The 57,671-nt window shown below is 53.9% G+C and carries 44 protein-coding genes and 1 riboswitch (1 of these 45 only partly in view); of the genes, 31 read left to right on the plus strand and 13 right to left on the minus strand.

Annotated features, from left to right (window positions below; translation table 11 throughout):
* The 6 genes from ppiB to R9X49_RS11430 all read left to right on the plus strand — a co-directional run.
* Positions 1-462, plus strand: the 3' portion of a protein-coding gene (gene ppiB / locus R9X49_RS11405; protein ID WP_180741836.1) for a peptidylprolyl isomerase B. Its footprint begins 33 nt before the window's first position; only the last 462 of its 495 coding nucleotides appear in the window; its start codon lies beyond the left edge, outside the window; it ends in the stop codon at positions 460-462.
* 10 nt (positions 463-472) lie between these two features.
* Complete coding sequence (gene lpxH / locus R9X49_RS11410) at positions 473-1,195, plus strand: UDP-2,3-diacylglucosamine diphosphatase (RefSeq protein WP_319848455.1); 723 nt, start codon at positions 473-475, stop codon at positions 1,193-1,195.
* A gap of 178 nt (positions 1,196-1,373) precedes the next feature.
* Positions 1,374-1,883, plus strand: coding sequence for a 5-(carboxyamino)imidazole ribonucleotide mutase (gene purE, locus R9X49_RS11415; protein WP_180741834.1), 510 nt, complete (start codon positions 1,374-1,376; stop codon positions 1,881-1,883).
* Positions 1,880-2,950: a 5-(carboxyamino)imidazole ribonucleotide synthase gene (gene purK / locus R9X49_RS11420; protein WP_319848456.1), complete on the plus strand. Its 1,071-nt coding sequence runs from the start codon at positions 1,880-1,882 to the stop codon at positions 2,948-2,950. Before purE ends, purK begins: the two co-directional genes overlap by 4 nt.
* 546 nt (positions 2,951-3,496) lie before the next feature.
* The gene (locus R9X49_RS11425) at positions 3,497-4,786 is read left to right on the plus strand and encodes an HAAAP family serine/threonine permease (RefSeq protein ID WP_319848457.1); all 1,290 of its coding nucleotides are present in this window, start codon (positions 3,497-3,499) and stop codon (positions 4,784-4,786) included.
* 194 nt (positions 4,787-4,980) lie between these two features.
* Positions 4,981-6,348, plus strand: a complete 1,368-nt coding sequence (locus tag R9X49_RS11430) for an L-serine ammonia-lyase (protein ID WP_319848458.1) — start codon at positions 4,981-4,983, stop codon at positions 6,346-6,348.
* A gap of 109 nt (positions 6,349-6,457) precedes the next feature.
* Here the strand turns inward: R9X49_RS11430 and R9X49_RS11435 are convergent, their stop codons facing one another.
* The 4 genes from R9X49_RS11435 to R9X49_RS11450 form a co-directional block, all read right to left on the minus strand.
* A complete protein-coding gene (locus R9X49_RS11435; RefSeq protein WP_319848459.1) occupies positions 6,458-6,895 on the minus strand; it encodes a helix-turn-helix transcriptional regulator in 438 nt (145 codons plus the stop codon).
* 131 nt (positions 6,896-7,026) lie between these two features.
* Positions 7,027-7,842: a phosphate ABC transporter ATP-binding protein PstB gene (pstB, locus tag R9X49_RS11440; RefSeq protein WP_319848460.1), complete on the minus strand. Its 816-nt coding sequence runs from the start codon at positions 7,840-7,842 to the stop codon at positions 7,027-7,029.
* Positions 7,843-7,857: 15 nt separating this feature from the next.
* The gene (gene pstA / locus R9X49_RS11445) at positions 7,858-9,504 is read right to left on the minus strand and encodes a phosphate ABC transporter permease PstA (RefSeq protein WP_319848461.1); all 1,647 of its coding nucleotides are present in this window, start codon (positions 9,502-9,504) and stop codon (positions 7,858-7,860) included.
* Positions 9,501-11,669, minus strand: coding sequence for an ABC transporter permease subunit (locus R9X49_RS11450; RefSeq protein ID WP_319848462.1), 2,169 nt, complete (start codon positions 11,667-11,669; stop codon positions 9,501-9,503). The genes pstA and R9X49_RS11450 overlap by 4 nt, the downstream gene beginning before the upstream one ends.
* Before the next feature lie 414 nt (positions 11,670-12,083).
* On the opposite strand from R9X49_RS11450, the gene ppk1 reads away from it, so the two are divergent.
* The 4 genes from ppk1 (at position 12,084) to R9X49_RS11470 (ending at position 16,557) form a co-directional block, all read left to right on the plus strand.
* Positions 12,084-14,156 (plus strand): polyphosphate kinase 1, encoded by a 2,073-nt coding sequence (gene ppk1, locus R9X49_RS11455; protein ID WP_319848463.1) that lies wholly within the window; start codon positions 12,084-12,086, stop codon positions 14,154-14,156.
* Complete coding sequence (gene ppx / locus R9X49_RS11460; RefSeq protein WP_319848464.1) at positions 14,156-15,691, plus strand: exopolyphosphatase; 1,536 nt, start codon at positions 14,156-14,158, stop codon at positions 15,689-15,691. Before ppk1 ends, ppx begins: the two co-directional genes overlap by 1 nt.
* A 226-nt stretch (positions 15,692-15,917) precedes the next feature.
* Positions 15,918-16,106 (plus strand): YjfB family protein, encoded by a 189-nt coding sequence (locus R9X49_RS11465; protein WP_319848465.1) that lies wholly within the window; start codon positions 15,918-15,920, stop codon positions 16,104-16,106.
* Positions 16,107-16,341: 235 nt separating this feature from the next.
* Positions 16,342-16,557, plus strand: coding sequence for a YfgG family protein (locus R9X49_RS11470; RefSeq protein WP_010300967.1), 216 nt, complete (start codon positions 16,342-16,344; stop codon positions 16,555-16,557).
* Between the two features lie 295 nt (positions 16,558-16,852).
* Here the strand turns inward: R9X49_RS11470 and R9X49_RS11475 are convergent, their stop codons facing one another.
* Both R9X49_RS11475 and R9X49_RS11480 read right to left on the minus strand, forming a co-directional pair.
* Positions 16,853-17,278: an organic hydroperoxide resistance protein gene (locus tag R9X49_RS11475; RefSeq protein WP_137740329.1), complete on the minus strand. Its 426-nt coding sequence runs from the start codon at positions 17,276-17,278 to the stop codon at positions 16,853-16,855.
* A gap of 186 nt (positions 17,279-17,464) precedes the next feature.
* Positions 17,465-17,914, minus strand: a complete 450-nt coding sequence (locus R9X49_RS11480) for a MarR family transcriptional regulator (protein ID WP_319848466.1) — start codon at positions 17,912-17,914, stop codon at positions 17,465-17,467.
* Between the two features lie 219 nt (positions 17,915-18,133).
* On the opposite strand from R9X49_RS11480, the gene mgtE reads away from it, so the two are divergent.
* On the plus strand, positions 18,134-19,612 hold the full coding sequence (gene mgtE, locus R9X49_RS11485; protein WP_319848467.1) for a magnesium transporter: 1,479 nt from the start codon (positions 18,134-18,136) through the stop codon (positions 19,610-19,612).
* A 79-nt stretch (positions 19,613-19,691) separates the two neighbouring features.
* Here mgtE and galK read toward each other — a convergent pair whose 3' ends face one another.
* Both galK and galT read right to left on the minus strand, forming a co-directional pair.
* Entirely contained in the window at positions 19,692-20,855 is a 1,164-nt protein-coding gene (gene galK, locus R9X49_RS11490) for a galactokinase (protein ID WP_319848468.1), read from the minus strand.
* A 9-nt stretch (positions 20,856-20,864) separates the two neighbouring features.
* Entirely contained in the window at positions 20,865-21,905 is a 1,041-nt protein-coding gene (gene galT / locus R9X49_RS11495; protein ID WP_319848469.1) for a galactose-1-phosphate uridylyltransferase, read from the minus strand.
* Between the two features lie 527 nt (positions 21,906-22,432).
* Here galT and galR point away from each other — a divergent pair.
* Positions 22,433-23,443 (plus strand): HTH-type transcriptional regulator GalR, encoded by a 1,011-nt coding sequence (galR, locus tag R9X49_RS11500; protein ID WP_256543034.1) that lies wholly within the window; start codon positions 22,433-22,435, stop codon positions 23,441-23,443.
* A gap of 466 nt (positions 23,444-23,909) precedes the next feature.
* On the plus strand, positions 23,910-25,217 hold the full coding sequence (locus R9X49_RS11505) for a maltoporin (RefSeq protein WP_319848470.1): 1,308 nt from the start codon (positions 23,910-23,912) through the stop codon (positions 25,215-25,217).
* 504 nt (positions 25,218-25,721) lie between these two features.
* On the opposite strand, the gene R9X49_RS11510 is transcribed toward R9X49_RS11505, so the two are convergent.
* Positions 25,722-26,804, minus strand: a complete 1,083-nt coding sequence (locus tag R9X49_RS11510) for a sn-glycerol-3-phosphate ABC transporter ATP-binding protein UgpC (RefSeq protein WP_319848471.1) — start codon at positions 26,802-26,804, stop codon at positions 25,722-25,724.
* Positions 26,805-27,298: 494 nt separating this feature from the next.
* On the opposite strand from R9X49_RS11510, the gene R9X49_RS11515 reads away from it, so the two are divergent.
* The 6 genes from R9X49_RS11515 to R9X49_RS11540 all read left to right on the plus strand — a co-directional run bounded on the left by R9X49_RS11515 (position 27,299) and on the right by R9X49_RS11540 (position 34,906).
* On the plus strand, positions 27,299-28,531 hold the full coding sequence (locus R9X49_RS11515) for an extracellular solute-binding protein (protein ID WP_319848645.1): 1,233 nt from the start codon (positions 27,299-27,301) through the stop codon (positions 28,529-28,531).
* Positions 28,532-28,619: 88 nt separating this feature from the next.
* The gene (locus tag R9X49_RS11520) at positions 28,620-29,936 is read left to right on the plus strand and encodes a carbohydrate ABC transporter permease (RefSeq protein WP_319848472.1); all 1,317 of its coding nucleotides are present in this window, start codon (positions 28,620-28,622) and stop codon (positions 29,934-29,936) included.
* 12 nt (positions 29,937-29,948) lie between these two features.
* Positions 29,949-30,797, plus strand: a complete 849-nt coding sequence (locus R9X49_RS11525) for a sugar ABC transporter permease (protein ID WP_011094699.1) — start codon at positions 29,949-29,951, stop codon at positions 30,795-30,797.
* A gap of 35 nt (positions 30,798-30,832) precedes the next feature.
* Positions 30,833-32,047, plus strand: a complete 1,215-nt coding sequence (locus tag R9X49_RS11530) for an arabinogalactan endo-beta-1,4-galactanase (protein ID WP_319848474.1) — start codon at positions 30,833-30,835, stop codon at positions 32,045-32,047.
* Positions 32,048-32,349: 302 nt separating this feature from the next.
* Complete coding sequence (locus R9X49_RS11535; protein ID WP_319848475.1) at positions 32,350-34,410, plus strand: beta-galactosidase; 2,061 nt, start codon at positions 32,350-32,352, stop codon at positions 34,408-34,410.
* A gap of 154 nt (positions 34,411-34,564) precedes the next feature.
* Positions 34,565-34,906, plus strand: coding sequence for a glucose PTS transporter subunit EIIB (locus R9X49_RS11540; RefSeq protein ID WP_011094702.1), 342 nt, complete (start codon positions 34,565-34,567; stop codon positions 34,904-34,906).
* A gap of 399 nt (positions 34,907-35,305) precedes the next feature.
* On the opposite strand, the gene R9X49_RS11545 is transcribed toward R9X49_RS11540, so the two are convergent.
* Entirely contained in the window at positions 35,306-36,271 is a 966-nt protein-coding gene (locus R9X49_RS11545; RefSeq protein ID WP_319848476.1) for an aldo/keto reductase, read from the minus strand.
* Positions 36,272-36,533: 262 nt separating this feature from the next.
* On the opposite strand from R9X49_RS11545, the gene R9X49_RS11550 reads away from it, so the two are divergent.
* The 12 genes from R9X49_RS11550 to yegS all read left to right on the plus strand — a co-directional run bounded on the left by R9X49_RS11550 (position 36,534) and on the right by yegS (position 55,080).
* The gene (locus tag R9X49_RS11550; protein ID WP_155116516.1) at positions 36,534-37,724 is read left to right on the plus strand and encodes a NupC/NupG family nucleoside CNT transporter; all 1,191 of its coding nucleotides are present in this window, start codon (positions 36,534-36,536) and stop codon (positions 37,722-37,724) included.
* Positions 37,725-37,973: 249 nt separating this feature from the next.
* Positions 37,974-39,209 (plus strand): MdtA/MuxA family multidrug efflux RND transporter periplasmic adaptor subunit, encoded by a 1,236-nt coding sequence (locus R9X49_RS11555; protein WP_319848477.1) that lies wholly within the window; start codon positions 37,974-37,976, stop codon positions 39,207-39,209.
* Positions 39,209-42,331, plus strand: coding sequence for an MdtB/MuxB family multidrug efflux RND transporter permease subunit (locus R9X49_RS11560; RefSeq protein ID WP_319848478.1), 3,123 nt, complete (start codon positions 39,209-39,211; stop codon positions 42,329-42,331). Before R9X49_RS11555 ends, R9X49_RS11560 begins: the two co-directional genes overlap by 1 nt.
* Positions 42,328-45,408, plus strand: coding sequence for a multidrug efflux RND transporter permease subunit MdtC (gene mdtC / locus R9X49_RS11565; RefSeq protein WP_319848479.1), 3,081 nt, complete (start codon positions 42,328-42,330; stop codon positions 45,406-45,408). Before R9X49_RS11560 ends, mdtC begins: the two co-directional genes overlap by 4 nt.
* A 773-nt stretch (positions 45,409-46,181) precedes the next feature.
* Positions 46,182-47,582, plus strand: a complete 1,401-nt coding sequence (locus tag R9X49_RS11570) for an MFS transporter (RefSeq protein ID WP_319848480.1) — start codon at positions 46,182-46,184, stop codon at positions 47,580-47,582.
* Positions 47,583-47,589: 7 nt separating this feature from the next.
* Positions 47,590-48,957 (plus strand): two-component system sensor histidine kinase BaeS, encoded by a 1,368-nt coding sequence (gene baeS / locus R9X49_RS11575; RefSeq protein ID WP_319848481.1) that lies wholly within the window; start codon positions 47,590-47,592, stop codon positions 48,955-48,957.
* A 24-nt stretch (positions 48,958-48,981) separates the two neighbouring features.
* Entirely contained in the window at positions 48,982-49,710 is a 729-nt protein-coding gene (gene baeR, locus R9X49_RS11580) for a two-component system response regulator BaeR (RefSeq protein WP_319848483.1), read from the plus strand.
* Between the two features lie 39 nt (positions 49,711-49,749).
* The gene (locus R9X49_RS11585; protein ID WP_319848484.1) at positions 49,750-50,403 is read left to right on the plus strand and encodes a Vat family streptogramin A O-acetyltransferase; all 654 of its coding nucleotides are present in this window, start codon (positions 49,750-49,752) and stop codon (positions 50,401-50,403) included.
* Between the two features lie 54 nt (positions 50,404-50,457).
* On the plus strand, positions 50,458-51,009 hold the full coding sequence (locus tag R9X49_RS11590) for a GNAT family N-acetyltransferase (protein ID WP_319848485.1): 552 nt from the start codon (positions 50,458-50,460) through the stop codon (positions 51,007-51,009).
* A 168-nt stretch (positions 51,010-51,177) separates the two neighbouring features.
* Positions 51,178-52,137: a glutathione S-transferase family protein gene (locus R9X49_RS11595; RefSeq protein ID WP_319848486.1), complete on the plus strand. Its 960-nt coding sequence runs from the start codon at positions 51,178-51,180 to the stop codon at positions 52,135-52,137.
* A 212-nt stretch (positions 52,138-52,349) separates the two neighbouring features.
* Entirely contained in the window at positions 52,350-53,711 is a 1,362-nt protein-coding gene (gene yegQ / locus R9X49_RS11600; protein WP_319848487.1) for a tRNA 5-hydroxyuridine modification protein YegQ, read from the plus strand.
* A gap of 469 nt (positions 53,712-54,180) precedes the next feature.
* Entirely contained in the window at positions 54,181-55,080 is a 900-nt protein-coding gene (yegS, locus tag R9X49_RS11605; protein ID WP_319848488.1) for a lipid kinase YegS, read from the plus strand.
* Between the two features lie 28 nt (positions 55,081-55,108).
* Here yegS and psiE read toward each other — a convergent pair whose 3' ends face one another.
* The 3 genes from psiE to thiM all read right to left on the minus strand — a co-directional run bounded on the left by psiE (position 55,109) and on the right by thiM (position 57,387).
* A complete protein-coding gene (psiE, locus tag R9X49_RS11610; RefSeq protein WP_010305490.1) occupies positions 55,109-55,516 on the minus strand; it encodes a phosphate-starvation-inducible protein PsiE in 408 nt (135 codons plus the stop codon).
* Between the two features lie 276 nt (positions 55,517-55,792).
* Positions 55,793-56,596 carry a bifunctional hydroxymethylpyrimidine kinase/phosphomethylpyrimidine kinase gene (thiD, locus tag R9X49_RS11615; RefSeq protein ID WP_225085381.1) on the minus strand — a complete coding sequence of 268 codons (804 nt, stop codon included), beginning with the start codon at positions 56,594-56,596 and terminating at the stop codon, positions 55,793-55,795.
* Entirely contained in the window at positions 56,593-57,387 is a 795-nt protein-coding gene (gene thiM, locus R9X49_RS11620) for a hydroxyethylthiazole kinase (protein WP_319848489.1), read from the minus strand. Before thiM ends, thiD begins: the two co-directional genes overlap by 4 nt.
* A 36-nt stretch (positions 57,388-57,423) precedes the next feature.
* Positions 57,424-57,520, minus strand: a riboswitch (TPP riboswitch).
* Positions 57,521-57,671 lie beyond the last annotated feature (151 nt).

Consider the following 57,671-nt stretch of genomic DNA (forward strand, 5'->3'; position numbering starts at 1 on the left):
GTTATTAATACGTTTGCAGACAAGGCGCCGGTTACCGTAGAAAACTTCCTGAACTACTGCCGCAGCGGTTTTTATGACAACACGATTTTCCACCGTGTGATTAATGGTTTCATGATTCAGGGCGGCGGCTTCGCTCCCGGTATGGATCAAAAAGAAACCAACGCGACAATCAAAAATGAAGCCAATAACGGCCTGAAAAACGCGCGTGGCACGTTGGCAATGGCTCGTACTAACGATCCGCACTCTGCCACTGCCCAGTTCTTTATCAACGTTGTTGATAACGATTTCCTGAACTTCCGTTCAGAGCGCGCTGATGGCTGGGGCTACTGCGTTTTCGCTGAAGTCACCGAAGGTATGGACGTCGTTGATAAAATCAAAGGCGTGGCTACCGGCCGCAGCGGCATGCACCAGGACGTACCGAAAGAAGACGTGGTAATTACCCACGTAACGGTCAGCGAATAATCCGACCTGCATGGCAACGCTGTTCATTGCCGATCTGCATTTAAGTCTTCATGAACCGGCGATTACCGCCGGTTTTCTGCGTTTTTTACGCCATGATGCGATTCATGTCGATGCGCTGTACATTCTTGGCGATCTGTTCGATGCCTGGATTGGTGACGACGATCCCCAACCGCTGCATGCGACCATTGCCGCTGAACTCTATGCTTTACATCAGCGCGGTATCCCCTGCTATTTCGTACACGGTAACCGTGATTTCCTGATCGGTAAGCGTTTCGCAAAACAAAGTGGGATGACGCTGCTGCCAACGGAAACGGTGCTCGATCTCTACGGCCAGAAGATCCTTATTCTGCATGGCGATACGCTGTGTACCGACGATCATCACTACCAACAATTCCGTCGCCGGGTACACAACCCCTTCATTCAGCGACTCTTCCTGCTATTGCCCTTGTCATCACGCATGAAAATCGCGGCGAAGATGCGTGCGACCAGCCAACAGGAAAACCAGAAAAAGTCGCAGCAGATTATGGATGTCAATCACGATGCCGTGCTTGAACGCCTACGGCATTATCAGGTGAAGACGATGATCCATGGCCACACACACCGCCCCGCCATTCATCAGGTCGATCTCGGCGAATCTTATGGCCGTCGCGCTGTTCTGGGTGCCTGGCATGAAGAAGGGTCGATGATTAAGGTCACGCCACAAAATATCGAACTGATTTCCTTCCCATTTTAATGCGTTTCCAGCCATTGACTTAACGGCCTCTCACCTCATTCCCCCAGCATTTCCGCATACGCAACCGTTTTCCTCGCCATAATGGCGTGATATGCTCTACGCCCTCAACGCCAGACCCTCCCTGTCTGGCCGACGCGAACGCGTCACGAACACGTACAATCACAGGAGCGTTACAGGCATGTCATCCAACGTTGCCCCGGCTAAAATTGCCATCGTCATGGGTTCAAAGAGTGACTGGGCCACCATGCAGTTTGCTGCGGAAATCCTCACCACGCTGAACATTCCTTTTCATACCGAAGTCGTTTCCGCACACCGGACGCCGGATAAGCTGTTCAGCTTTGCTGAGCAAGCGGCACAGAACGGTTTTGATGTGATTATCGCGGGCGCAGGCGGCGCAGCACACCTGCCGGGTATGCTGGCAGCGAAAACGCTGGTTCCCGTGCTTGGCGTGCCGGTACAAAGCTCAACGTTGAGCGGTGTAGACAGCCTGTATTCTATCGTCCAAATGCCTCGTGGTATTCCGGTCGGCACGTTGGCCATTGGCAAAGCGGGTGCAGCAAATGCGGCCCTGCTGGCCGCACAGATTCTCGCGCTGCACGATCGTGGCATCGCCACTCGACTGGCCGACTGGCGTCAGGCGCAAACCGATGATGTGCTCTCTCATCCCGATCCGCGGGAGGAGGCATGAAACCGGTCTGCGTACTAGGCAATGGTCAGTTGGGCAGAATGCTGCGTCAGGCTGGCGAACCATTAGGGATCGCCGTTTATCCTGTGGGGCTGGATGCTGAACCGGAATCGGTGCCGTTTCATAACAGCGTGATTACCGCCGAGATCGAACGCTGGCCGGAAACCGCCCTCACTCGTGAATTGGCCGAGCACACGGCGTTTGCGAACCGCGATATTTTCCCCCGTCTGGCCGATCGCCTGACGCAAAAGCAGCTGTTGGACTCGCTGAATCTGGCGACTGCGCCCTGGCAATTGCTGGCCAGCGCCGATGAATGGCCACACGTCTTCGCCTCATTAGGTGAATTGGCTATCGTTAAACGCCGCGTCGGCGGTTACGACGGTCGCGGACAGTGGCGCTTGCGCGACGGCGAACAGCAGACGCTGCCCGCTGACTGCTACGGTGAATGCATCGTTGAACAAGGCATTAATTTTTCCGGCGAAGTCTCGCTGGTTGGCGCTCGCAACACACACGGCAAATGCGTGTTCTACCCGCTCACCCACAACCTGCATCAGGATGGCATTCTGCGCACGAGCGTAGCCTTCCCTCAGCCTGACCCGCAACTGCAACAGCAGGCAGAGCAGATGTTGTCCGCGATTATGAATGCGCTGGGCTATGTGGGCGTGATGGCGATGGAATGCTTTATCGTCGGCGACCACCTGCTCATTAACGAACTGGCTCCACGCGTACACAACAGCGGACACTGGACGCAAAATGGCGCATCGATCAGCCAGTTTGAACTGCACCTGCGCGCTATTCTCGACCTGCCGCTGCCGGTACCGGTCGTCGAAACGCCTTCGGTGATGGTCAACCTGATTGGCACCGACGTGAATATCGACTGGCTGACGCTGCCGCTGGTACATCTGCACTGGTACGAGAAAGAGGTTCGCCCCGGTCGCAAAGTTGGACACCTCAATTTATCGTCATCGGATGCTGCACAGCTGCAACACACGCTGCAATCGCTGGCACCTTTCTTACCCGAGGAGTACCACAGCGGTCTGGCGTGGGCAGAAGAGAAACTCACCGCCTGACAGGTCAGCGCTCATTATCCGGCAGGTTACCGCCTGTCGGATAACCGTCTATTAATAACCGTCTATTAATAACAACGCGATTCGATAGGTTCGCAGGAAGCACGCTCGCGATACCACAGCGTCAAAAAGAGAAAAACCATCATTCCGCGTGACATCAGTAAAATTGCGTTTATTATTTCAACTGCCCTTTATTTTATTTACTGTTCATTTTTTATCACTCGGCAATTAAATAAAGTATCAATAACGAGCCGTTAAAAATATTTAAAATAAAGTATCAAGATTGATATTTTAATTTGCGCGAAAATTTATTAAAATATTTCCCGTCAATTCATTTCTGTGATCGCCTCAATATTATTCGCTGACCACCACGATATAGAATGCCGCCACAAAACAGTATTGACCTACTGACATAATTAGCAACATGTCTCGTTCGTTTTTTAAACTCTGTAACGGCAACTTGCCGATACTGTAATTTTTATACCCCACATCATGTGGTAATCCCCTTACAACGGGGTATTAATGTGTTCACCGAGGAGAAATCAGTATATGAGCACAATTCAAGATAGCAGCCAGGTGTTAGAACAGACTTCAGGATGGCGTAAAAGCGATACCGTCTGGATGCTGGGCCTCTACGGCACAGCCATCGGCGCTGGCGTGTTATTCTTACCTATCAACGCGGGTATTGGTGGTTTAATTCCTTTAATTATCATGGCGCTGATTGCTTTCCCGATGACATATTATTCTCACCGTGCTTTATGCCGTTTTGTATTATCCGGCAAAAAAGGTGGCGAAGATATTACCGAAGTTGTTGAAGAACATTTCGGCGTTGGTGCGGGTAAATTAATCACTTTGCTTTATTTTTTCGCTATTTATCCGATCCTGTTAGTTTATAGCGTCGCCATCACCAATACGGTAGATAGCTTTATTACTCACCAATTGCATTTACCTTCTCCTCCGCGCGCCCTACTGTCATTAATATTGATTCTCGGGCTAATGTTTATTGTTCGCTTCGGTGAAGCAATGATCGTTAAGGCAATGAGCATTCTGGTTTATCCTTTTGTTGCCGTGCTGATGTTGCTGGCGCTTTATTTAATTCCGAACTGGAATACCTCTGTTTTTGAAAACATTTCTCTGAGTTCCAGCGTCACGGGCAATGGTCTGTTGGCGACATTATGGCTGGCTATTCCGGTGATGGTTTTCTCCTTTAACCACTCGCCGATCATCTCCTCCTTTGCCGTTGCCAAACGTAAAGAGTATGGCGATGACGCAGAGAAAAAATGCTCACGCATTCTGTCTTACAGCCACATCATGATGGTCCTGACCGTTATGTTCTTCGTCTTCAGCTGCGTACTGAGCCTTTCTCCAGTTGAGTTGATGGAGGCGAAAACACAGAACATTTCTATTCTGTCCTATCTGGCGAACCACTTTAACAACCCGGTCATTGGCTATATGGCTCCGGTTATTGCCACCATCGCGATCTCTAAATCGTTCCTGGGCCACTATCTGGGTGCGGGCGAAGGTTTTAACGGCATGATCGTGAAATCCCTGCGCAGCAGAGGAAAAACCATTTCCCACACCAAATTGAACCGCTTCACTGCACTGTTCATGCTGATCACGACCTGGATTGTCGCGACGCTGAACCCAAGCATTCTGGGCATGATCGAAACGCTGGGCGGCCCGATTATCGCATGTCTGCTGTTCCTGATGCCGATGTACGCTATTCAGAAAGTCCCGGCAATGAAGAAATACAGCGGCCACATCAGTAACGTCTTCGTCACCCTGATGGGACTGATCGCTATTTCCGCCATCGTTTACAGCCTGCGCGATCTGCTGTAAGCCCCCCACTCTAATTTAACGCCGGCACGTTATTTTCTAGCCATACCCTAAATAATTCGAGTTGTAGGAAGGCGGCAACCACACGAATCCCCAGGAGCTTACATAAGTAAGTGACTGGGGTGAGTGAGGGAAGCCAACGCACATGCGGCTTGAAGTATGACGGGTATGCGGCGTTTTTTTTCAAGGAAATCGCTATGGTCAGCGTATTTGATATCTTCAAAATCGGCATCGGTCCGTCCAGTTCTCATACCGTCGGCCCAATGAAAGCGGGCAAAATGTTTACCGACGATCTGGTGAACCGCACGCTTATCTCATCGGTGACATCCATTGTCGTTGATATTTACGGCTCACTCTCACTAACGGGGAAGGGGCACCATACCGATATCGCCATCATTATGGGGCTAGCGGGTAACCTGCCAGATAGCGTAAACATCGATAGTATTCCGGCGTTTATTCAACAGGTAAAAGACACTCAGCGGTTACCGATACTCAACGGTCAATATGAGGTCAGCTTCCCGCTGGAAACGTCTCTGCGTTTCCAACCGGAGAACCTGCCGCTGCATGAAAACGGCATGACCATTCGCGCCTACAGCGGACAAGAGCAGGTTTATAGCAAAACGTATTACTCCATCGGGGGCGGATTCGTTGTCGATCAGGAAAACTTCGGCAAACCCAATCTGGCAGAGGAAAACGCGCCTTACCCGTTCTTTTCTGCCCAGAAGCTACTGCAACATTGCAACGATCACTGCCTGTCGTTATCCGCTATCGTCCTGAAAAACGAGATTGCGATGCATGGTCGGGAAGCGCTTGAGCACTACTTTGCCGACGTGTGGAAAACGATGCAAGACTGTATGCATCGCGGCATGAATACGGAAGGCGTGTTGCCCGGCCCGTTACGCGTTCCCCGTCGGGCATCGGCGCTGCACCGCCTGCTGTTCATCAATGACCGTTTTTCTAACGACCCGATGGATGCGATGGACTGGGTTAACATGTTCGCAATGGCCGTGTCGGAAGAGAATGCGGCAGGCGGACGTGTGGTCACTGCACCAACGAACGGCGCGTGCGGCATTATTCCCGCCGTGCTGGCCTATTACGATCGCTACGTGCAACCGGTAACCCCGGAATCTTACCTGCGCTATTTCCTGGCATCCGGTGCTATCGGGATGCTCTACAAAATGAACGCCTCTATTTCCGGAGCGGAAGTGGGCTGTCAGGGCGAAGTTGGCGTGGCCTGTTCGATGGCCGCGGCCGGTCTGGCAGAACTCCTCGGCGCCAACCCGGAGCAGGTGTGCATCGCGGCAGAAATCGGCATGGAGCACAATCTGGGGCTGACGTGCGATCCGGTTGCGGGCCAGGTTCAGGTGCCGTGCATCGAACGTAACGCCATTGCCTCCGTGAAAGCCATCAACGCCGCAAGAATGGCAATGCGCCGCGCCAGCGAACCACGCGTATCGCTCGATAAGGTGATTGAAACCATGTATGAAACAGGCAAGGACATGAACGCCAAGTACCGTGAAACCTCTCGCGGGGGGTTGGCGATTAAAGTGGTCTTATGCGAATAGTGAATACTAAAGCAGCCTTGTCGCGTTAAATACCAAGCGGCTTAACGCGGCAATCAGGGTTCATACGTAGGGGTTCATACATAAGGGTTAATGCAGTTGCATTAGCCCTTTATTTTTTATCGCTTTCAGGCAATGACCAGACAATATTGTTTTCGGCCGCCGCGATGTACCAGTCCACGGTGCTGTTCGCTGGCTTCTTGATATTTTCATGCTTCGCGAGTGCCTTGGCGGGAAAGGCCGCGGCTTTCTTTCTGATACGCAGCGGCGTCTGTTTTTTCTCACCGCTGATCTGTGCATGGAAAGATTCCACTTCAGCGTCGAAGAGCACGCCTTCAATCTGGTGCAGACGATTCAACCCACGCAGGATGGAAAGCAGGCTGCTGAGCGTAATGGATTCGCCCATTTCAGCACGTTTGATCGTCGCAATCCCCAGCCCAGCTCTTTCGGCAAGATCGACCTGCGATAAGCGCTGCTGGATTCTGGCGTCTTTTATTCTCCGGCACAGCTCGGTAATAATTTCGCCTTCGTTCATGGTGCTAAATTTCATCTTACCCGCCACTTGCCAGAGTCAAAAAATTTGCGCGCATTTTATCATCAATTTTTCAAATGGCACGGACAATTGATGAACGGTATCCATAATTTTTTTAAGCTCTTTAAATGCAGTGGTTTGATGAAATTTCACCCAAAACGCCCAGTAATATAATCCTCTGTGCGGCGCTGCGTCGGCGAGGTAAACAGATCGTCCGTACGGTTGTACTCAATTAACTTACCCTGATTGATAAACGCGGTGTAATCCGACACGCGGGCCGCCTGCTGCATGTTGTGCGTTACCAGCACCAACGTGAAATGCTGCTTTAGCGTTCCCATCAGCTCTTCAACAATCAGCGTCGAAATCGGATCGAGCGCGGAGGTCGGCTCATCTAACAGCAGCACTTCCGGCTCAATGGCGATCGCCCGGGCGATCACCAAGCGCTGCTGCTGTCCGCTGGATAGCGTCAGCGCGTTGTCGCTCAGCCGATCTTTTACTTCATGCCACAGCGCCGCGGCCCGCAGCGCCCGTTCAACGGCATCATCCAGAAAGCGGCGATCGCGCAGCCCCTGCAGCCTCAGGCCGTAAATCACGTTTTCATAGATCGATTTGGGAAACGGGTTCGGGCGTTGAAAAACCATGCCGACCCGACGGCGTAACACGGCAACATCCAACTGCGGATCGTTGATGGGCATACCGTTCAGCCAGATATCGCCTTCGGTACGGCAGTTGTCCACCAGATCGTTCATGCGATTAAAACAGCGTAACAGCGTGGATTTACCACAGCCCGACGGCCCAATCAGCGCCGTGACCTGCTTCTTCGGAATACGAATCGAAATATCGTTCAACGCCTGCTTGTCGCCATAGTACAGATTCAGATGTTCCACGGTTAACATCGTCTGTTCATCACTCAGTTGATGAACATCAGGTAGCGGTGCCATCTCCTTTTGTGTCATAAATCCCATAACTTCATCCTACTTTCAAAGTGATAACGAACGATATTTCTCACGCAGAACGTGGCGGATTCCAATCGCCGCAAGGTTCAACCCGACGACAATCAACACCAGCAGCAGTGCAGTAATGTATACCAGCGGTCTGGCGGCTTCCACGTCCGGGCTTTGGAACGCCAAATCGTAAATCTGGAATCCCAGATGCATAAATTTTCGTTCAAGATGCAGATAAGGGAAAATGTCATCAACCGGTAAGACCGGCACCGACTTCACTACGCCGACCAACATCAGCGGCGCAGTTTCCCCTGCGGCACGCGCCACCGCGAGGATTAAACCGGTCATCATCGCGGGAACCGCCATCGGCAGCACAACGTGCCACAGCGTTTCGGCCTTGGTGGCCCCCAACGCCAGTGAGCCGTGGCGTACCGACATCGGGATACGTGACAGCCCTTCCTCCGTCGCCACAATCACCACCGGCAGCGTCAGCAATGCCAGCGTCAGTGATGCCCACAGCAGCCCCGGCGTACCAAATGTCGGATTCGGCAACGCTTCAGCGTAGAACAGCTGATCCAGCGTGCCACCGATGAGATAAACAAAAAAACCTAACCCAAACACGCCGTAAACAATGGAAGGCACTCCAGCCAGATTGACCACGGCAATCCGCACCCAGCGCGTTAGGCTGTTTTTCCCCGCATATTCATGCAGATAAACCGCAGCGATCACGCCCAGCGGCATCACCACAATAGACATCAGCACCACCATCAAAACGGTGCCGAAAATGGCGGGGAAAAGGTGGCCTGCGCTGTTGCTGTCCGGTGAGTAGTGCGCCAGCATATATTTCGCCTGAGCGCCCCAGTGGCTGACTTTTTTCCACAGGTTCATCGCATTCGGGTACCAGGCCTGCTCAATGTCCCTGAGTGGGATAAGGTGAACGCTGCCGTTCGCATCCCGTAGCTGCACGGTATCACGATTAATATCCAGATTGAGTGCGGTTAACTGACGCGACAGCTCATCGAAGCGACGTTGCAGTTCAATACGTTCAGCCTGAAGACGGGCCAGCGCCTGATTATCCAGCGTTCTGGCCTGCTGCCGCTTTTTCTCCTCCAGCCGTAGCGCTTCAAACTGCTGGTTGATCTTCGCCATCTCCCCCATGCGGATTGTTTGCGCCTTCGCGAGCAACCCCTGCACCTGCTCGACGCGATGCTGTAAGGTCGCGGGGAGATCCGTCGCCACCAGCGGCTGTTCCCCTTCCAGCATCCCAGCAAGGTAGCCATAGGCAGTGCCGTTGTTGGTTCGCTTTAACACCAGAATGTCGGCGGGTTTATCAAAACGCACTATGTCGCGTGACAGCAACGAACGAAAGCTCTGACCATGAATTTCACGCTGGCCAATTTTGATCAAATAACGTGTTTCAGCGTCACCAGACGTAGAGGTTAAACCGGCCTGTTCCAACTGCTGAGGTGAAAGCGTCTGCTCGGCATAAATTTCCCCCATTAGCGCGCGCTGCACACCCTGCTCCGGCTGTAGCGTCAGCAGCCAGACAGGCTGAGGCCACAAATAGCGCATACCCTGCCCCGCCAGCAGTACGATGATTGCCAGCATCGCCAGCAGGCTAATGGAAATGGACGATGCGGTCAGCCACACCCAGGGCCTTCCCGAACGGAACCAGCGCTTCACGCGTTTTCTCCTTCATCACGGTAGCGTTGACGCAAACGCTGCCGGATAGTTTCAGCGAGCGTATTCACGATGAATGTGAAAACAAACAGCGTTAATGCCGTTAAAAACAACACCCGATAGTGACCGCTATTCGTCACGGCTTCCGGCATTTCGATGGCAATATTCGCCGCCAGCGAACGTAATCCCTGAAGCAGGCCTTCATCCATAATCGGCGTGTTGCCCGTCGCCATAAGCACAATCATGGTTTCCCCCACGGCACGGCCAAAGCTCAGCATCAGCGCGGCGAAAATCCCGGCGCTGGCGGACGGCAGCACGACGCGCCACAGGGTTTGCCACGCCGTCGCGCCCAGCGCCAGCGAACCCTGACTTAAACGAGCTGGCACGCTGAACAGGGCATCTTCCGCCAGCGAAAAAATCAGCGGAATCAGTGCGAAGCCGAGAGCAACGCCCGCCACCAGCGTATTACGTTGCACAAAATCATCGCCCAGCCACTGGTACAGCGGCTGTCCTAACACCCAGATTTCCATGCGTGGCGCAATCCAACAGCCGACGACAAATGTCAGCAGGATCGTGGGGATGAGAAATAGTACGTCCCAGCCGATAGGGAAACGGAGACGCCAGCGCGTCGGCAGGCATTCAATCAGCCAGCCGCAGCCGAGCACGGCCAGTATCCATAAAATCGGCATAACCAGAATAGCGGACAGATACGTCGCAAAATGCGGAGCCAGCCAGATGGCCGCAATCAAGCCAACGACGACCGTCGGCAGCGCGCCCATGATTTCCAGCGTGGGTTTAATCCAGCGTCGCAGCGTCGGCGACATAAAGCAGGCGGTATAAATCGCCGCAGACAGCGCCAGCGGCGTGGCAAACAGCATGGCGTAAATCGCCGCTTTCATCGTGCCCAGCATCAGCGGCATCATACTGAATTTGGCCTGATAACTGTCATCCGCAGACGTGGATTGCCAGATATAGGCAGGCTCCGGGTAATTCTCATACCACAATTTTTGCCACAGCCCGCGCCAGCCGATATCGGGATATGGGTTATCAACCTGATAGCGGTGCCACCCCTGCGCCGTTTCAACCAGCATGGCAGATCCGTGCGGCGAAAACGCCAGTCTCTGCGCATGAGCCGGTAATGTCTGCGTCAGCAGCGCATGTGACTGCTTGCTGGCAAACAGCGACAGTTCGCCCTGTGCATTCAATGTGGCAAAAACTCGCCGCTGCGCCTCCGTTGCCAACAGCACCGATTTTCCCGCAACGTGCGGAAACTGGCGGATCTCCGTCAGAGTAGCGCCCTTTTCGCTCGGAACCTCAAACCATTGGCTAATCTGCCCGTCGGCGGTTTGTACCAGCAACGACCGCCCGCCGGACAACAGCGCCAGATGCAACGGTTCCGCCAACTGCAATTGCCGCTCTTCCCGCAGCGTCAGCGCGTTCGCCTCCACCTGCCACAGCGTTAATGTGTTGCCGCTGAGCAAATATACCTGCTGTCCGTCTGGCGTCAGCAGCAGTTGGCTAACCGCGCCAGCCGGAAGCGTAATCTGTGCCCGTTGCCGCACGCCGTTTTCATCAACATCGGCAATAATCAACGCGTTTTCTTGCCCGATAGCCGCAACAACAGCGTGCGTTTCATCCACTGCCGCCACTGCCAGATAACGCAGCGGCTGCGCAGGTAACCCAAGCGAATAGGCCTGCTCACCCAGCGGATAATCCCAGAAGGGAGAACGGTTTTCCGTGCGCGATAACACGGGCTGCACGAAAACTAAGCGGCCGTCAGGCTGGCTCAGGGCATAAACCTGTCGCTCGCCCTGACTCTGCGCCAGTAAACTCAGCGCAGGAATCAGTTGAATACGCGACATGGGCTGATTTTCCGCAAACGGGATAAACTCCCCATAGCCCTGACTGTCGATGCGAAACCCAATCTGCCCGTTGTCGCTAAGCCCCAACGCCAGCGACGGCTCCGCACCGTGGCGCTGCACCGTTTTTTGGCCGTTAACCGTGGGAGAAAGGAACAGTGGCGTCACCACATACAGTAGATAAAAGAAGATTAACAACAGCATAGCCAGCACCAGCAGCCCGCTGCCCGCAACAATGCGGTGAACCAAACGATCTACCCACGCTCGTCGACGATCCCGATACTGTGATGTGTTGCCTGTTTTTACCATTATTCTCGCCGTTAGAGTGAAGCCGCCAGAGTCGTGTTGCTAACGTATTGCGGGTAGCATATGTTGCCTTTACGCCCATAATATGACAATGGTAAGTCTGTCTATGAATTAGATTTTATACCCTAAATAGTTCCAGTCGTATGAAGGCGGCAACCGAGGGAGTCCTCAGGAGCTTACTTTAGTAAGTGACTGGGGTGACAAATCTGCTGGGAGCAGATTTGAACGCTGCTTGCAGCGGCCCTTTAGGGCGAGACCCACGACGGGTCGAGTATTTAAGGGTAGCCAACGTACAGACGGCTCGAAATATGACGGGTATCGTCATCAACACGCCATAATGTTGTTGTACCCTATCCTTACAAAGGAAGGGTATGAATATTGGATGAACCTTCAGTACATGAGTTGAGCGGAGTGACAATGGGTCAGGACAAACTCTACATAGAGAAAGAATTAAGTTGGTTATCCTTTAATGAGCGAGTACTTCAGGAAGCAGCAGATAAAAGCAATCCGTTAATCGAACGCATGCGCTTTCTGGGCATCTACTCCAGCAACCTTGATGAATTTTATAAAGTCCGTTTTGCCGATTTGAAAAGACGCATTCTGATTAATGAAGAACAAGGTCTGGACGGCAATCTACGACATCTTTTAGGAAAAATTCAGGCTCGTGTTCTCAAAACCGATCAAATCTTTGACAGCCTGTACAACGAACTGCTGCTGGAGATGGCGCGTAACCAGATTTTTCTGGTCAATGAACGTCAGGTTTCCCCTAATCAGCAGGAGTGGCTGAGAGATTACTTCCGGCAATATCTGCGCCCGCACATCACGCCAATACTGATCTTTGACGAAACCGACCTGGTGGAGTTCCTGAAGGATAGTTATACCTATCTTGCCGTCGAGATTATTCGTGGCGATGAGATTAACTACGCCCTGCTGGAAATTCCTTCGGATAAAATACCGCGCTTCGTCAACCTGCCAGCAGAAGCGCCGCGCCGTCGTAAGACTATGATCCTCATCGATAACATTCTGCGCTACTGTCTGGATGATATCTTCAAGGGCTTCTTTGATTATGATGCGCTGAACGCGTACTCCATGAAGATGACGCGCGATGCGGAATACGATCTGGTTACGGAAATGGAATCCAGCCTGCTGGAACTGATGTCTTCCAGCCTGAAGCAGCGCCTAACCGCCGAGCCGGTGAGATTCGTTTATCAGCGCGACATGCCGGACGCGATGGTCGCCATGCTGCTTGATAAACTGGGGATCTCTTCCTACGATTCCGTCATCCCCGGCGGGCGTTACCATAATTTCAAAGACTTTATCTCTTTCCCGAACGTCGGACGCGCCAATCTGGTCAACAAACCGTTGCCACGTCTGCGGCACACCGGATTCAACCATTTTCGCAATGGGTTTGATGCGATCCGTGAGCGCGACGTGCTGCTCTATTACCCGTACCACACCTTCGAGCACGTATTGGAACTGCTGCGACAAGCCTCTTTCGACCCCAATGTACTGTCCATCAAAATCAATATTTACCGCGTCGCCAAAGACTCGCGCATCATTAATTCAATGATCCATGCGGCGCACAACGGTAAGAAAGTGACGGTTGTGGTCGAGCTACAGGCGCGCTTTGACGAAGAAGCCAACATCCATTGGGCCAAGCGCCTGACGGAAGCCGGCGTGCACGTGATTTTCTCGGTGCCTGGATTGAAGATTCACGCCAAGCTGTTCCTGATTTCCCGCCGCGAAGGGGAAAACATCGTGCGTTACGCGCACATCGGTACCGGTAACTTCAACGAGAAAACCGCCCGCCTATATACGGACTACTCGCTGCTAACCGCCGACGAACGTATTACCAACGAAGTGCGCCGCGTCTTCAACTTCATTGAAAACCCTTACCGTCCGGTCAGCTTCGAGCATTTGCTGGTGTCACCGCAAAACTCCCGCGATAAGCTCTACCAACTGATCGATACCGAGATCGAGAATGCGCTGGCGAATCGTGATGCAGGCATTACGCTTAAGGTAAATAATCTGGTGGATAAAGGGCTGGCGGAAAAGCTGTATCAGGCTTCCTCTGCGGGCGTGAAAATTAATCTGCTGGTGCGCGGCATGTGCTCACTGATCCCCAATTTGCCGGGGATCAGTGAAAATATTCAGGTCATCAGTATTCTTGACCGCTATCTGGAACACGATCGGGTGTATGTCTTCAACAACGGCGGGGACAAGAAAGTCTACCTTTCTTCCGCAGACTGGATGACACGCAACATTGATTATCGCATTGAAGTCGCAGTGGAAATTCTAGACCCAACGTTGAAAAACCGCGTGCTGGAAACGCTGGATATCCTGTTCAGCGATACGGTGAAAGCCCGTGTCGTTGATAAAGAATCGAGCAACCGCTATGTATCACGCGGCAACAAGCGTAAAGTACGCGCGCAAAATGCCATTTACGACTACATCAAGGCGTTGGAGCAACCTGGAGATAAGCCTGAATAATGCCGTTAACGAACAATGAAAAAACCGAGATGAAGCCGCAAGAATTCGCGGCCATCGACCTGGGTTCCAATAGTTTTCACATGGTGATCGCACGCGTGGTAAACGGTGCGCTTCAGGTATTGGGGCGTTTAAAACAGCGGGTACATCTGGCCGACGGGCTGGACAACAAAAATGTGCTCAGCGAAGAGGCCATTCAACGCGGCCTGAGCTGTCTGGCGCTGTTTGCTGAACGCCTGCAAGGCTTCCCCGCCGTGAACGTATCTATCGTCGGAACGCACGCGCTACGTCAAGCGGTCAACGCGCAGGAATTTTTACGCCGCGCAGCGGATATTATCCCCTATCCGATAGAGATCATTTCCGGTCACGAAGAAGCTCGTCTGATCTTTATGGGCGTGGAGCATACGCAGCCGGAAAAAGGCCGTAAGCTGGTCATCGATATCGGTGGCGGTTCTACAGAACTGGTTATCGGTGAAGATTTCGAGCCGATGCTGGTGGAAAGCCGTCGTATGGGGTGCGTCAGCTTCGCACAGCAGTTTTTCCCGAACGGTGAAATCAGCGAAGCCAACTTCAAGCGCGCCCGGCTGGCTGCGGCGCAAAAGCTGGAGACGCTGTCCTGGGAATACCGCATATACGGGTGGAAATTCGCCCTCGGCGCGTCTGGAACGATCAAAGCCACACACGAAATTCTCGTGGAGATGGGGGAGAAAGACGGCCTGATTACGCCCGAGCGGCTGGAAATGCTACGCACGCAGATCTTGCAGTTTAAGCACTTTAAAGCGCTGAGTCTGCCGGGCCTGTCCGAAGATCGTCAATCGGTGCTGGTGCCCGGTCTGGCTATTTTGTGTGGTATTTTCGATGCGCTGGCGATCAAAGAGTTACGTCTGTCCGATGGCGCGCTGCGCGAAGGCGTACTGTACGAAATGGAAGGACGTTTCCGCCATCAGGATATTCGCATCCGTACCGCGCAAAGTCTGGCGACCCATTACAATATTGACCGCGAGCAGGCGCGACGCGTGCGGGAAACCACGCAGCAGCTTTATGCGCAATGGGCAGAGCAAAATCCTAATCTGGTGCACCCACAGCTTGAGGCCATCTTAAACTGGGCTTCCATGCTGCATGAGGTCGGGTTGGGCATTAACCATAGCGGCATGCACCGCCATTCCGCCTACATCCTGCAAAATACCAACCTGCCCGGCTTCAATCAGGAACAGCAGCTTGTGCTGTCGATGATCGTGCGGCTGCACCGTAAGGCGATCAAGCTGGAAGAGTTACCGCGGCTAAACCTGTTCAAAAAGAAACAGTATTTACCGCTGGTACAACTTCTGCGCCTTGCTACGCTGTTGAACAACCAGCGTCAGGCAACGACAACGCCGGAATCGTTACGGCTGCATACCGATGACAATTACTGGACGCTGACATTCCCACACGACTTCTTTACCAACAACACGCTGGTACAGCTGGATTTGGAACGGGAACAGGAATATTGGCAGGACGTCACCGGCTGGAAGCTGATGATTGAGGAAGAAAAAGCCTGATTGCTGGAAATGTTGTCGGGTAATCCTCACATACGCCAAACCGTGCCATGACGCAAAATCGTACAACCGGGCTGGCTGATGAAGTCTGGTTAACGTAAAGTTTACAGAGATGGGGCCGATACCAAAATGATGTCTGGCGATAATTTTCGCCAACATCATGCAACCTCGGCGGAAAGGCGCGCTTCCTTTCCAGATATCAATCCAACTCAGTATTAAGGAGAGTAAAATGGATGTATCACAGATTGCATCACTCGCAACCGACCTCAGCAGCATGCGTACCAGCAGTGAGGCCAGCGCGCTTGTGATGAAAAAAGCGCTCGACAGCCAAGAGGCCGTCGTTTCCGGCATTTTGCAGGCATTACCACCTCTGCCAGCAAATCCGGCGATTGGGCGTAACGTCAATACTACGGCGTAATCCCTTGCACCACACAACCCGCTTATCCGTTTCTGTTTGAGCGGGTTTTTGGTGGCCTTCTAAGTCCCTTTGTGTTTCCACCCCTTCGCGTTTACTCCTGCCCTCTTTCCTTGTACCGAACGTGCGAAAACCGAATCAGCCATCATCTTTTTCACTTCGGCAGATTGACCTCTCCTACAGCCTGTGCCTAAATAAACAACAGCGAATGTTCGCTTTCACAGAGGATTCACTGGTAATGTCCACACTTACCCACAAACGACGATTATCGATACGCCCGCGACGAAGTGGCTCTCGGATCGCCCGTGCCGTTTTACTCATCAGTTTCATTATTCTTTTAGGCCGCTTTGCCTACTCCACCATCACCGCGTTTGGTCATCATCAAGACAAACAGCAGCAGCGTGCGGAACAATTACTGCTTCCTGCCAACGTACTCGTCAATCAGAAAGAATAGCGCCTAACCAACCGGTTCCTTTTCCTTATATTCTCTTTTTCTTCATCAGGCATACTGCCTTCGTATTCTCGTGCCCGCTATTTACGCCCGTATCCGTCAGACGAGAATATCCGTCATAAAAAAACGTCGGGAACGTTTTTCAACGTTGCGTAGCAACGGCCCGAAGGGTGACGGACGAGGATGTCCGTCATAAAAAAAACGGCAGTGCGAATCTTCGCAGCCACCGTTTTCATCAATTAATCGTGCTCATCAATCAATAATGTACTTGCAATAATGTACTTACTTCAAGCCGGACTTAGACAATAGTCAGGGTCACGTCGATGTTGCCGCGCGTTGCATTGGAGTATGGGCAAACGATATGGGCTTTCTGCACCAGATCTTCAGCCACCGCGCGATCCAGACCCGGCAGGGAAATTTTCAGTTCGACTTCAATACCAAACCCGGTTGGGATGGCGCCGATGCCGACGCTGCCGTTTACCGTGGTATCAGCAGGTACGGCGATTTTCTCACGCGCACCAACAAACTTCATCGCGCCCAGGAAGCAGGCTGAATAGCCCGCGGCGAACAGCTGCTCTGGGTTCGTACCTTCACCACCAGCGCCACCCAGCTCACGCGGGGTAGTCAATTTAATATCAACCGCGTTATCGGAAGATACCGCACGACCATCGCGACCACCGGTGGCCTGAGCATGAGCAACGTATAATACTTTTTCAATAGACATAATGTGACTCCAGATCGTTAAGGGATAGCCTAAGGCAGTGAGATACTGTTCAGGCTTCAATTACATAGCAAAAAACTAAATCGCACACTACTTATTTAATTCAAGATAAATCACTTAAAAATTAATACTTAAAGACATGACGCTATCTCACTGATTTGGCGACGCATCGGGCAACCGCTAACCCTTTTAAAGATGCTCGATCAGGCTTTTACGCAGCGTTTCCAAATCTTTTTTGATCGTCTGCAACTGTTCGAGATGGCATTCCGTCGCGCAAAACACGCTTTCAGGAATTGCTCTTGCCTGCTGCTGAAGCGCCCGTCCTGCCTCGGTTAACCCGATCAGCACCTGACGCTCATCTTCTGTTCCCCGATTACGCACCACTAAACCTGCACTTTGTAACCGCTTGAGCAGCGGCGTCAGCGTGGCAGAATCCAGATACAGGCGCTCACCCAGTTCAGACACCGTCAAACCATCACGCTCCCACAGCACCAGCATCACCAGATATTGGGGATAGGTCAGGTTCAGCTCAGACAGCAAACGACGATACAATTTATTCATCGCCAGATTGGCTGAATACAGTGCGAAGCACAGCTGTCCATCCAGTTTGTAAGCGTTGTCGTTCATCGTCTCTGCCATCGGTGTTGGTTACGTTTCTGAGGCTGACTATATATCGCTAAAAACTAAATAGCAAACGATTTAATAATTCATTAGATGAAATCCGCAATAAAAAAACAGATCAGGACACCATCGCCCTACTTTTCAGACTGCGATTCCCAGTAATCCTATTCTTAATCTACTGATTTTGCGCTACGTTTAATAAAATACGGATAAAAAACAGATCGAGCATAAAACATTATGTCGAGTGTAAAAAAACTTACCGACCTCCGGCGCCGCATCTCCCTTCTGCTGTTGGAAAACAAGGAACTGGTTGAAGACATCATCAACCGACAGCCGCGCGCTGCGGAACGCGATGGCGCACCGTTAAGCGACAACACCGTATTAAGTAACAACATCGGGCTGCGTGAAAAAAGCATTCTGCTCGACCAAACCGCAGAAATCAGCGAGCTTATCATCGGGCTACATGCCGCTGACCTTGCCGATTTACTGGAGTCTTTACCGCAGGATGAACGTCTGGCACTCTGGCGACTGATTCCCATAGAGAAGCGCGGTCGCGTGTTGATTGAGGCCTCCGACAGCATTTCCGACGACCTGATCGGCGATATGCAGGATAAAGAAATCCTGAGAGCCGTTCGGATATTGGATGTTGATGAGCAGGCCCAGCTCTCTCGTCTTGTTCCTCGTCACCTGTTGGGCAGAATACTGACCTCGCTTGAGCCGAAGCAGCGTGCGCAGCTACGCGCCGCCATCAATTATGATGAAGATTGCCTCGGCCATATGATGGATTTCAAGCTCATTACCGTGCGCGCCGATGTCACACTCGCAGCCGTACAGCGCTATCTGCGCTATCGCAAAACCATCCCCGAATCGACCGACAAACTGTTTGTTACCGATCGCAAAAATACGCTGATCGGCGAACTGTCGCTGGCCAGTATTCTGCTCCACGCGCCTCAGACACAGGTTAGTGACGTCATGGACGATCAGCCGCTAAGGTTCCAACCTGAAGATAAAGTCGAAGAAGCCGCAGGGGCGTTTGAACGTTACGATTTAATCTCCAGCGCCGTGGTGGATAGCAAAGGGAAACTCATGGGACGCCTGACGATTGAGGATATCCTCGACGTCGTGAACCGGGAAAGCGACAGTAATCTACGGCGTTCAGGGGGGTTGACGCCCTCTGAAGATGTTTATGCCCCCGTGTACAAATCGTTCCGCAATCGCTGGGCATGGCTGGCTATTAATCTTTGTACGGCGCTCATCGCCTCGCGGGTCATCGGCCTGTTTGAGCACACATTATCTCATTTGGTGGCGCTGGCAACGCTCATGCCGATTGTCGCCGGAATCGGCGGGAATACCGGCAACCAGACGATCACCATGATTGTGCGTGCGCTGGCGCTGCATCAACTTGAACACGGTAAAAAATCGTACCTGCTACTCAAAGAGCTCGGCGTCGCGCTGGTTAACGGGGTGATATGGGGCACAATTATGGGCGTGGTGACTTTCCTGCTCTACGGCAGCGCCGCTATGGGCGGCGTAATGATGCTGGCTATTCTGCTGAATTTACTGCTCGCTGCGCTAATGGGCGTCGCTATCCCGCTAATCATGATGAAACTCGGCCGCGATCCGGCCGTCGGCTCCAGCGTCATGATCACCGCCATCACCGATACCGGCGGTTTCTTTATCTTCCTTGGGCTGGCAACGCTGTTCCTGCTCCCGTGAACCTCGGTAATGCAGAACACATGCCATATAAAAAGGGCTTTAATCAAAGCCCTTTTTGCTCGCTATTTCCAGCCAGAACTTAGCTCAGGCGACCCGCTCCGCCGGATGCCTGACACAAATAGATGGATGGCTGAAGCCCGGTGCGCGCCGGATATTCACGTTCAATCACCTGTTTGACTTCGTCAGTCAGCGCCGAAGGGATAAGGGCGACAATGCAGCCGCCGAAACCACCGCCGGTCATACGCACGCCGCCCCGCTCGCCAACATAATCCTGAATCAGCGCAACCAACGTATCGATCGGCGGCACGGTAATTTCAAAATCATCCCGCATGGAGACATGCGATTCCGCCATCAGCGTAAACAAACGGTGTGCATCCTGACGCGCCAGTGCATCGGCCGCTTCCAGCGTACGGCGGTTCTCGGTAATAACGTGCCGCGCACGGCGAACCGCGACTGCATCCAGTCCCTCGATTCCTGCTTCAAACTGCGACAGGGAAACATCGCGCAGCGCCTTAACGTTAAAGTGACGCGCTGCCGCTTCACACTGCTGGCGGCGCGTGTTGTATTCGCTGTCCACCAGCCCACGACGCACGTTGGAGTTCACGATCAGGACGTCAACGCCATCGAGCATACGCACCGCGCGTCCTTCCAGAGAGCGACAGTCGATCAACATCGCCTGGCCCGCACGCCCCTGAGCGGAAATAAACTGATCCATAATGCCGCAGCTACAGCCGACAAAATCGTTTTCTGCCTGCTGCCCGTTTAACGCGATATCCAGCTGGCTGATGTCCAGATTATTCAGCTCTTTGAACGTCTGCCCGATCGCCACTTCCAGCGAGGCCGATGAGCTCAGCCCTGCGCCAGACGGCACATTGCCGGAAACCACCATATCCATACCGCTGAGCGGCAGGCCGCGTGCCAGCAAAAACTTCACCGTGCCGCGGATATAGTTAGCCCAGGTATATTCCGGGTGAGGCACGATCGCTTTGGCGAGGTCGAACTCATCCTGCTGGTTGTCAAAATCCACCGACACGACCCGCACGATGCCATCCTGACGCACCGCCGCGCTGACCACCGTCTGGTAATCGATAGCACACGGCAAAACAAAGCCATCATTATAGTCGGTGTGTTCACCAATCAGGTTGACCCGACCGGGCGCCTGGATAGCGGCATGCGGCGCATAGCCAAATAATCGGACAAAAACAGACTCGGTTAACTGACGTAGAGAATCAATACGGCTCATAAAATGACCTCAAATTTGCTCACGAAAATGGATATCACTTACGCTGCGTAAACGTTCAGCGGCCTGCTCTGCCGTCAGATCACGCTGTGCCTCAGCCAGCATTTCATAGCCGACCATAAATTTGCGCACGCTGGCGGAACGTAATAGCGGAGGATAAAAATGGGCATGCAGTTGCCAGTGAGCGATGTCGTCACCTTTAAATGGCGCGCCATGCCACCCCATCGAATAAGGGAATGAGCACTGGAACAGGTTGTCGTAACGGCTGGTCAGCTTTTTCAGGAGCAGCGCCAGATCTTCACGCTGAACATCATTCAACTGTGGCAACCGCTGTACGGCGAACTTGGGCAGGACCAGCGTTTCAAACGGCCACGACGCCCAATAAGGGACAACCGCTAGCCAATGATCCGTTTCTACCACGATGCGTGAACCGTCAGCCTGTTCGCGGCGAACGTAGTCCAGCAGTAACGGCGAACCGTGACGTAAGAAATAGGCTCGCTGCTGATCGTCCTCACGCTGTACCTCATTCGGCAGGAAGTCATTAGCCCAAACCTGCCCGTGCGGATGGGGATTCGAGCACCCCATCATCGTTCCTTTATTCTCAAAAACCTGAACCCACGGATACCGTTTGCCCAGCTCCTCGGTTTGATCGCTCCACGTATCAATCACCGCTTTCAGCGCTGGCAGTGAAAGCTGCGGCAGGCTTTTACTGTGATCGGGAGAAAAACAGATGACGCGGCTGACGCCACGGGCTTGCTGAACGCGGAAAAGCTCGTCGTCGCCCGACGGTGCATCCGGCGTATCTTCCATCAGTGCCGAAAAGTCATTCGTAAAAACAAAGGTGCCCTGATAGTGCGGGTTGATATCGCCAGTAATACGTTTGTTGCCCGCACACAGGTAACAGGTCGGATCGTAAGACGGCGGCGTGGAACGATCCGGTTCATCCTGCTGGCCCTGCCAGGGGCGCTTCGCACGATGCGGAGAAACCAGAATCCACTCGCCCTTCAGCGGATTAAAACGACGATGCGGATGTTCAGTTGGCTCAAACTGCATAAGCTATTCCTCAATACAAAACACAAATTCGGTACAACGGCGTCGCCATCCGCGGCCAATTGTATGGCGCTAACAGCCCGTCAGCGGCCTGGAAGAGGCATCCGGCCAGCCGGTAAACACAGCCAGAAAAACCCCTAAATGTAATCAGTTTCACTATATATTATGGATAAAATAGCTGTAAAAAAGCCGAATACCGATAGTTCGCTATCGTTTAGCCATCATATAAGTGTAATCGGTTACCCTAAATTTAAACCTCAGAATGGTATTTTGGAAGAGAGAAATGACCGATGATTGTTGATAGCGATCACATAAGTACGGTCTGGATCAAAAAGGCAAGGAGGTCGGATAGGTAACATCACCCAAAAACCTGTACATTTATAAATATTAAGTAATCGATTTTTCTTTTAACTTGTGCATTAGGCGACGACTCGCCTTAATACCCTAAATAATTCGGCTTGCTGGAAGGCCTAAAGATATGCAGCTTGAAGTATGGCGGGGATAACACATTTGACCGTTCAGGAATGCCAATGGCCACAATAAAGGATGTCGCTCGTCTATCAGGTGTATCAGTCGCTACGGTTTCGCGCGTAATTAATAATTCGCCCAAAGCCAGTACCGCCTCAAGGGAAGCCGTACACAAGGCCATGGCGGAACTGCAATATCATCCGAACGCCAATGCCAGAGCACTCGCGCACCAGAGTGCAGAAACCATGGGGCTGGTTGTTGCGGATGTCTCCGATCCCTTTTTCGGGACGATGGTTAAGTCTGTCGAACAAATTGCTCAGGCAACCGGTAACTTCCTACTGATCGGCAACGGCTATCACAATGCCGAGCAGGAAAAGAAAGCCATTGAGCAGTTGATTCGCCACCGCTGTGCGGGGCTGATCGTGCATGCCAAAATGCTCTCGGATGAAGAACTGGCCGCGTTGATGAGCCACATTCCTGATATGGTGCTCATCAACCGTACCTTGCCCGGCTATGAAAGCCGCTGTGTTGCGCTTGATGACCGCTATGGTTCCTGGCTGGCAACGCGTCATTTAATTCAGGAAGGACACCAAAAGATCGGTTTCCTCTGCTCTAATCACCAAATTTCCGACTCCGCTGATCGCCTGCAAGGTTATATGGATGCGCTGCAAGAGCACGGCATCCCACGGGATGAACGCCTCATTGCGCGCGCCTCGCCGGACGAAGTGGGCGGCGAGTCCGCCATGATGGAGCTCCTGAGCCGCGGCGGCAATATGACGGCGGTAGTGTGCTACAACGATTCCATGGCCGCTGGCGCCCTCTCCGTCCTGAGCGACAACAGCATCAGCGTACCGCAGGATATGTCGGTGGTCGGGTTTGATGACGTATTGATCGCCCGCTACCTTCGCCCTCGCCTGACAACCGTGCACTATCCGGTTTCCGCCATGGCGATTCAGGCGGCAGAATTAGCCATCGCGTTATCTCACGGTAAAGAGCTTAGCGAAACTACGAATATGTTTAGCCCGACGCTGGTACGCCGCCATTCTGTCAGCCCCCCAACCCGTAAGAAGTAGCCACCTTTTATCTACAAGGCTTGCCTGATGCTGGTTCGCATCAGGCAAGTCGCGCTTCTGAATCCCCTTGTTTTCTTTTTTCCTTCATCAGACATCCTTTCTCTATTTTCCAGAAATGTTTCCTACTCGGCATCGCGCCACACCTTTTATGCAACGTTTCCAATTCTGCTATAAAAAAATTTTATGCTGTATTTGCGGCATACAGACAAAACGTGTAACCAGTTACACACCATTACATAGCGAATAACATCACAATAAGACTAATAAATACGCAAAGAACAGCCTGTAACATCGTTAATTCAGTGTAAATTTTGGTGTAACTCTTTTGTATTTTGTGAGAACAATCATGTCACGCACCGTTTTATTCCCCCATAATCCTTCGCCATGAGTGGAAGCGTTTTACCTCCGTTCACGTCATGTTATTTGGAACATCCACATTCTTACCCGAATAAGCGAAAGGTATATTATGAAAAGAAAACTGCTGACAACATCCATTGCGCTGAGTTTGGCAATGCTGGCAACCCCTTCTTATTCCGTTGATTTTTCAGGATACTTCCGTTCTGGCGTGGGTGTATCAAACCACGGAAAACAACAGAGCGCCGATAAGAGCTATGTGGGAAGATTAGGTAACGAAGATGACACCTACGGCGAAATCCAATTAGGACAGCAGCTGTATAACGAAAATGGGAAAACGTTTTACTTCGACAGTATGATTTCTATGTTCTCCAACGGCTCGAACGATAATGAAACGACAAAGAATGACGATGCCGAGTTTGGTTTACGCCAGTTAAATCTTCAGGCGAAAGGCTTTGTACCAGGGCTGCCGGATGCCACGGTCTGGGCGGGGAAACGTTACTACCAGCGCCATGACTTGCACATCATCGATACCAAATACTGGAATATCTCCGGTGCGGGTGCCGGGATCGAAAACGTCAAAGCCGGTGAAGGCGCGTTCTCATTTGCCTGGATCCGCGCCGATGCAGAAAACATGAACGTCGACTGTAGCAACAGCCAAAACAGTCAGGAATGTACGTCCAGACGAGACACCTACGACGATCTGAACATCAACTATCTGGACGCACGCTATGCAGGCTGGAAGCCGTGGGACGGCGCGTGGACAGAGTTCGGTATCTCCTACGCAATGCCGAATGAAGCGGACACACAGAAAAATATCTTCCTCGCGGAAGGCCAAAAATTCGATCCTAAAAACTCGATGATGATCACAGGTGAACTCAGCCACTACTTCTCTGGCCTCAAGTCCAGCCAGAAACTGGTGCTGCAATATGCCGACAAAGGGCTGGCGCACAACATGGTCGATCAGGGCGGCGGCTGGTATGACGTCTGGAGCATCAACGACAGCGCCAAAGGCTACCGCGTCATTCAGGCCGGTGACCTGCCGATCACCGATAATATTTCTCTGAGCCATGTTCTGACCTACGGTAAAGCAGATGAAATCAGCCGCTGGCGCGACAGCACAGAATTATTGTCTGCGGTAGGTCGTGGCCAATATGCCTGGACCAAGAACCAGAAAACCTATCTGGAAGCGGGCGCGTATCAGAAAAAAGATAGCTGGAAAGCCGGTACAGAAACCAAATACAGCGGTGAAAAATACACGCTGGCACACGCCTTCAGCGCCGATATTCCGATGCTGACACGTCCGGAACTGCGCTTCTTCGTGTCTTACCTGAACGGTGGGAACGAAAACAAAAACCGCTTCAACGACGAACGCAGCAATGCGGTAAATTTCGGTATTCAGGCAGAAGCCTGGTGGTAATACGGCTCTAACCCTCAGCCGGGCGGGCTCATCATTCCCGCCCGGCATTTCCCAAAAGGCCTTCTACCGAAGGCCTTTTTCCGTTTCTGATATCTACGCACTCACTGTTTTTCTTATATCGGCGTAAAAAATCGCGCTGAGGTGTACATGATCGCCGGATGAGCGGCATGGACGCCGCGAAAGTCTGCGCCGCGTCGGGAGCGCGTCGCAGGCGGTCCGAATAGCGAGCATGAACATCGAAGGCACCGCGAAGCGGCGCGAATCACGCCGAAAAGCCAGTGGTCAAGGCGCTGCGGCGATTGAGCGCGCCTTGTCGGGCGTGTAACGATGTTACAGAGAAATAAGATGCCTAACACGCACGAAACACTTACACCGCATCAGCATAAAGAAAAACAGTTTCTACAAGAGGCCGTAGACAGCGGAAGCAAAGCCAGCGCCCGCTAAGGGCGCTGTTTATGTTTAGAAAGGATTTTGACTATTTAGATTCGACGATGCAGTCGCTTATTACGCGCTGATGCGCAAACCATCGGCGTTAAACACCAGACAGTTATCAGGCGAGAAGAACACCTCAATATGTTCATACGGCTTGAAGGCGCTGTCGCCCGCCAGCAGCAGTTTGAAGTTATCAATCCCACAGCATTGGCCGAACAGATAGGTGCTGTTGCCTAAACGCTCAACAACCTCGCAGCCGAATGACAGGCGAATGCCTTCGCCTTCCGGCGACACGTGTTCCGGCCTCAGCCCCAGCGTTATCGTGCTGCCAACACTCAGCTCACCAGTACGAATCGGCAGTTCAAGCTGTAGCTGTTCGGCAATATTCACCGTCAGGCTATCCGGCGTCCAGTCGATAACCTGCGCTGGCAGGAAGTTCATTTTCGGCGAACCGATAAAGCCCGCAACAAACTGGTTAACCGGATGATAGTAAAGCTCCATCGGCGTTCCAACCTGCTCGACTTTGCCGTAATTCATGACCACGATCTTATCGGCCAGCGTCATGGCCTCGACCTGATCGTGCGTCACGTAGATCATCGTCGTTTTCAATTCCTGATGCAGCTTGGCAATGTGTAACCGCATATCTACACGCAACTCGGCATCCAGGTTCGACAGCGGTTCATCAAACAGGAACACTTTCGGATTACGCACGATAGCGCGTCCGATCGCCACGCGCTGACGCTGGCCGCCGGACAGCTCTTTCGGCTTGCGCTCAAGCAGATGGGACAGTTGCAGCGTCTTCGCCACCATCTCGATCTGGTGCTTAATCTGGTCTTTCGGTACGCCATTCACGCGCAGGCCATAGCCCATATTCTCAGCGACAGTCATGTGCGGATACAGCGCATAAGATTGAAACACCATCGCCACACCGCGGTGAGCGGGGGCGACATCATTTACCACCACATCATCAATCATGATTTCACCGCCCGTGACATCTTCCAGCCCGGCAATCATTCTCAGCAATGTCGACTTACCACAGCCAGACGGCCCGACAAAAACAGCGAACTCACCATCTGCAATCGTCAGATTCACATCGTGAAGCGTAATCGTTTTGCCAAAATGCTTACTAACTTTATCCAACTGGATAGACGCCATAACGGTAACCTCTTGATAATTTTACTTTTCAGTATATAAGCGCTGAGTCGAGATAGCCTGGTGCTCACCCACTCAAAATGGCTCGACAGCCCTTCCAGACGCGTCAACATCCGGTCAGGCTGACCTGTACGCTGGTCATAATCTCAATATAACAGCATGGTGTAACCGCTTGCACAAACAGGGGGTTACTTTTGTGCATGAGATCACAGCCTTTACATGTTTCGCTGGCAGACGTGGCGCACTCTGCTTAATGTAATCGCAACTGGTGTAACCGTTACCCTACATTGTGGAAAACGCGCAATAAAGCGCCAACCGCCATACAGAGACGATGACCAGAAAGCGCGTACAGTCAGATGCCTCATTTCCTGCTTTGTGCTGCCGTGCGGTGTAACGTTACACCAACACCGCACAGAGGCGGCAAAAATGGCAAAAAAGAGAACAGTACGCGACGATTTCCGACCATGATGGGCCCACCAGGGCTTTGAGGACTAATGATGAAAATGAAAACACTGACCACCGTCATTATGATTTCACTGGGTATCACTGGCGTACTCAGTAAATCAGCGCTGGCAGCCGATAAAGAGCTTCTGGTATGGGAAGATATCAAGAAATCCGACGGTATCGCCGATGCGATCAAAGCCTTTGAAAAACAGAATAATGTCAAAATCAAAGTGCTGGAAACGCCTTACGCTCAGCAGATTGAGAAACTCCGTTTGGACGGCCCGGCGGGGATCGGCCCGGATGTGATTGTCATGCCGCACGATCAGGTCGGCACCGCCGTCGTTCAGGGGTTGATTAGCGAACTGAAACTGGATCAGACGTTCCTGTCGAGTTTCACCAAGCCAGCTCTGGAAGCCCAGACCTATAACGGGAAGCTGTACGGCGTGCCGAAAGCCGTTGAAACCACCGTACTGGTCTACAACAAAGATCTGATGCCACAGCCGCCGGAAAAATTCGACGACCTGTTCACCTTCTCCAAACAGCAGCGTGCAGAAGGCCGTTACGGTCTGCTGGCGAAATTTGACGAAATTTATTACGCCTATGGCGTCATCGCCGGAATGGGCGGCTACATTTTCGGACAGAACAGCAACGGTTCACCGAACGTAAAAGACATCGGTCTGGATAAACAAGCCACCATCGATGCGGTGAACTACATCAAGAAATTCTATGCCGATGGCCTGTTCCCACCGGGCATCGTCGGTGAAACCGGCGCTAACGCCATTGACTCCCTGTTTACCGAGAAAAAGGCCGCTGCCGTCATTACCGGTCCGTGGGCGTTCCAACCGTACAAGAACGCCGGCGTAAACTATGGCGTGGCGCCACTGCCGCTGCTGCCAAACGGTGAGCATCCACGTTCCCTGCTGGGCGTGAAAGGCTACAGCATTTCCACCTACTCCAAAAACAAAGAACTGGCGCAGAAATTTATTGAGTTCATCAATCAACCTGAATACGCCAAAGTTCGCTTCCAACTGACCGGTGAAATCCCACCGATCGCCGCGCTGATTGACGATCCGCTGATTAAGGACGACGAAAAATCCCGCGCTGTCGCGATCCAATCCGGCTATGCCGTCCCTATGCCAAGCGTACCAGAAATGCAGGAAGTCTGGACGCCAGCTAACAGCGCGCTGCAACTGAGCGTGACCGGCAAGCAGGACACCAAAGCGGCGCTGGAATCCGCCGTGAAAGTCATAAAAATGCAGATCGAAGCTAACCACAGTAACCAGTAATCCCCTGCTCCACCGTGGGTCAACATGGGTTTCCTCGTTTATCCCCAAATACATTTCGGGGAGTGGGGATACTCATGTTTTTAAGAAAATGGAGGTAGATGTGACCGTCAACGCCAGCGGCCTTGCGCCACAAGAGAGAGGGCGTCGCCATGCCAGAACAGCGGTATTGTTGGCGCTCGTCCCCGGCCTTGGGCAGATTTATAACCGCCAGATCGTCAAAGGCGCGTTTTTCTTTATCGTCATGGTCTGCTTTATCAGCGTATTCCATGATTTCCTGCGAGACGGCGCGTGGGGGCTGATTACGCTGGGCACCGAACTGCCGCGCGATCACTCCATTTTTCTGCTGGCAAAAGGCATTATCAGCCTGATCGTCGCTGCCTTTGGCATCGGCGTTTACTATTGCAGCCTGCGCGATGCCTATGTGTGCGGCACCAGACGCGATAAAGGCCTGCCGCTGAACAGCGTGAAGAAGCAATATCAGATGCTGCTGAGCGAAGGCTTCCCTTATCTGATGATCACGCCCGGTTTTATCCTGCTGGTATTTGTCGTGGTTTTCCCGATTATTTTCGGTTTTTCCATCGCCTTTACCAATTACGACCTCTACCACACGCCGCCGGCCAAACTGGTCGACTGGGTCGGGATGAAGAACTTTATCAACATCTTCCGGCTCGATCTCTGGCGCTCGACGTTCTTTGACGTGCTGCAATGGACGGTCATTTGGACGCTGATTGCGACCACGCTTCAGTGCGCCGTGGGCATCCTGCTGGCGATTTTGGTGAACCAGAAAGGCCTGCGTTTCAAACCGCTCATCCGCACCATTCTGATTCTGCCGTGGGCAGTACCGGGTTTCGTTACCATTCTGGTCTTCGCGGGGATGTTTAACGAAACGTTTGGCGTGATTAATAACGGCATTCTGGCCGCGCTGGGGATTGAACCCAAGGCGTGGATGACCGATCCATTCTGGACCAAGACCGCGCTGATTTTGATGCAAACGTGGTTAGGTTTCCCGTTTGTATTCGCTATGACGACCGGCGTCTTGCAGGCGATTCCTGACGACTTGTACGAAGCCGCGACGATTGACGGAGCCAGCAGTTGGTACAAGTTGACCACCATCACGCTGCCGCTGGTGCTCTACTCCATTGCGCCGATCATCATCACGCAATACACGTTCAACTTTAATAACTTCAACATCATCTATCTGTTCAACAACGGGGGACCGGCGGTAATCGGTTCTAACGCAGGCGGGACGGATATTCTGGTGTCCTGGATTTATAAGCTGACCATGTCTTCTTCCCAATATGCGATCGCAGCCAGCATCACCATTCTGCTGTCGATCTTTGTCGTGGGAATCGCGCTGTGGCAGTTCCGCGCCACCAATTCCTTTAAACAAGACAACATGGCATAGGAAAGCGCGCAGATGAAAAAACACAGCGTTAAACGCCAGAATTTTATCAAACTTGGCCTGACCTACCTGCTGCTGACGATAGTCGCCGTCATCATTATTTATCCACTGATCTGGACGGTAGGCGCGTCGTTGAATCCCGGCAGCAGCCTGCTCAACACGTCAATCATCCCAGATAACTTCTCCTTCATTCACTATGAAGAGCTTTTTAACGGCCAGATTGACTACGCCGCCTGGTACTGGAACTCGATGAAAATCAGCTTCCTGACCATGATTCTGACGCTCGTCAGCGTCAGTTTCACCGCGTATTCATTCTCTCGCTTCCGCTTTCGCGGCCGCCAGAACGGGCTGATGCTGTTTCTGCTGTTGCAGATGATCCCGCAGTTCTCCGCGCTGATTGCCATCTTCGTGCTGGCGCAGATGCTGGGGCTGGTGAACAGCCATATTGCTCTGGTGCTGGTTTACGTCGGCGGCATGATCCCGATGAACACCTATCTGATGAAAGGCTATTTGGATGCCATTCCCAAAGATCTGGATGAGTCCGCGCGTATGGACGGCGCAGGCAACTTCCGCATCTTTATCGAGATCATTATGCCGCTGTCCAAGCCGATCATCGCGGTGATTGCCCTGTTCTCATTTACCGGCCCGCTGGGCGACTTCATTCTCTCCAGCACCATCCTGCGTACGCCGGATCAGTACACGCTACCCATCGGGCTTTACAACCTGGTCGCGCAGAAAATGGGAGCCAGCTACACCACCTACGCCGCTGGAGCCGTGCTGATCGCGGTACCGGTCGCCATTCTTTATCTTTCATTACAAAAGTACTTTGTCTCCGGCCTGACGTCAGGCGGAACCAAAGGGTAATTACTCAACATCTGTACATACTCCAGGAACGTAAAATGAAAATGAAAAAACGCGTACTGATGGCTGCCATGCTCGCAACTGGCCTGCTGACCGTCTCCCTGCCGCAAGCCCTGTATGCAGCTGAGAATGTGACAATCAATAAGTTGACGAACGTCCCTGCCGACTTCATTAAAGGCGCGGATATTTCCATGCTGAACGAGGTGGAAAAGCACGGCGGAAAATTTTATGACGAGCACGGCAAACAGAAAGACGCCATGCTGATTCTGAAAGAGAACGGGATTAACTATATTCGCCTGCGTATCTGGAACGATCCGAAAGATGCAGCGGGCAACGCCTACGGTGGCGGTAACAACGATCTGGCCACGACGCTGGCACTGGCGAAACGCGCCAAAGCGAACGGCATGAAAGTGCTGCTGGATTTCCACTACAGCGATTTCTGGACCGATCCGGCCCACCAAAACAAACCCAAAGCCTGGTCTGGCCTAAACATGGCACAGCTCACAACGGCCATACATGACTACACCAAAGCCACAATTAGCGAATTCCAGAAAGCGGGCGTCATGCCGGATATGGTGCAGATCGGTAACGAACTGAACGGCGGAATGCTGTGGCCGGAAGGAAAAAGCTGGGGTCAGGGCGGTGGTGAATTCGATCGCCTCGCGGCGCTGCTGAACGCAGGTATTCAGGGCGTTAAGGACGTACAGGGCGCGAATAACGTCAAGATCATGCTGCATCTGGCAGAAGGCACCAAAAACGATACCTTCATCTGGTGGTTCGATGAAATCGTCAAGCGCAATGTCCCGTTCGATGTCATCGGTGCCTCGTTCTACACCTACTGGAACGGCCCCATCAGCGCGTTGCAGTACAACATGAACGATGTGACCAAACGCTACAATAAAGACATCATCGTGGTTGAGGCCGCCTATGCTTATACGCTGGAAAACTGCGATAACGCGGAAAACAGCTTCCAGCAAAAAGAGCTGGATGCAGGTGGTTATCCGGCTTCCGTTCAGGGTCAGGCCAACTACCTGCACGATCTGATGCAAAGCATCATCAATGTCCCTAATCAGCGCGGCAAAGGCATCTTCTATTGGGAGCCCATCTGGCTGCCTACCCCCGGCGCAACCTGGGCTACGAAAGCTGGCATGAAATACAACAACGACGAATGGAAAGAAGGCAACGCGCGGGAAAATCAGGCGCTGTTCGACTGCAAAGGCAACGTCCTGCCTTCCATCAAAGCGTTTAAGTAAGCCGTAAACCGTATTCAAAGCGTGACAATCCGTTTACTGAACAAGAGCGGCGATAATGGGATAGAAGAGTAAAGCGTTTGCGCCATGGACAAAAACGTCAGGAACGTTTTTGAACGTCGCTTGCGACGGCCCTGAAAGGGTGAATCTCAGGGATGAGATTCATATCCGCGCAACTCGAGCGTACAGGGATGTATTCACAGCGTCTTTACGATCTACCCATCATCGCCGTGTAAGCACATTGTCAGCTATCTCGAACACGCAAACCGTATTCAACGCGTTGACAACCCGTTTAGGAGAGAACGATGTTCAAATTCCCCCCATTAAGCAGCAAAGTCCCTGTTCTGCTACACGGTGCTGACTATAATCCTGACCAATGGCTGGACAACCCAGAGGTTCTGGAAAAAGACATTGAAATGATGAAGCAGACCCAGTGCAACGTCATGTCCGTGGGTATTTTCAGCTGGTCCGGGCTTGAACCGGAAGAAGACCGCTACGAATTTAGCTGGCTGGATAACATCCTCGACACGCTGTATGCCAACGGTATCTTCGTTTTTCTGGCAACGCCCAGCGGTGCGCGCCCAGCCTGGCTGTCGCAAAAATACCCTGACGTGCTGCGCGTGGGTAGCAACCGCGTACGCGCGCTGCACGGCGGTCGCCACAATCACTGCCTGAGTTCGCCGAACTATCGCGAAAAAGTGAAACAAATCAACACCCAGCTGGCAAAACGTTATTCGCATCATCCTGCGGTGATCGGCTGGCATATTTCCAACGAATACGGCGGCGAGTGCCACTGCGATACCTGTCGCAGCACCTTCCAGAACTGGCTGAAAGCCCGCTACGGCACGATAGGCGAGCTGAATAAAGCGTGGTGGAGCACCTTCTGGAGCCACACCTACACCGACTGGTCACAGTTAGAACCGCCTTCGCCTATCGGTGAAGTCTCTATTCACGGCCTGAATCTGGACTGGAAACGCTTTAACACCTCACAGGTCAGCGATTTCTGTGCCGCAGAAATTGCCCCGCTCAAAGCCGAAAATCCGTCTCTGCCAACGACGACGAACTTCATGGAATATTTCTATGATTACGACTACTGGCAGTTGGCGAAGGTGATCGACTTCATTTCCTGGGACAGCTACCCGCTGTGGCATAACGCGGAAGATGACTGCACGCTGGGTGCCTATACCGCGATGTATCACGACCTGATGCGTACGCTGAAAGGCGGAAAACCCTTCTACCTGATGGAGTCCACGCCGAGCCTGACCAACTGGCAGCCGATCAGCAAGCTGAAAAAGCCGGGAATGCATATTCTGTCTTCACTTCAGGCTGTCGCGCACGGTTCAGACTCCGTGCAGTATTTCCAGTGGCGTAAGAGCCGCGGTTCCGTCGAGAAATTCCACGGTGCCGTGGTCGATCATGTCGGGCATATTGATACCCGCGTCGGGCGTGAAGTACAGGAGCTGGGTGACATACTCAACAAACTCGCTCCCGTGGCAGGCAGCCGGATTGACGCCAAGGTCGCCATCATTTTCGACTGGGAAAGCCGCTGGGCGATGGATAACGCCCAAGGGCCGCGCAACGCGGGGCTGTTCTATGAAAAAACCGTCACCGAACATTATCGTACGTTCTGGGAACAGGGCGTGGCGGTGGACATTATCAACGCCGATGTCGATCTCAGCGGCTATCAGCTTGTGATTGCACCGATGCTCTACATGGTACGCGATGGCTTTGCCGAACGCGTCGATGCATTCGTCAAACAGGGCGGCCGCTTCGTCACCACCTACTGGTCTGGCGTCGTTAACGAAACCGATCTGTGCCATCTGAACGGTTTCCCTGGGCCGCTTCGTCCTATCATGGGCATTTGGGCGGAAGAAATCGACGGCCTGTACGATCATGAAAGCAACAGCATCAGCGGCCTGAGCGGTAACGAGCAACGTCTGGTCGGTCCGTATCAGGTCACGCACCTGTGCGAGCTGATTCACCTTGAGGGTGCGCGAGCGCTGGCGACCTATGACAGCGATTTCTATGCCGGACGCCCCGCCGTTACGGTCAATGATTACGGCAAAGGCCAGGCTTATTACATCGCCTCACGCAACGACCTCGCCTTCCAGCGTGATTTCTTCACCACGCTGATACAGGCGCTGGATTTACCGCGTGCGCTACCGACCGACCTGCCTTACGGGATTGTCGCTCATCGTCGCGATGACGGGGAAAGTGAGTTTATCTTCGTACAGAACTACACGGCAACGGCGCAGCAGGTCACGCTGCCTGCCGCCTACGAAGAAATGACCACCGGCAGCACGCTTTCAGGGTCTATCGATCTGTCAGGCTACGGCTGTCGGATCCTGCGCCGCGCGTTGCAGTAACTACGCCTGCTTGCCGGTTAAGCATCACGGGACTGAGACGGTCACGGTGATAGGTGTTCCTACGAAACCTCATCACCGTGTTTCGCCTAACAGTAATCCTACGTGAACCGCATTATCATACGCACGCTGATAAACAAACGAAGAGGTGACTACGATGGGCAAGATTCACAATTTTCGGAAATTGTTCGCGTCAATGTTGGGTAAGCAAATTACCGAAATTGAAATCGCTTCACCGCTAGATAAAGAGAATTTGCAGCAGTTAGTGAACGCCTTTGGCGGCAAAGAAAATATCGTCAGTCTGGATGCCTGCATCACCCGCCTGCGGGTTGAGGTTCACAGCCTGCGACTGGTCAACAGCGACAGCCTGCAAAAACTGGGGGCTATCGGTGTGATCATCGTCGGTCATCAGGTACAGGCTATTTTCGGCACCCAGTCGGATAACCTGCGCCGCGAACTGGCCGCCTGGTTTGAGGATGATGGCGCAGAAGCACACTAAGAGTGTTACGACGCTCAACGGTTTTTGCCGTTATCCGGCGTAAAAAATTATGCTGAGGTGATAGCGGGCTTAGGATGAGCCGCATGGACGCGGCGAAAGCTTGCGCCACGTCCGACAAAAACGTCAGAGACGTTTTTGAACAGCACTCGTGCTGGCCCGAAGGGCGAGCCCCGTTTATGGGGCGAGTAAACGTGTCGCAAGCGGTCCGTTAAGCCAGATATCGACGAAGGCACCGCTTTAGCGGCATAATTCCCGCCAAAAATCCGGGGTTCATAGGGGGCTGGCGTAGCCCCCTATGTCGGGCGCGCGCTACGACGTAGCATAAAAATGGCGGCATTATCGCGCACGAAACCATCTTCACGTCCGCATAAAAATCACCATTTCGAAAGTATCAATTTCCTAATAACGACTCGCACGGTTCAGCAACTCAATATCTTCTGCCGGCAGCACCAGCCGCGTTGCGCTCGCCAGTTCAGCGACCTGCTCCAGCGATGTCGCACTGGCGATCGGGGCGGTAATACTCGGACGGGCGATCAACCAGGCCAGCGCAACCTGCGACGGCGTTGTCTGATGTGCATTCGCCACGCTATCCAGCGCTTCCAAAATGGTGCGGCCACGCTCGTTGAGGTATTTCTCCACTACGCCCTGTCCGCGCGCACTTTTCGATGCATCCTTCGGCTGACGATACTTGCCTGACAAGAACCCGCTCGCCAGAGAATAATAGCTAATGACCCCGATCCCTTGTTCGCGCACCAGCGGTTCCAGCGCGGCTTCATAGCCCTGCCGATCGTACAAGTTGTATTCCGGTTGCAGCGTTTCATAACGTGCCAGATGGTTGGCTTTACTGATTTTCAGCGCCTCAGCCAGACGTGTCGCGCTGTAGTTAGACGCGCCAATCGCGCGCACTTTGCCCTCTTTAATCAGCGCATCAAACGTGGCCAGCGTTTCTTCCAGTGGCGTATCTTTGTCGTCCGTGTGTGCCTGATAGAGATCGATATAGTCCGTTTGCAAACGCTGTAATGAAGCCTCGACCGCCTGACGAATATAGCGAGGAGACAGCCCTTTCTTGCCGTCCCCCAAGTCCATCCCCACTTTGGTGGCGATAATAACCTTGTCACGCTGGCCGCTTTTCTTCAACCAGTTGCCGATGATCGTTTCAGATTCACCGCCCTGATTACCGGGTGCCCAGCGCGAATAAACATCAGCGGTATCAATGAAATTCAGCCGATGTGCCAGCAGCGCATCCAGCAGGCTGAATGATGTCGGCTGGTCAACCGTCCAGCCAAAGACATTACCGCCGAACGAGAAAGGTGGAACCACGATCCCAGAACGTCCAAGCTCACGTGTGGTATTTGATACTGACATAATCACTCTCCTTTTGAATCATGCAAAAACATCATAAAAATACTCGCCAACCTGCAACCTAAAGCAGGGCAATGCCACTTTTCGTTTGGGATAAGAATAATGAATGACCAGAAAAGTGCGAATAACGAGACGTAGCATTTAGTTTAGATAAAATCCCAAGGTATAATTGTTTTTTTGCGGTCTTCCTCTCATTTTTAATGCACGCGTTACATAAAATGACGTGGAAAATTTGGCCTGCCTCATATTTGGAGCACACATGTCCCTGTCCCATATCGCGCAATTTATTCTGGCGCTGGTTGTTGTTACGGCGCTGGCGCTGCTTGTCTGCCGCGATCGTAAAAGCATTCGTATTCGTTTTATTATTCAGCTACTCGTCATCGAAATTCTGCTCGCTTACTTCTTCCTGTACTCAAACGTTGGGTTAGGTGTCGTCAAAGGGTTCGCAGCGGTATTCGACAAATTACTCGGATTTGCAGGCCAAGGGACGGACTTCGTATTCGGTGATATGGTGAATAGTGAGAAGAACCTGATTTCCTTCTTCTTCAAAGTGCTCTGCCCTATCGTCTTCATTTCCGCGCTGATCGGTATCCTGCAACACATTAGAGTGCTGCCGATCATCATCCGCGCCATTGGTACGCTCCTGTCCAAAGTAAACGGCATGGGCAAACTGGAATCCTTTAACGCAGTCAGTTCACTGATTCTCGGCCAGTCCGAAAACTTCATTGCCTATAAAGATATTCTGGGCAAGATGTCTGAAAAGCGCATGTACACCATGTCCGCTACCGCCATGTCGACCGTGTCGATGTCTATCGTCGGTGCGTACATGTCTATGCTGGATGCCAAATTCGTCGTTGCTGCGCTGATTCTGAACATGTTCAGTACCTTCATCGTGCTGTCGCTGATTAACCCCTACAAAGTCGGTGAAGAGCCGGAATTGCAGTTGGGTAATCTGCATGAAAATCAGAGCTTCTTTGAAATGCTGGGCGAATACATTCTGGCGGGCTTTAAAGTTGCCGTTATCGTTGCAGCTATGCTGATCGGTTTCATTGCACTGATTGCCGCAGTCAACGCCATTTTCAGCGCCATTTTTGGCATCAGCTTCCAGGAAGTCCTCGGCTACGCGTTCTACCCGTTCGCTTGGATCATGGGCATCCCCTCTAACGAAGCCCTGCAGGTTGGTAGCATCATGGCAACCAAACTGGTTTCTAACGAATTTGTCGCAATGCTGGAACTGCAAAAAGTGGCAGGCGAACTGTCTCCACGCAGCGTGGGCATTCTGTCTGTGTTCCTGGTGTCCTTCGCCAACTTCTCGTCCATCGGGATTATTGCTGGCGCGATTAAAGGCCTGAACGAGCAACAGGGCAACGTGGTTTCCCGTTTCGGTCTGAAACTGGTTTACGGTTCCACGCTGGTGAGCATCCTTTCCGCCGCTATCGCCGGTCTGGTGCTGTAACCCTTCATCGTGTTATAGAATTTCTATCCCTATCCGGCAGCCTCGCGCTGCCGGATTTTTTTTCCCTACAAACCCTGACATATCTTCCATATTTCCTTCATTTTTGTCCGGCATCTCCTGTTTAAACTAGTAAAATAAGGCCATGGTCCCATAACCTGCTTGCTAAAGTGACAACGCACGCACGTGCAGCTTGAAGTATGACGGGTACACCGTGCTTCCCGCGCAACCTGGAGAGAGTAATCCATCACTATGAATGCCAAACGTATCCGAGGCCTGCTGATACTTGCCGCCGTCATCGCTATTGCCGTGCTAATCTGGCGCCACTTTACCCAGACGCCCCCTGCCGCCCCCGGCACGAGTGAACAGCACGCCGCCCGTACGTCACATTCGGGAAACAGCAGCAGTGGCGGTGGACGCCGAGCGGCCATGCGCACGCTGGCCCCCGTGCAGGCTGCGCTGACGCAATCCGCTTCCGTCCCCTACTATCTGTCCGGTTTAGGTACCGTCACCGCAGCCAATACCGTCACGCTGCGCAGCCGGGTGAACGGCGAACTGATGGCACTACACTTTCAGGAAGGGCAACAGGTTAAAGCTGGTGATCTGCTGGCGGAAATCGACCCGCGGCCTTTTCAGGTAGAACTCACGCAGGCACAGGGGCAGTTGGCAAAAGATCGGGCCGTGCTGGCTAATGCTCAACAGGATTTAGCGCGCTACCAGCAGTTGGTGAAAACCAACCTGATTTCTCGTCAGGAGCTGGATGCCCAGACCGCCGCCGTTCGTCAGGCGGAAGGCACGCTAAAAGCCGATGAAGGTGCCGTAGCCAGCGCACAGCTCCAGTTGGATTACAGCAAGATCACCGCGCCAATCAGCGGCCGGATCGGCTTAAAGCAGGTCGATGTCGGGAATTACATCACCAGCGGCGACACCAATGGCATTGTCGTGATTACGCAGACCTACCCGATTGATGTCGTCTTTACCGTACCGGAAGCGGAAATCTCCACCATTCTGAGCGCGCAGAAATCAGGCCAGCCCCCCGTGGTGGAAGCCTGGGATCGCGCCAATCAAAAGAAACTCTCACAGGGCATCCTGCTGAGCATGGACAACCAGATCGACGCCACCACGGGCACGATCAAGCTCAAGGCGCGTTTTGACAATCTGGACGATGCCCTGTTCCCGAACCAGTTCGTGAATATCCGCATGAAGGTCGATACGCTGAAAAACGCCGTCGTCGCCCCTTCCGCCGCCGTGCAAATGGGGAATGAAGGCCGTTTCGTCTGGATTCTGAATGATAAAAACGAAGTCAGTAAGCGTCAGGTGACCACCAGTATTCAGTACGGCCAGTTGGTTGTGGTAACTGCCGGACTGGACGCCGATGTGAAGGTCGTCACTGACGGTATCGACCGCCTGACCGAAGGGGCGAAAGTGGAAGTCGTGCCCTCAGCGCTGACGGAGAAAACGCCCGCGATCGCTGGGGAGAAATCCTGATGCAGGATACCGTTCCAGCCAGCGGCGGCGGGCCGTCACGCCTGTTCATTCTGCGCCCGGTCGCAACAACGCTGCTGATGATCGCCATTCTGCTGGCCGGTATAATCGGCTATCGGGCGCTGCCGGTTTCCGCACTGCCCGAAGTGGATTACCCAACGATTCAGGTCATTACCCTGTATCCCGGTGCCAGCCCCGATGTGGTGACGTCTGCGATTACCGCGCCGCTGGAGCGGCAGTTCGGCCAGATGTCCGGGCTAAAACAGATGTCGACGCAGAGCGCCGGTGGCGCATCCGTCATCACGCTTCAGTTCCAGCTTGAACTGTCGCTGGACGTCGCCGAACAGGATGTGCAGGCCGCCATCAATGCGGCCAGCAACCTGCTGCCTAACGATCTGCCCTATCCGCCGACCTACAGCAAAGTGAATCCGGCCGATCCGCCGATTATGACGCTGGCCGTCACCTCCAGCGCCATGTCGATGACGCAGGTGCAGGACATGGTGGACAACCGCATCGCGCAGAAAATCTCGCAGGTGGCGGGCGTCGGTCTGGTGTCGTTAGCCGGTGGGCAGCGTCCTGCCGTGCGGGTAAGGCTTAACGCGCCAGCGCTGGCGGCATACGGCTTGACCAGCGAGACGATCCGCACCGCCATTACTGCCGCCAACGTGAATTCCGCCAAGGGGAGTCTGGACGGCCCGACGCGCTCGGTCACGCTCTCCGCCAACGATCAGATGAAAACCGTTGATGATTACCGCAGGTTGATTGTCGCGTGGAAGAATGGCGCGCCGGTGCGGCTTCAGGATGTCGCTACCATCGAGCAGGCCGCCGAGAACATTCATCTCGGTGCCTGGGCAAATCGGCAGCAGGCGATCATTATCAACGTTCAGCGCCAGCCGGGTGCCAACGTCATCACGACCACGGACAGCATTAGCAAGATGCTGCCTGCGCTAAAAGCCAGCCTGCCGAACGCCGTCGAGGTCACCACGCTGACTGACCGCACCACCAGCATTCGCGCCTCGGTGAAAGACGTCCAGTTCGAGCTGCTGTTGGCTATCGCGCTGGTCGTGATGGTGATTTACCTGTTTTTGCGTAACGCCGTCGCCACGCTGATCCCCAGCATTGCCGTGCCGCTGTCGCTGATTGGCACCTTTGCCGCCATGTACTTCCTCGGTTTTTCCATCAATAACCTGACGCTCATGGCGCTGACCATCGCCACTGGTTTCGTGGTGGATGATGCCATCGTGGTGATCGAAAACATCGCCCGCTATATCGAAAAAGGGGAAAAACCGCTTAATGCCGCGCTGAAGGGCGCGGGAGAAATCGGCTTTACCATTATCTCCCTGACCTTCTCGCTCATCGCCGTGCTGATCCCGCTGCTGTTTATGGGCGATATCGTCGGACGACTGTTCCGCGAGTTTGCCGTCACGCTGGCGGTGTCTATCCTGATTTCCGCCGTCGTATCGCTTACGCTAACCCCCATGATGTGCGCCCGGATGCTGAGCCATCAGTCACTGCGTAAACAGAACCGTTTTACCCGCGCCAGCGAACGCTTCTTCACTCGCCTGATTGATGCCTACGGCGTCTGGCTGCGCAAGGTGTTGAACCATCCGTGGCTGACGCTCAGCGTCGCGCTCGGTACGCTGCTGCTGACGGTTTTGCTCTATATCTGGATCCCGAAAGGCTTCTTCCCGATCCAGGATAACGGCATCATTCAGGGCACCGTACAGGCGCCGCAAACCGTCTCGTTCAGCAATATGGCCGACCGCCAGCAGCGCGTCGCGTCTATCATTATGAAAGATCCGGCGGTGGAGAGCGTGTCTTCGTTCATCGGCGTTGACGGCACAAATGCCGCGCTAAACAGCGGCCGACTGCAAATCAACCTGAAACCGCTCAGCGAACGCAGCGAACGTATTCCAGAGATCATCAGCCGCCTGCAACAGCAGACGGCACAAATTCCCGGCATCCAGCTCTATCTGCAACCGGTGCAGGATCTCACCATCGACACCCAGATTAGCCGTACGCAGTACCAGTTCACGTTGCAGGCGATGTCGCTGGACGAACTGAGCCAGTGGGTGCCGAAGCTCATGGCCGAATTGAAAAAACTGCCGCAGCTAGAAGATGTCAGCAGCGACTGGCAAGACGGTGCAGCAGTCGCCTACGTCAACGTGAACCGCGACAGCGCCAGCCGTCTGGGTATCACGATGTCGCAGGTCGACAGCGCATTGTACAACGCCTTTGGTCAGCGTCTGGTTTCCACTATCTATACGCAGGCCAGCCAGTACCGCGTGGTACTGGAACACGATACAACCAACAACACCGGTCTGGACGCGCTGAACGACGTGCGCCTCATCAGCAGCGACGGCGGTACCATTCCGCTCAGCAGTATTGCCACCATTGAAGAGCGTCAGGGACCGTTGGCGATCAACCATATTGACCAATTCCCGTCGACGACGATCTCCTTCAACGTCGCTAAAGGCTATGCGCTGGGTGAGGCGGTGGATGCCATTACGCAGGCCGAACAGCAGATGAACCTGCCTGCGGATATCACTACCCGTTTCCAGGGCAGTACGCTGGCCTTCCAGTCGGCACTGAGCAGCACCGTGTGGCTGATCGTAGCGGCGATTGTCGCGATGTATATTGTGCTCGGCGTGCTGTACGAAAGCTTTATTCACCCCATCACCATCTTGTCTACGCTGCCAACGGCGGGCGTCGGCGCGCTGCTGGCGCTGATGATGGCGGGGAATGAGCTGGATGTGATCGCCATTATCGGGATCATATTGCTCATCGGGATCGTGAAGAAGAACGCCATCATGATGATCGACTTCGCACTGGCGGCGGAGCGAGAACAGGGCATGAAACCGTACGACGCGATTTATCAGGCCTGTTTGTTGCGTTTCCGGCCGATTCTGATGACCACCATGGCGGCGCTGCTGAGTGCGCTGCCGCTGATGCTGAGCACTGGCGTCGGTGCGGAACTGCGCCAGCCGCTGGGGATCTGTATGGTCGGTGGCCTGATCATGAGCCAAATTCTGACGCTGTTTACGACACCGGTGATTTACCTGCTGTTTGACCGTCTGGCGACGCGTTTCCGCCGTACGCCGCGTCAGGAGGAAGAAACCGAGTGAAGTTCTTCGCCCTGTTCATCCACCGCCCCGTCGCCACCCTGCTGCTGACGCTGGCTATCGCACTCTGTGGCATACTGGGTTTCCGCCTGTTGCCAGTGTCTCCGCTGCCGCAGGTGGATTTCCCGGTGATTTCGGTCAGCGCCTCCCTGCCCGGCGCCTCGCCAGAAACGATGGCCTCCGCCGTCGCGACGCCGTTGGAACGGGCACTCGGCAGGATCGCAGGCGTCAGCGAAATGACTTCTACCAGTTCGCTCGGCAGCACGCGCGTCATTCTGGTGTTTAACCTCGACAGGGATATCAACGGCGCAGCGCGTGATGTGCAGGCGGCCATCAACGCCGCGCAAAATCTGCTGCCGTCCGGTATGTCCAGCCGCCCGACCTACCGCAAAGTCAATCCGTCCGATGCGCCTGTCATGATCCTGACGCTGACCTCGGACACCTACAGTCAGGGGCAGCTGTACGACTTTGCCTCAACTCAGCTGTCACAGAAAATTTCGCAGATGGAAGGCGTCGGCGATGTCTCCATCGGCGGGAGCTCCCTGCCCGCCGTACGCGTCGCGCTGAATCCGGTGGCGCTGTTTAATCAGGGCATTTCTCTCGATGAGGTACGGCAGGCCATCGCGCAGGCGAACGTCCGCCAGCCGCTGGGCAATGTGGAAAACAGCCAAAAAAGCTGGCAAATACAAACCAACGATGAGCTAAAAACCGCCGATGCCTACGCGCCGCTGATTATCCACTACAACAACGGCGCCGCCGTCCGCCTGAGCGACGTCGCCACCGTGGAAGATTCGGTGCAGAATTCCCGTAACGCGGGGATGGCAAATTCTAAGCCTGCGATTCTGGTGATGATTCGCCGCGCGCCGGATGCCAACATTATTACCACGGTAGACAATATCCGCGCCGCCATGCCGGAGCTGCGCGCCAGCCTGCCTGCCGAAATACAGCTGGATGTCGCGCAGGATCGTTCCCCCACCATTCGCGCGTCGCTGGCGGAAGTGGAACAATCGCTGGTGATCGCCGTCGCGCTGGTTATTCTGGTCGTCTTCCTGTTCCTGCGTTCCGGCCGTGCCACCGCCATTCCGGCACTGGCCGTACCGGTATCGCTCATCGGCACCTTCGCGGCAATGTACCTGTGCGGCTTTAGCCTGAACAACCTGTCGCTGATGGCGCTGACCATTGCCACCGGTTTCGTGGTGGATGACGCCATCGTGGTATTGGAGAATATTTCCCGCCACATTGAAGCAGGTATGAAGCCGCTACAGGCGTCGCTTCAGGGCGTGCGCGAAGTGGGGTTCACCGTCTTATCCATGAGTCTGTCGCTGGTTGCCGTGTTCATCCCACTACTGCTGATGGACGGCCTACCGGGGCGGCTATTCCGCGAATTCGCCGTCACGCTGTCAGTGGCGATCATGATTTCGCTGCTGATCTCACTCACGCTCACGCCGATGCTATGCGCACGACTGCTGCGTGCCGTGCCTAAACGTAGCCAGCCGCGCAAGCGCGGTTTTAATCGCGTGCTGTTGGCGATGCAACAAGGCTATGGGCGATCGCTGAAATGGGTGCTCAACCATGCACGCTGGGTTCTGCTGCTCCTGTTGGGCACCATTGCACTCAACGTCTGGCTGTATATCAGCATTCCGAAGACCTTCTTCCCGGAGCAGGATACGGGCCGACTGATGGGCTTTATTCAGGCTGACCAGAGCATTTCTTTTCAGGCCATGACGGTGAAACTCCAGAACTTCATGACCATTGTCAGCAGCGACCCGGCGGTGGATAACGTTAACGGTTTTACTGGCGGATCGCGCACCAACAGCGGTTCGATGTTTATTTCGCTCAAGCCGCTGTCCGAGCGAGATGTGTCGGCACAACAGGTGATCAGCCGCCTGCGCATCAAGCTGGCAAAAGAACCCGGCGCTAACCTGTTTTTAATGCCGGTGCAGGATATTCGCATCGGCGGGCGGGAAGCGAACGCCGGATATCAGTACACGCTGCTGTCTGACGATTTGAGCGAACTACGCATCTGGGAACCCAAGATTCGTGCGGCTTTCAGCAAACTGCCTGAGCTGGCCGATGTGAACTCCGATCAGCAGGACAAAGGCGCGGAAATGGCGCTAACCTACGATCGCGATGCGATGGCGCAGCTCGGCATCAGCGTCTCTGCCGTTAACGCGCTGCTCAACAACGCCTTCGGACAGCGTCAGATTTCAACCATTTACCAGCCGCTGAACCAGTATAAGGTGGTGATGGAAGTGGATGACGCCTACACGCAGGACGTCAGTTCACTGAACAAGATGTTCGTGATCAACAGCGAAGGTAAACCCATCCCGCTTTCTTACTTCGCCAGTTGGAAACCGATCAACGCGCCGCTATCAGTGAACCATCAGGGGTTGTCTGCCGCCTCAACCATCTCTTTCAACCTGCCGGAAGGCACCGATCTGTCCAGCGCCACGGCAGCGATAGAAAGAACCATGACGTCTCTGGGCGTGCCGTCAGCGGTACGCGGCCAGTTCTCCGGTACGGCACAGGCGTTCCAGCAGTCACAGTCTTCCCAGCTGTTGCTGATTCTGGCGGCGATTATCACCGTGTATATCGTGCTGGGTATGCTGTATGAGAGCTATGTGCATCCGCTGACGATTCTGTCGACCCTGCCCTCGGCGGGCGTGGGGGCGCTGCTGGCGCTGGAGTGGTTTGGCGCGCCGTTTAGTCTGGTGGCACTGATTGGTATCATGTTGCTGATTGGGATCGTGAAGAAGAACGCAATCATGATGGTGGATTTCGCGCTGGTGGCACAGCGCAGCGGCAAACTGAGCGCACAGGACGCTATTTTCCAGGCCTGCCTGCTGCGTTTCCGCCCGATTATGATGACCACGCTGGCCGCGCTGTTTGGCGCACTGCCGCTGGTGCTGACCAGCGGCGACGGCGCGGAACTGCGACAGCCCCTCGGCATCACGATCGTCGGCGGGCTGGTGATGAGCCAAATCCTCACGCTGTACACCACCCCGGTGGTGTATCTGTTTTTCGACAAGCTGAGGAATATTCGGCGCAAAGCCCCGGAGAAGGATTTGTCACTGTCGTGACGGAATAGGATTAGCGTTAGCTATCTAATTAATATGCTATTTATGGGGATATTTCGTGCGCGTAATGCTCGCTGTTTTTCTGGTAGCGCCCCGAACGCGCCCGACCAAGGGCGGCTCAATTGCCGTCGCCCTTGGAACCCTGGCTTTTGGCGCTAAATTGTACCGCTACGCGGTGCCTTCGCCGAAAGCCGTCTCTTTACGGGCCGCCAGTGACGCGTTTACTCGCCCCATAAATGGGGCTCGCCCTTCGGGCCAGCACAAGTGCTGTTCAAAAACGTCGAGACGTTTTTGTCCGGCGCGGCACTGTCTTTCGTGGCGTCCATGCCACTCACCCGCGAGCCAGCTTCCGTCTCAGTACAATTTTTTACGCCAGAAAAAAATGTTAAGCACACGAAGTGACAGAAAAGGAATATATAGCTCGCAACGAACTCCCGCCTTGGCGTAAATGATGCTGAGGAGGAGATGATCTCTCGGATGAGCGGCAGGACGCCGCGAAAGTCGCTGCCGCGTCGGGAACGCGTCAGCGGCGGTCCGAACAGGAGAACATTGACGACGAAGGAACCGCGAAGCGGCATCATTTCCCGCCAAACAGCCTGGGTTCACAGGGCGGCGGCGACTGAGCGCCCCTGTGTCGTGCGCATACAGAAAGCATGCAGAGAAAAACAAAGGTTAAGCGCACGAAACCTCGCCAAAATAACAAGTTACACAATCGGGTGTCGGCATATGTATTCACCAGCTATCCATTTATCACTTAATCAGGGGGAATCTGAAACATGATGAATTCCGCCTCCGTCCGCTGGCAGCTCTGGATTGTTGCCTTTGGCTTCTTTATGCAGACGCTGGACACCACCATCGTGAATACCGCGCTGCCTTCGATGGCCGCGAGTCTGAATGAAAGCCCGCTGCATATGCATTCGGTGATTGTTTCCTATGTGCTGACGGTCGCGGTGATGCTGCCCGCCAGTGGCTGGCTGGCGGATCGTATCGGCGTGAAGAACATCTTCTTTGCCGCGATTCTGCTGTTTACGCTCGGGTCGCTGCTGTGCGCCCGTTCGGAAACGCTGAATGAGCTGCTGGCCTCGCGCGTTATTCAGGGGATCGGCGGAGCGATGATGGTGCCGGTAGGGCGGCTGACGGTGATGAAAATCGTCCCGCGCGATCAGTATATGGCGGCGATGACCTTCGTGACGCTGCCCGGCCAAATCGGTCCGCTGATGGGGCCCGCACTCGGCGGCTTTCTGGTGGAATACGCCAGTTGGCACTGGATCTTCCTCATCAACCTGCCCGTTGGCATTATCGGCGCGCTAGCCACCTGGTTCCTGATGCCCAATTACACCATGCGGACGCAACGCTTTGACATCAGCGGCTTCCTCTGGCTTGCCGTCGGTATGGCCACGCTGACGCTGGCGCTGGACGGTAACCGCAGCCTCGGCATTCCGCCGATTGCCATTTTTGCGTTAATCACCGTTGGGCTGATCGCACTGCTGAGCTATTGGCTACACGCGCGCCGTAACGAACGAGCCCTGTTTAATCTGCGTCTGTTCGACACCCATACCTTCTCTATCGGCCTGACAGGCGGGCTATTGGCGCGCATCGGCAGCGGTATGTTACCGTTTATGACGCCGCTGTTTTTACAGTTGGGAATGGGCTTTTCGCCGTTCCATGCCGGGCTGATGATGGTGCCAATGGTGCTAGGCAACATGGGAATGAAGCGAATCGTCGTGCAGATCGTCAATCGCTTAGGCTACCGCCGCGTGCTGATTGTCTCCACGCTGCTGCTGGCGCTGGTCACCGCGCTGTTTGCGCTGGTCGCACTTATGCAATGGATCTGGATGATCCCGATCGTGCTGTTCTTCCTCGGCATGGTGAACGCCATTCGTTTCTCCACCATGAACACGCTAACGCTGAAGGATCTACCGGATACGCTCGCCAGCGGCGGTAATAGCCTGATGTCGATGACCATGCAGTTGTCCACCAGCCTCGGCGTCAGCATCGCAGGTATTCTGCTGGGCATGTTTTCTCAACCGCACATGGCGGCAGGAAGTGGAGAAACCCACATGGTGTTTATTTACACCTACCTCAGCATGATCGTCATCATCGCCCTGCCCGCATTGATTTTTAACCGTGTCCCGGCAGACACCATCAAGCAGTCAACGCTGCCGCGTAAACCGTGAGGTCGTTATGAAATTCGGAATCACCGCCAAGCTGTTCCTCGCGATTTTCGCCACCTGTATGCTGGTGCTGATTACCATGCACTGGGGCGTGCGCGTCAGCTTCGAGCGCGGCTTTATCGATTACATTAAGCGCGGCAACGAACAGCGGGTCACGCAGCTACGCGACGCACTCGCAGAGCAATATCAGCTGCACGGCGATTGGTCATTCCTACGCAACAATGAACGTCTGGTGTTCAAAATGCTGCACTCGATGGATCAAAACAGCGACACCGACAACAGCATGCAGGGATGGCGAGTGCGTCTTTGGGTGCTGGATGCAAACAAACGCAAGCTGTTCGGTTCCCCGGCACCGATACCGAAAGAAGGTACCTCGCAGCCCATTCAGGTACAAAACCAGACGGTCGGCTGGATTGTGGCCTCACCCGTTGAGCGCCTGACCCGCAATGCCGACATCAGCTTCGATCAACAACAGCAGCGCACCAGTTGGCTGATTGTCGCGCTCTCGACGCTGCTTGCTATCATCGCCACCTGGCTGACCGCGCGTGGCCTGCTCGCGCCTGTCAAACGGCTGGTCAGCGGCATGCACAGTTTGGCGTCAGGTGATTTCAGCACCCGAGTGACGGCCAGCTCGCACGATGAATTGGGCAGGTTAGCGCAGGATTTCAATCAGTTGGCCATCACGCTGGAGAAAAATGAACAGTCTCGCCGCGCGTTTATGGCCGACGTCTCCCATGAGTTACGCACGCCGCTGGCGGTGCTGCGCGGCGAGCTGGAAGCCTTGCAGGATGGCGTACGCAAGCCCGACTCGCATTCTCTGCATTCGCTCCAGTCTGAGGTGACGACGCTCACTAAACTGGTGGACGATCTGCACCAGCTCACCCTGTCCGATCGCGGGGCGCTGGCCTACCGCAAGACGTCTGTAGACGTGGTGCAAATTCTGCATATTGCTATCGCCGCGTTTCATGAACGTTTCCAGAAAAAGCAGATTACGCTCACCACCGATTTACCGACTCAGGCTGGCGTCTTTGGTGACCCGGACCGATTAAGTCAGCTATTTAACAATCTGCTGGAAAATAGCCTGCGTTACACCGATGAACAGGGCCAACTGGCCATTGCGCTAATTCATCAGCATAAACACTGGGCGATTATCTGGCAGGACAGCGCCCCCGGCGTGACCGATGAGCAGCTTACGCTGATTTTTGAGCGTTTTTACCGTGCGGAAAGCTCGCGCAACCGCGCCAGCGGCGGCTCCGGGCTGGGGCTGGCTATCTGCAATAATATCGTTGAGGCGCATAGCGGACGGCTGTATGCTGAGCATTCGCCGTTAGGGGGAGTGATGATTACCATCGAGCTCCCCTTGCACGTACCTGATTAAGATCCACTCCGAATAAGCAGAGCTATGACAACCGCACCCGATTTCGCTATGGCGTCACCTATTCTGATCGTCGAAGATGAGCCCAAGCTGGGGCAACTGCTGGTGGATTATCTTCAGGCCGCGGACTACGCCACGCACTGGTTGCCCAACGGCAACGACGTCGTCGACTGGGTGCGGCAGCATTCCCCTTCACTCATTTTGTTGGATCTCATGCTGCCGGGCTGTGACGGCCTGACGCTCTGCCGCACGATCCGCCAGTTTTCTAACGTACCGATTATTATGGTCACCGCCCGTAGCGAGGAGATCGATCGCCTGCTGGGGCTGGAAATTGGCGCCGATGACTACATTTGTAAGCCCTTCAGCCCGCGCGAAGTGGTGGTGCGCGTCAGAACGCTGCTGCGCCGCTGCGGCTGGCAGAACGACGGCGTGAAAGCCGTCGAGAAAACGGAAACGGCCCTATTAATTGATAAAAGTGGCTTTCAGGCCAGCTATCTGGGGCAGAACCTTGACCTGACGCCGGCAGAGTTTCGTCTGCTCAAGACGCTTTCCACCGAACCGGGCAAGGTGTTTTCCCGCGAGGCGCTGCTGGATAAGCTCTACGACGATTACCGCGTCGTGACCGACCGCACCATCGATAGCCACATCAAAAACCTGCGTCGCAAGCTGGAACAGCTGGACGAAGAGACCTCATTTATCCGCACGGTATACGGCATCGGCTATCGCTGGGAAGCCGCGCCCTGCAATGAGGTATAACGCCAATCTCTCTGTGCTGTTATTGGAGCTTATGATGTTATGGAGACCATTTTGAACGGACCCGATCCTGATAACCGCTACCCCATGGCCGGTTTCCCGCAAGTGTGTTTCATCAAGAATATTGTCACCAACCCGAATATTGAAATTGGCGACTACACCTATTATGACGATCCCGGCGGCGCGGAAAACTTCGAGCAAAATGTGCTCTACCACTATCCGTTTCTCGGCGATAAATTAATTATCGGTAGGTTTTGCGCCATCGCGCGTGGCGCAAAATTTATCATGAACGGCGCTAATCATCGGCTCTCCGGCCTGTCGACTTACCCGTTTCAGATTTTTGGCAACGGCTGGGAAAAAGTGACGCCCAAGCCTGGCGATCTGCCTTACAAAGGCGACACGATCATCGGCAATGATGTCTGGATTGGCTATGACGCGCTGATCATGCCCGGTATCCGCATCGGGAATGGCGCTATCATCGCGTCGCGCGCCGTGGTCACCGCCGATGTGCCGGCTTATACGATCGTCGGCGGCAATCCGGCAAAAATCCTCAAAGCCCGTTTTGCGCCAGACGTCATCAATACACTGGAAACGCTGAGCTGGTGGGACTGGCCGATAGAAAAAATCACGCGTCATCTGGATATCATCGCTGCGGGCGATATTGCGGCACTGCAAGCCTGCCATCTTTCCGAATAACCATCTTCTATTCCACACGAATTCATTCCACACGAAAAAGAGGCTTTCACGATAATGACTGCGCTATTTTCCGAAACCACCAAAATCGAAACACCTCGCCTGCTGCTGCGCCCGCTCTACCGTGATGATGCGCCAGCGCTGTTCGTCTTTATGTCCGATCCCGTCGTGATGCGCTTCTGGAACCATCCGCCCTGGCAGCAAATCGAACAGGCGCACGACGCGATTGACGAATACTGGAGCGCGCTATGCGCTGGGCACTATATGAAGCTGGGTCTGGAGGTGAAGGAGAGCGGCGAGCTAATCGGCACCTGCGTACTGTTCAACCTTGAGATTGACTCTAAGCGCGCCGAAATCGGCTACTGTCTGGCGGCGAGTGCGCAAGGCAAAGGCTATATGGCGGAAGCGCTCTCTGCGCTGCGGGATTTTGCCTTTGAAACGGCAGGACTAAGTCGATTGGAAGCCGAAATCGATCCCCGCAACGTGGCGTCAGCCCGCTCGCTGGAACGACTGGGATTCACACAGGAAGGGCTGTTAAAGCAGCGTTGGATCGTCGACGGCGAGGTGTCCGACTCTGCGCTATACGGCCTGCTGGCGGCTAAGCGTTAGCCCCCCTTCCCATACTGGTCAAAAATACTGTCTGACTTAATGAAAATTTTGTCATTTTCTCTTTTCCCAAGGCTGCTACTCTTTTAAGCCTACAATAATAACGGGTATCACCCCGCACACCGTGCGGGACATTGGTCACCTGCAACAGTACGGATAAGGGGAAAATAGATGTCAGGCTTAGTGAATGGCAAATGGGTTAACGGCGATGTCGCGGCGGAAGAGATCAAAAACGGCGCGTTCCACCGCGAAGAAACCAAATTTCGGCAAACCGAGCTGGTGCCAGAAGCGGGGCGTTACCAGCTTTTTGTCTCCTATCTCTGCCCGTGGGCGTCGCGCACGCTGATTTTCCGCAAGCTGAAAGGGCTGGAGAACATCATCTCGCTTTCCGTTGCTAACCCACGCATCGCCGATAACGGCTGGGAGTTTGCCACCCCGCAGGATGCTGGCGAGCACGTGGGCGAGATTCACTACCTGCACCAGTTGTACACCGCCAGCGTGCCCGACTATACCGGAAAGGTGTCGGTGCCTGTGCTGTGGGATCGGGTGGAAGGCCGCATTGTGAACAACGAATCGGCGGACATCATCCGCATGCTGAATAGCGAATTTAACGACCTGACTGGTAATCACCTCGATTTCTATCCGTCAGATCTGCGCGCTGAGATCGACAGCTGGAACGAAACCGTGTACCACAACGTCAACAACGGCGTGTATAAAACCGGGTTCGCCAAAACGCAGGAACACTATAACGACGCCGTCACCACGCTATTCACCACGCTGGACGAGCTGGACGATCATCTGGGCAATCATCGTTATATGCTCGGCGACACGCTGACCGAGGCCGACTGGCGTCTGTTCGTGACGCTGGTGCGTTTTGACGTGGCCTATCACGGTGCGTTCAAGTGTAATCTCAAACGCATTGCCGACTACCCGAATCTGTCGAATTACCTGCGCGAACTGTATCAGTGGCCGGGCGTCGCGGAGACGGTCAATATCAACCACATCAAAGCGGGCTATTACGGTATTGCCTGGCTGAACCCGACGCAGATTGTGCCGGTTGGTCCATTGGTCGATTTGTCTCAGTCCCATAACCGTGAAACGATTGGAAAATCCCGTATCGCCACGCGTTAATACCACGAGATCTGGCCTGTTCCATTAATGGCAGGCCATTCTTTATTTAGGTCAAAAAATTGATTTACGTCAAACGATTGATTTACGTCAAACAATAGGCCCACGTTTCGTGTGTCGTCTACTGCAATTTCCCCCTATTAGCGCTAGAATCCTCCGCCTTTACTGCTCCCGCCGTGGAGCAGCCTGACTTGTGATCAGAATCGAGAGATACCATGTTTAAACCGGAACTGCTTTCTCCGGCCGGTACGCTGAAAAATATGCGCTACGCCTTTGCCTATGGCGCGGACGCGATTTATGCCGGTCAACCCCGCTACAGCCTGCGCGTGCGCAATAACGAATTCAACCATCAGACGCTGGCGCAAGCCATTAACGAAGCGCATGAACTGGGCAAGAAATTCTACGTGGTCGTTAACATCGCGCCGCACAATGCCAAACTGAAAACCTTCCTGCGTGACCTGCAACCCGTGATCGAAATGGGGCCGGATGCGCTGATCATGTCCGATCCCGGTCTGATTATGCTGGTGCGGGAAAACTTCCCACAGATAGATATTCACCTTTCCGTTCAGGCCAACGCGGTCAACTGGGCGACGGTGAAATTCTGGCAGCAGATGGGGCTGACGCGTGTCATTCTGTCTCGCGAACTGTCGTTGGAAGAGATTGCAGAAATCCGTCAGAACGTCCCGGACATGGAACTGGAAATCTTCGTTCACGGCGCGCTGTGCATGGCTTACTCTGGCCGCTGCCTGCTGTCCGGTTACATCAACAAACGCGATCCGAATCAGGGCACCTGCACCAACGCCTGCCGCTGGGAATATAAGGTTCAGGAAGGCAAAGAAGACGAAGTCGGAAATATCGTCCATCAGCACGAACCTATCGCGGTGAAAAACGTTGAGCCCGCGCTGGGCATCGGCGAACCGACCGACAAAGTCTTTATGCTGGAAGAAAGCATGCGCCCTGGCGAGTACATGAGCGCCTTTGAAGACGAGCACGGCACCTACATCATGAACTCCCGCGATCTGCGTGCCATCCAGCACGTTGAACGCCTGACGCAAATGCAGGTGCATTCGCTGAAAATCGAAGGTCGCACCAAGTCATTCTATTATTGCGCCCGTACCGCACAGGTTTATCGCCGTGCCATCGACGATGCTGTCGCGGGTAAACCGTTCGACACAACGCTGCTGGAAACGCTGGAAGGTCTGGCGCACCGTGGCTATACCGAAGGCTTCCTGCGTCGCCACGTGCATGAAGATTACCAGAACTACGATTACGGCTATTCCGTTTCCGATCGTCAGCAGTTTGTCGGTGAATTCACCGGTGTGCGCCGCGATGGGCTGGCGGAAGTCGAAGTGAAGAACAAATTTTCCTGCGGCGACAGCGTGGAGATGATGACGCCAAACGGCAATATTCAATTCACCATCGACACCATGCAGAATGCCAAAGGGCAGCCGACCGATGTGGCACCGGGTAACGGCCATATCGTCTATCTTCCCGTACCGGACGATGTCTCGCTGGATTATGCGCTACTGCTGCGCAATCTGCCGGGCACCACCACGCGTAACCCTAACGCGGAATAAGCCGGTCATACCGCCGGATGTCCCGTACATCCGGCAATGCCTCCCACAAGGCGATCCCTTCCTTATAGCATGCCCCCCTATTATCGACCTTTCTCAACCGCGACTCGGTACATCAACCGCCCGAAGGTATCGTTACAAAGCTCAGGGTTTTTTAACGAATATTAGAAACAGATCACATCAATTCGCTGGTCTTGTGGTTAGTATTGCGTCGCTGAGAAAACATAGAACGAAAAATAAGCGTAGTGATACTACTAGGAACCACCTCCTTGGCCAGCTCAATCTCCCTTGAGCTGGCTTTTCTTTTTCTCTCGCCCACGCATTTTCCCACCGCACACATTCACCGACTCTTCTGATATCTGCCTACCGATTTAGTGACTATGATTAACTGCAACGCTTTTGTATTCACTGCGCTATTTCTGAATTAACGGCCACTGAATTAACGACAACATCGTAGCCAGAGAAATAAGACATGGAAAAAAATCCAATCACACTGCTGATTCTGAACGGGAAGAGCGCGGGCAATGAAGAACTCCGCGAGGCCATTGATGAGTTGCGAAAGGACGGCTATACGCTGCATGTCCGCGTTACGTGGGAATACGGCGATGCTAAACGCTATGTGGAAGAGGCGATCCAGCTCAACGCGGATAACGTAATCGCCGCCGGCGGCGACGGCACCGTCAATGAAGTCGCCGCCGCGTTAGCGGTGCAGCCGGAAGCGGTACGTCCGTGTCTGGGAATTGTACCGCTGGGTACGGCCAACGATTTCGCCACCAGCTGTCAGATTCCGATGGAGATGCACAACGCGCTGACGCTGGCGATCAAAGGCCGCGCCACCGCCATTGATGTCGCCAAAGTGAACGACAGCCACTATTTCATCAACATGGCGACGGGCGGATTTGCCACACGTATCACCACCGAGACGCCGGCCAAGATGAAAGCCGCGCTGGGAAGTGCTTCTTACGTGCTGCACGCGCTCTTTCGCATGGACATGCTGCAAGCCGAGCGCTGTGAGATTCACGGGCCAGATTTTCACTGGGAAGGCGATACGCTGGTCATCGCGGTGGGGAACGGTCGTCAGGCTGGCGGCGGACAGGAACTTTGCCCAGAAGCGCTGATTAACGATGGGCTACTGGAACTGAGCGTGCTGTCGGCAAAAGAGCTGCTTCCCAATATGCTTCAGGCCTGGTTTACCGGCAGCGAAAACCAGAACATGATTTCCGCTACCCTACCCTGGCTGGAGATTACCGCGCCAGACGATATGACGTTTAATCTGGATGGCGAGCCGCTCACCGCTAAACGCTTCCGCATCGAGGTGCTTCCCGCAGCGATTCACTGCCGGCTACCGCCCCAGTGCTCGCTTTTGGAATAGCAGTGCGTTTCGACTATGCCTGTTTCTCCTATTCCCGTTTCAGGCGATTACTGTTTGCCAGGTACAGCGTCACGACCAGCAGCAGAATCGCCGCGGAATAAATCAGCGTATCCGATGGGCTTTTGTGATCAACAATAATCAGGCGAATGATGGCCGTAATGCCGATGTAGATAAAATAGCGCAGCGGGAAGTGATAGCCGGACTGGAAATACTTCACGATCAGCGCAATGAACTCAAAATACAGGAAATAAATCACAATGCCTTCTATCAGCTGATAGGAGGAATCTTTCTCGTTGGAGATCAACAGCACCTTCGCCAGATGGAACGTTTCCTTGACTAAAAAAATCACCAGAATAGTCGCCAGCACCAGCAGGCCGATATTGAGTATCGTCTGAAGCGCCTTGGCAGCCATCGCGCTGCGAGCAGAACCTGCCATATGTTATCCCCACACCCTATTTCACATTAACACCAAGAATTCACAGCAAAGTAACCGGATGCCCCCACACTGTCACGCCGAAATGCGCTTAATTTATCCCGTCATACTTCAAGTTGCATGTGTGTTGGCTTTCCTCGCTCACCCCAGTCACTTACTTATGTAAGCTCCTGGGGATTCGCTGTGTCGCCGCCTTCCTGCAACTCGAATTATTTAGGGCACAGTTTGAAATTACTGGCAAAGATGTCACGCAAAGTACAAGTCAATTTACTTATGGCTTTACCACCAGCGATGGAAATGGTGAACGGGGCCGATGCCGTGCCCGACCTCCAGCGTGTCGGCCTGTTGTAATGCCTGCTGTAAGTAGTCCTTCGCGGCGTAGACCGTCTCACTCCAGCTATCGTGGCGCGGTCGCAGCGCCGCCAGTGCAGCAGATAACGTGCAGCCGGTGCCGTGCGTATGACGGGTATTCACGCGCGGGGAGCTAAAGCGCTGCGGTTCAGCCTGTCGACTGAACAGCCAATCCGGACTTTCCGCTTCGCTGAGGTGACCACCTTTCATCAATACCGCCTGACAGCCCATCGCCAGCAGCGCTTCCCCCTGCTCACGCATTTCCCGTTCGTTGGTGGCCGGTGACGTATTCAGCAGCGCCGCAGCCTCGGGCAAGTTGGGCGTAATCAGGGACACCAGCGGCAGCAGTTCACGACGGATCGATTCCACCGCCTCCGGAGCAAGTAGCGGATCGCCACTTTTCGCCAGCATCACGGTGTCCAGCACCACAAAAGGCACCGCGTAGTGGCGCAGGCGCTCGGCAACCGCGTCAACAATATCGGTCTGCGCCAGCATCCCAATCTTGGCGCTGTCGATACGCACATCGCTCAATACGGAATCCAGTTGCGCCGCGACAAAATCCGGTTCAATCCGGTAAACGGACTGCACGCCGCGCGTATTTTGCGCCACCAGCGCGGTAATGACCGAGGTGCCGTAAGCGCCCAGCGCAGAAAAGGCTTTTAAATCCGCCTGAATACCCGCACCGCCGCTCGGATCGGTGCCCGCAATCGTCAACGCATTGATACGCTTCATGCCAGATCCTCCGCGCGCAGGGTATAGAGTCGATCGAGAAAGTTGGGTATAAAACTGCCTGTGCCTTGCGACACCGAAGCCGCCTGCTGCCCTGACAGCGACATGACATAGCACGCTGCCGCCACGTGCGATAAACGATCCCCCTCTAAAGAACAGAAACCCGCGACCACCGCCGACAGCGCACAGCCCGTACCGACCACGCGCGTCATCATGCTATCGCCACCAGTCACTGCAATATCACGTACGCCGTCCGTGACATAATCCACCACGCCCGTCACCGCAACAATCGTCCCAACCTGCCGCGCCAGTTCGCGTGCAGCAGGAAGCGCTGCCAGCGAGTCATCGGCGCTATCCACGCCTCTCCCCTGTGCGGCTAAGCCCGCCAACGCCATAATTTCAGACGCATTGCCGCGAATCGCCGCCGGCTTCCACGCCAGCAGTTCACGACAGAATTCACTCCGAAAGCGCAAACCACCGACCGCAACCGGATCGAGCACCCACGGCGTCCCCACCTGATGTGCGCGGTTTACCGCCGCTCGCATCGCCTCGGCGCGCGAGCGCTCCAGCGTCCCGACATTAATCAGCAGCGCATCGGCTACCGCGCTGAACTGCGCAGCTTCTTCGGGATCGACCACCATCGCAGGCGACGCATTCAGCGCCAGCAGCACGTTAGCAGTAAAAGATTGCACCACATCGTTGGTCAAACAGTGCACCAGCGGCGAGGCGGAACGGAATTGGGTCAGTGAGGTTGCTGCCTGAGCGGCAAAAAAGTCGGCGGGTCGCGTGTTCATAAGTCTCCCAACCGGCGTGGAAGAAGGCGGCAACCGGTGGGCATACCGTGACTTCCCTACGCTGGCATTATCCAGATCAGGTGGTACGGGTATTTCTCAGCCTTCACAAAGAAGGGCACCCCGAGTCATGTAGATTGTTTCTCTTTAATTTTTGCCAGATTAGGGGAAGTGGCTTGATGATGCAAGCTCGCCTCTATCTCAGGCTATCAGTTCTTCGCACTGTATCCATTAGCACACCAAAGAAACGAAAAAAGAAGCCATTTAGCTTCCTTTGTATTATCCAC

Origin of the sequence: Pectobacterium carotovorum (assembly GCF_033898505.1) — a bacterium.
Lineage (GTDB): Bacteria > Pseudomonadota > Gammaproteobacteria > Enterobacterales > Enterobacteriaceae > Pectobacterium > Pectobacterium carotovorum_J.

Bases quoted from the DNA above. Each gene is read 5' to 3' on its own strand.
- R9X49_RS11525 (WP_011094699.1), top strand. From the start codon at position 29,949: ATGAAAAAACACAGCGTTAAACGCCAGAATTTTATCAAACTTGGCCTG.
- R9X49_RS11425 (WP_319848457.1), top strand. From the start codon at position 3,497: ATGAGCACAATTCAAGATAGCAGCCAGGTGTTAGAACAGACTTCAGGA.
- purE (WP_180741834.1), top strand. From the start codon at position 1,374: ATGTCATCCAACGTTGCCCCGGCTAAAATTGCCATCGTCATGGGTTCA.
- galT (WP_319848469.1), bottom strand. From the start codon at position 21,905: ATGCAGTTTGAGCCAACTGAACATCCGCATCGTCGTTTTAATCCGCTG.
- R9X49_RS11515 (WP_319848645.1), top strand. From the start codon at position 27,299: ATGAAAATGAAAACACTGACCACCGTCATTATGATTTCACTGGGTATC.
- pstB (WP_319848460.1), bottom strand. From the start codon at position 7,842: ATGGGATTTATGACACAAAAGGAGATGGCACCGCTACCTGATGTTCAT.
- baeS (WP_319848481.1), top strand. From the start codon at position 47,590: ATGAAATTCGGAATCACCGCCAAGCTGTTCCTCGCGATTTTCGCCACC.
- R9X49_RS11545 (WP_319848476.1), bottom strand. From the start codon at position 36,271: ATGTCAGTATCAAATACCACACGTGAGCTTGGACGTTCTGGGATCGTG.
- R9X49_RS11465 (WP_319848465.1), top strand. From the start codon at position 15,918: ATGGATGTATCACAGATTGCATCACTCGCAACCGACCTCAGCAGCATG.
- R9X49_RS11590 (WP_319848485.1), top strand. From the start codon at position 50,458: ATGACTGCGCTATTTTCCGAAACCACCAAAATCGAAACACCTCGCCTG.
- R9X49_RS11560 (WP_319848478.1), top strand. From the start codon at position 39,209: ATGCAGGATACCGTTCCAGCCAGCGGCGGCGGGCCGTCACGCCTGTTC.
- R9X49_RS11470 (WP_010300967.1), top strand. From the start codon at position 16,342: ATGTCCACACTTACCCACAAACGACGATTATCGATACGCCCGCGACGA.
- R9X49_RS11570 (WP_319848480.1), top strand. From the start codon at position 46,182: ATGATGAATTCCGCCTCCGTCCGCTGGCAGCTCTGGATTGTTGCCTTT.
- R9X49_RS11450 (WP_319848462.1), bottom strand. From the start codon at position 11,669: ATGGTAAAAACAGGCAACACATCACAGTATCGGGATCGTCGACGAGCG.
- R9X49_RS11530 (WP_319848474.1), top strand. From the start codon at position 30,833: ATGAAAATGAAAAAACGCGTACTGATGGCTGCCATGCTCGCAACTGGC.
- galK (WP_319848468.1), bottom strand. From the start codon at position 20,855: ATGAGCCGTATTGATTCTCTACGTCAGTTAACCGAGTCTGTTTTTGTC.
- galR (WP_256543034.1), top strand. From the start codon at position 22,433: ATGGCCACAATAAAGGATGTCGCTCGTCTATCAGGTGTATCAGTCGCT.
- mgtE (WP_319848467.1), top strand. From the start codon at position 18,134: ATGTCGAGTGTAAAAAAACTTACCGACCTCCGGCGCCGCATCTCCCTT.
- thiM (WP_319848489.1), bottom strand. From the start codon at position 57,387: ATGAACACGCGACCCGCCGACTTTTTTGCCGCTCAGGCAGCAACCTCA.
- R9X49_RS11480 (WP_319848466.1), bottom strand. From the start codon at position 17,914: ATGGCAGAGACGATGAACGACAACGCTTACAAACTGGATGGACAGCTG.
- R9X49_RS11585 (WP_319848484.1), top strand. From the start codon at position 49,750: ATGGAGACCATTTTGAACGGACCCGATCCTGATAACCGCTACCCCATG.
- R9X49_RS11520 (WP_319848472.1), top strand. From the start codon at position 28,620: ATGGAGGTAGATGTGACCGTCAACGCCAGCGGCCTTGCGCCACAAGAG.
- baeR (WP_319848483.1), top strand. From the start codon at position 48,982: ATGACAACCGCACCCGATTTCGCTATGGCGTCACCTATTCTGATCGTC.
- R9X49_RS11535 (WP_319848475.1), top strand. From the start codon at position 32,350: ATGTTCAAATTCCCCCCATTAAGCAGCAAAGTCCCTGTTCTGCTACAC.
- R9X49_RS11475 (WP_137740329.1), bottom strand. From the start codon at position 17,278: ATGTCTATTGAAAAAGTATTATACGTTGCTCATGCTCAGGCCACCGGT.
- lpxH (WP_319848455.1), top strand. From the start codon at position 473: ATGGCAACGCTGTTCATTGCCGATCTGCATTTAAGTCTTCATGAACCG.
- R9X49_RS11435 (WP_319848459.1), bottom strand. From the start codon at position 6,895: ATGAAATTTAGCACCATGAACGAAGGCGAAATTATTACCGAGCTGTGC.
- purK (WP_319848456.1), top strand. From the start codon at position 1,880: ATGAAACCGGTCTGCGTACTAGGCAATGGTCAGTTGGGCAGAATGCTG.
- R9X49_RS11595 (WP_319848486.1), top strand. From the start codon at position 51,178: ATGTCAGGCTTAGTGAATGGCAAATGGGTTAACGGCGATGTCGCGGCG.
- psiE (WP_010305490.1), bottom strand. From the start codon at position 55,516: ATGGCAGGTTCTGCTCGCAGCGCGATGGCTGCCAAGGCGCTTCAGACG.
- ppx (WP_319848464.1), top strand. From the start codon at position 14,156: ATGCCGTTAACGAACAATGAAAAAACCGAGATGAAGCCGCAAGAATTC.
- ppk1 (WP_319848463.1), top strand. From the start codon at position 12,084: ATGGGTCAGGACAAACTCTACATAGAGAAAGAATTAAGTTGGTTATCC.
- yegQ (WP_319848487.1), top strand. From the start codon at position 52,350: ATGTTTAAACCGGAACTGCTTTCTCCGGCCGGTACGCTGAAAAATATG.
- R9X49_RS11430 (WP_319848458.1), top strand. From the start codon at position 4,981: ATGGTCAGCGTATTTGATATCTTCAAAATCGGCATCGGTCCGTCCAGT.
- yegS (WP_319848488.1), top strand. From the start codon at position 54,181: ATGGAAAAAAATCCAATCACACTGCTGATTCTGAACGGGAAGAGCGCG.
- R9X49_RS11555 (WP_319848477.1), top strand. From the start codon at position 37,974: ATGAATGCCAAACGTATCCGAGGCCTGCTGATACTTGCCGCCGTCATC.
- R9X49_RS11505 (WP_319848470.1), top strand. From the start codon at position 23,910: ATGAAAAGAAAACTGCTGACAACATCCATTGCGCTGAGTTTGGCAATG.
- R9X49_RS11540 (WP_011094702.1), top strand. From the start codon at position 34,565: ATGGGCAAGATTCACAATTTTCGGAAATTGTTCGCGTCAATGTTGGGT.
- thiD (WP_225085381.1), bottom strand. From the start codon at position 56,596: ATGAAGCGTATCAATGCGTTGACGATTGCGGGCACCGATCCGAGCGGC.
- R9X49_RS11510 (WP_319848471.1), bottom strand. From the start codon at position 26,804: ATGGCGTCTATCCAGTTGGATAAAGTTAGTAAGCATTTTGGCAAAACG.